Raw genomic sequence first — 55,846 nt, 5'->3', positions numbered from 1 at the left:
TTCGCCGCACCGGCCGGGACCTGAAGCTTCAGGTATCCGGTCACTTTCTTTGCCATGTATCACTCCTGTTGTGCCGGCGATCGCCAGCGGTTTCAGGTTCGTGGTCTGGGTCGGATGCGGCTGGCAACCGCCCTCTCCCTCCCACGGCCTCTTGTTGCGTGAGACCGAAGTCTCACGCGCTACCCGGTCAGACCTTCTCGACCTGACCGAATTCCAGCTCGACCGGCGTAGCGCGGCCGAAGATCGACACCGCGACCTTCACGCGCGAGCGCGCCTCGTCGATTTCCTCGACCACACCCGAGAACGAGGCAAACGGGCCATCGGCCACGCGCACGTTCTCGCCGATCTCGAACGACACCGACGCCTTCGGCCGTTCCACACCCTCCTGCACCTGGTGCAGGATGCGCATGGCCTCGGCTTCCGAGATCGGCATCGGCTTATTCTCGGCGCCGAGGAAGCCCGTGACCTTCGGGGTGTTCTTGATCAGATGAAACGCCTCGTCGGTCAGCTTCATCTTCACCAGCACGTAGCCCGGGAAGAACTTGCGCTCGGCGTCGATCTTGCGGCCGCGGCGCACTTCCGTGACCTTCTCGGTCGGAACCAGCACCAGCTCGAACAGCTCCTCGAGCCCGCGCTGCTTGGCCTGCTCGCGGATCGATTCGGCGACCTTCTTCTCGAAGTTCGAGTAGGCGTGGACGATGTACCAGCGCTTGTCGGTCGATTGGGTTGCAGCGGCTGTTGCCATCAGTGAATGCCCAAAAGGAAGGTGATGAGGTAGCGGATGATCTGGTCGGCGGCGAAGAAGAAGATCGAGGCCACGGCGACCATCACGAATACCATGATCGTGGTGATCGTGGTCTCACGACGGGTCGGCCAGGTGACCTTGGCGGTCTCCGAGCGCACTTCCTGCAAGAACTTGAACGGGCTGACTGCCATCGTTTGATGTCCAACGTCCGTCGACAGACGCGAATGAATTTCAGGGATCCGAACAGCCGCCGTTGGCCCAGCCCTCTATCTCGAAGGATGAGCCGGAAACCGGGCTCGATTGTTCGGGGATTTCAAAGCCGCGCCGGATATCCGCATCTCAACGGGCCGGCTGCGAGTGCGGGGTATCTACTGCGGATGGGGCCAAAGGTCAAGGTGCGGGCCAGCCGGGAGACGCGCGGCCGAGGCCAGCGGACCCGATCCGGATCAAGGGCTTACCCGGTCCGCATGATCCACGGTCCGAGCTTTTCGCTCGGTGCCGTCCTGCCTGTCGATCCTGATTGCCTGGGATTAGCTGGCAGGAGTGGCAGGGCTCGAACCTGCGACCCCCGGTTTTGGAGACCGGTGCTCTACCAATTGAGCTACACTCCTACGGACCCTCGCGTCGCCGCGCGGATCAGGGCCGCTTTCAAGCACAGGGGACGGCCGGATTGCAAGGACGGATTGCAAGGGTGAGGCGCGCTGGCCTCGCTTGTTTCGGCCGCGCCATCTGGGCCACTCTTCGCTCCCGATAATAATGTGCCCCCGGGAGTGAACATGACTGCCACAGCCGCCGCCCAAGCCGCCATCGCGCCGAAAACCCCGCCTTTGCCCGAAGCCAAGCCGGAAACGCTGGGCTTGTCGCGCCCTCGTCTCCAGACGATGTCGGACGCGTTCAAGCGCGAGATCGACAGGGGAACCATTCCGGGAGTGACCGTGCTGGTGGCCCGGCGCGGCCAGGTCGGCTGGTTCGAGGCGCTCGGCAAGCAGAGCCCGGCGGCGTCCGTGCCGATGGCGCTTGATTCGATCTTCCGCATCTTCTCGATGACCAAGCCGATCGTCTCGGTCGGCATCATGGCGCTGGTCGAGGATGGCCACCTCCTGCTCGCCGACCCCGTCGCCAAGTTCATTCCGGAGTTCGCTAACCAGAAGGTCGGCGTGGTCAGCGGCGACAAGCTGGAACTGGTTCCGCCGAAGCGGCCGATGACGGTACAGGACCTACTCCGCCACACCTCTGGTCTCACTTATGAGCACCAGGGCGACGGCCCCGTGCACAAGCTCTACCAGGAGTCCCGCGTCCGCAGCCGCAAGATCACCAATGCCGAGCATGCCGCGCTGGTCGCTCGCTTCCCGCTGGTCTGCCACCCCGGCGACGAGTTCAACTATAGCCGCTCTACCGACATCCTCGGCCGCATCATCGAAATCGTCAGCGGCAAATCACTCGGCGCCTTCCTCGCCGAGCGCATCCTCGCTCCGCTCCAGATGGCCGAGACCGGCTTCTCGACGAGCGAAGCCAATGCCGGCCGGCTCGCTCAGCCGTTCGAAGCCGATCCCTGGACCGGCGACAAGGTCGCGCTGTTCAACATGCTCGAGCAGCCGGTGATGGAGTCCGGCGGCGGCGGCCTGGTCTCGACCACGATGGACTATGCCCGCTTCGCGCTGATGCTGCGCAACGGCGGCACGCTCGACGGCAACAGGATCATTGGCCGCAAGACGCTGGAGCTGATGGCATCCGATCACCTGGGACCGCACGTTGTGACCAACGGCACCCTGCTCTCGCCCGGCCACGGCTTCGGCCTCGGCTTCGCCGTGCGCCGCGAGGCCGGCATCGCGCCGTTCCCCGGCAGCGTCGGCCAGTATTTCTGGAGCGGCATTGCCGGGACGTTCTTCTGGATCGACCCGAAGGAGGATCTGTTCGTCGTGTTCATGTCGCAGGGCCCGGGACAGCGCGATCATACGCGGACGCTGGTGCGGGATCTGGTTTACGCGGCGGTGGATTGAGGTCTCGTGCCCCGGACGCAACGCAGCGCGTAGCGGTGCGTTGCAGAGCCGAGGCCCATGTCTCTGCGATCGCGTTTTCGGCCTTCTGGGTCCCGGCTCTGCGGAGCAGCACTTCGTGCTGCTCCGCGTCCGGGGGCGCGAGACCGTCAACTAATCGTCGCGCCGCCGTCGATCACCATGGTCTGGCCGGTCATGAAGTCGCCGGCCTTCGATCCCAGGAACACGGCGGCGCCGGCGATCTCGTCGGGGATGCCGATGCGGAGCAGCGGCGAGCGCGAGGTCGAGGCCTTTAGATTCTCCGGATTGTCCCACAGCGCCTTGGCAAAATCGGTCTTGATCAGGCCGGGCGCGATGCAGTTCACGCGGATGTTGTGCTTGCCGTATTCGCAGGCGAGATTGCGCGCGAGCTGCATGTCGGCGGCCTTGGAAATCGCGTAGGCGCCGAGGATGGTCGAGCCTTTGAGGCCGCCGATCGAGGAGACGATGATGATCGAGCCGTCCTTGCGCTCGATCATCTGCGGCACCACCATCGAGATCAGCCAGTTGTTGGCGACGATGTTGTTGTCGAGAATCTTCCTGAACTGATCGTCGGAGATGCCGGCGAGCGGACCGTAATACGGGTTCGACGCGGCGTTGCAGACCAGCACGTCGATCTTGCCGAAGGCGCGGTTGCTCTCATCGATGAGATTTTGCAGATTTTCCTTCGACGAGATGTTGGCGGCGATCGCGACCGCCGTGCCCTTGCCGAACTTGTCGTTGATGCTCTTGGCAACCTGGTCGCAGACGTCGGCCTTGCGCGAGGAGATCACGACCTTGGCGCCGTGCTCGGCCATGCGCTCGGCGATCGCAAGCCCGATACCGCGCGTCGAGCCGGTGATGACGGCAACTTTGCCCTTCATGTCGAACAAGGTCATGTTTCTCTCCCAGATTATGGTTTGATTGACTTGAAGCTTACGCCGCGTCCGTGCGCGCGGACAACGGTGTCAGGCGAGCTTCTTGACTTCCGGTCCCGCCGGCTGATGCATTGCCGCGTGCGCGTCGTCCGCGATCCACGGCTGCTGGTTCACCATCGGCAGGCGCCAGACGCAGCGCTGGGAGCTCGAGAAGTAATCGAGCCGCGTGATCGACACATTGTCGATGTCGAACGACAGTGCCCGCTCTACCTGGCCGTCGAGTGCGAGGCCGATCGCCGCCTTGATGGTGCCGCCATGCGCGACGGCGATCACGTCCTGCCCGGCCGCCTCGGCGTTGATCCGCTCAACGGTACGGCGCGTGCGGTTGTAGAGATCCATGAAACTTTCGCCGCCGGGCGCGGGCTCGTTGATGTCGGCGAACCAGCTCGTGCCGACGGGACGACTCGCGATAAACTGGGCACGGTTCATGCCTTGCCAGCGGCCGAGATTCTGCTCGGCGAGGTCCGCTTCCCGTTTCATCGACGCAGGCTTCGGGTAACCGGCCGCCCAGATCGCTTCCGCGGTCTGGTGGGTGCGCATCAGATTGCTCGAATACCAGACCGCCTTGCGTGGCAGCACCTTGGCAACAGCATTGAACACGTAAGTATCGCTGGTGTCGCAGGCGAGATCGCTCTGCCCGTAGATGTTGCCGCCGTCATTGCGCACCGGCGCATGACGGACCCACCACCACCGCGTTGTGACCACATTGGGCTTGTCTGCGCTTGTCATCGAAACTCTTCCATCCCGTTTGATGTCGCTGTACGTCAGGTGTGAACGTGTCTCAAGACACTTTACCGTTTGAAATCTTGTTTGAAATTCCGTCGCGCGGCAAGCGTCGCGCAGCATACCAAAGGGAGAAACGCATGGGCCGTCTGCAAGGCAAATCCGTCATCATCACCGGCGCCGGCAGCGGCATCGGCCGCGCCGCCGCACTCCTCTTCACCCGGGAAGGCGCCAAGCTGATCGCGGTCGACCGCACCGAGGCGGTGAAGGAGACCGTCGACGAGGTGAAGAAGGCCGGCGGTGTCGCGGAAGCCATGGTGGCCGACGCGGGCTCCGAAAAGGACGTCATGGCCGTCATCGACAAGGCGGTGAAGACGCATGGCCGGCTCGACGTGATCTGGGCCAATGCCGGCGTCTCCGGCGGGCTCGTCCCGCTCGGTGAGCAGACCGTGGAACAGTGGCAAGAGGTGCTGCGCGTCAACCTGATCGGACCGTTCCTTGCGGTGAAGCATGCGATGCCGCACATGGTGAAGCAACAGTCCGGCGCGATCGTGCTCACCGCATCCGTCGCGGGCCTCAAGGCCGGCGCCAGCGGTCATCCCTACGCGGCGAGCAAGGCCGGCGTGATCAGCCTGGTGCAGACCACGGCGTATTCGCTCACCGGCACCGGCGTGCGCATCAACGCGGTCTGCCCGGGCCTTATCGAGACCGGCATGACCAAACCGATCTTCGACCGCGCCAAGGAACGTGGCACCCAGGACAAGATCGGCCAGCTCAATCCCCTCAAGCGTCCCGGCCAGCCGCACGAGCTCGCGGCGATGGGGCTGTTCCTGGCCAGCGACGAGGCGTCGTATGTCAACGGCCAGGCGTTCCCGGTTGACGGTGGGCTGACGGCGTCGATGCCGTATACGGGGAAGCCGGTTTAGCATCGTTGCCCTCGTTCGTTCCGTCATCCTGAGGTGCGAGGCATGCGATGCATACGCATCGCAAGCCGAGCCTCGAAGGATGAACGGCCGAGATGCAGCCGGGCCGTCGCCCTTCGAGGCTCGAAGAGGCGAGCACCTCAGGGTGACGGTGAGCGATTGCCGCATGCTGCCTCAACGTCGTCATTGCGAGCGTAGCGAAGCAATCCAGAATCCCTCCGCGGAGACAGTCTGGATTGCTTCGTCGCAAGAGCTCCTCGCAATGACGGAGTGTGGGGTGACACGGCCGCTTCATCATTCGCATGTTCATTGCAGACACACCTCCGCATCCTCGCGGCTTGTTTTGCCCGAGCTTTGCCTCGATGCCTCCCCCTCCATTGAAAGAGGGCGCAGGGAAGACCGGGAGCCGGCTGGCTCCCATTGTCCGCTATGCCATGAGTAGTTTGCGCTACAATGCACAGCGGGTAACAGGGCAACCGGAGCATCCCGGCCTTCCCTGCGCAGTGGTTGGAACGGCATATATCGTGCTCTCCCCGGGGAGCGATGCACTATTGCCCCCGTCGCCGTGCGGATGACTGATGCGCGTATCCGGTTGGACCGCCGCATCACCGCAAGACTTGGCGCACAGACCCCGGGCGCCAGGACGACACGATTTGGCCGTACGCCGATCACACCTGTCGTTGGCGCGAGGTCTTCGCTCACGGTCGCCCGCCCTGCGAAGCTTTTCGTGCCGATGTGACCTGCGTCCACCGCCGCCCGGCCCGCGTTCGTGACGATCGCGATACGCCCCTCTTCCTTGGGCCGGGTTGCGGCGATGGATACGCCGTTTCCGAATTTCGGCAAAGTGGAATATTTTCGGTGGTGCGGGTTGACCGAGCGTTTGGGTGTTTTGCTCGACGGGCAACGCGAGATCTTGTAACGCGGATGGAGCGAAGCGTAGTCCGGGAATCCATCCAATCCGGCGAAGTGGCCCCGATTGCGCTGCGCTCGATCCGGGCTACGGTACCCGTGTTGATTTGCCCATGGGGCCGCCACGTTGGTATGGTTCATGCAGGCAACCTCAGCCTCCCTCTCCCCCGACAGAAATGACAATGCCGAACCCGATCTTCCCAAGCTCCAGAGCGGATCGCATCCGCCACCTTCTCGCTGACCTCGTCGGCTTCGACACAATCAGCGATCGTTCCAACCTGCCCCTGATCGCCCATATCGAGAGCTATCTCGCCTTCCTCGGCGTCAAGGGCGAGCGCATCGTCGACGACACCGGGCAGAAAGCCTCGCTCTGGGTCACGATCGGACCGAAGGACCGGCCAGGCCTCGTGCTGTCGGGACACACCGACGTCGTGCCGGTCGCGGGCCAGGACTGGAGCCACGATCCATTCAAGCTGGTCGAGCGCGACGGCAAGCTCTACGGCCGCGGCACCACCGACATGAAGGGATTTGTCGCGGTGTGCCTCGCCATGGTGCCGGAGATGCTGGAAGCGAGACTTGCGACGCCGATTCATCTCGCGATCTCCTATGACGAGGAGATCGGTTGCGTCGGCGTGAGGCCGATGCTGCGCGAGGTTGCGAAGAAGAAGGTCAGGCCGCTCGGCGCCTTCATCGGCGAGCCGACCGAGATGAAGGTCATCATCGGCCACAAGGGCAAGCACGGCGTGCGCGCGACATTCCGTGGCCTCGCCCGCCACTCCTCGATCGCACCAGACGGAGTCAACGCGATCGAATATGCGGCGGAGCTGATCACGGAAATCCGCCGCCGCGCCGTGGCGCTCGCAGCCGCGCGATCAACCGGCAGCCTCTACGACGTTCCGCATTCGACGCTGCTCACCAGCATCGTGCATGGCGGCGCCGCGCTCAACATCGTGCCCGACACCTGCACGGTGGATTTCGAATGCCGCGGTATCGGCATCACCGAGTCGCGCGAGGTAACGGATGCGATCGTCGCCTGGGCCAAGGCCGAGCTCGAGCCCGCGATGAAGAAGCAACATCCGGAGTGCGGCATCGATTTCGAGGAGATCCTCGACTATCCCGCGCTCGACACCGATGCCGATGCCGCGATCGTCACGCTCGCCAAGAGCCTTGCGGGTCGCAACGACCACGCCAAGGTGGCGTTCGGCACCGAAGCGAGTTTGTTTGCCAGCATGGCCGATGTCCCGTCGGTCGTAATCGGACCGGGCTCGATCGCGCAGGCGCATACGCCGGACGAGTTCGTGGAGATGGCGGAGCTGGAGAAATGCGCGGGGTTTGTGGAGAGGCTGATCGTGCATTGTGTGAAGGCGGCGTCGTAGGTGCCGTAGGGTGGGCAAAGCGGAGCGTGCCCACCGGCGTTACCATGATCGCGGAGAGATGGTGGGCACAGCGCTACGCGCCTTTGCCCACCCTACGAGAGCGGCGTAGCTCGTATGAGCGGAGCGACACTCCCCGGATATCGCTACGCTCATCCGGGCTACGAACCTTGCACGAACTACTAGCGAGGATTCCGAGTTCCATCCTCGTCATTGCGAGGAGCTCTTGCGACGAAGCAATCCAGACGGCCTCCGCGGAACGATTCTGGATTGCTTCGCTTCGCTCGCAATGACGATGGAACGAGCTCGCCTCATCACTGGTGTCATGCCCCGGCTTGACCGGGGCATCCAGTACGCCGCCGCTTCTCGGTTCAAGCGCCACCGTCTCTGGAATACTGGATTGCCCGCCTTCGCGGGCAATGACACTGAGCATGTGGAAGCGGCCTCGCAACAAACAAAAGGCGCGGCCATCGGCCGCGCATTTGTCGTCCCTAAACCGCGCCCGCCTTCTGCGCGTATTCCCATGAGGCCTTCGACAGCGGCACGGTGCGCTTGGCCGATTCGAGCGCCTTGGCGTTGGCGGCGGTGCCGTCGCGGACGCGGCCGGCGATTCCTTGCGTGATGCCGGCGAGGCGGAACAGATTGTAAGCAAAATACCAGTTGAGATCGGGCACCGTCATCTTGGTGACGTTGCAATAGATCTGCGCCGCCTCCTCCACGCTCGGGATGTTGAGCGCCTTGAGGTCGGCTCCCTGAAGCCCCGGCATGATCCACTGCATCAGGAGATAGGTGAAGTCGGCCATGGGATCGCCGAGCGTCGAGAGCTCCCAGTCCAGCACGGCCTGCACGCGCGGTTCCGTCGCGTGGAAAATCATGTTGTCGAGGCGATAGTCGCCGTGGACGATCGAGACGCGCGCCTGCTCCGGCACGGTTTTAGGCAGCCATTCGGCGACCTTCTCGAACTCCGGAATGTGCTGGGTCTCGGACGCCCGGTACTGCTTGGTCCAGCGGTCGATCTGCCGCGCAAAGTAGTTGCCGGGCTTGCCGAACTCGCCGAGCCCGATAGCAACGGGATCGAACATGTGCAGCTTTGCGAGCGTCTCGATCTTGCTGGTGAATATCTTGCGGCGGTCTTCCGGCGTCTGGCTCGGCAGCGTCGGATCCCAGAACACCCGGCCGTCCTCCATCGACATGATGTAGAAGGCGGCGCCGATGATGCTGTCGTCCTGGCACAGCGCATAGGCGCGCGCGACCGGAAAGCCCTGCTTTCCAAGGGCTGCAATCACGCGATATTCGCGATCGACCGCGTGCGCCGACGGCAGCAATTTGCCGAACGGCTTGCGGCGCATCACGTAGGAGCGGTTCGGCGTATTCAGCCGGTAGGTCGGATTGGATTGGCCGCCCTTGAACTGGAGAACGACCAGCGGGCCTTCATAGCCTTCGACGTTGTCGCGCATCCAGGCTTCCAAGCGCAGCTCGTCGAAACGATGCCGCTCCTCGACCGGCTTGGTGCCCGAGAATTCTTCGTCTTTCCTGACGCCGTCAGCCACGGTGACGCTCCCTCTTCAGTCCTGACCATTTCAGGTCAGGCATGATCCTAATCGGTAACCGCTGACGCACTTGCGTCAAGCGGTCATTCCGAATGGGACCATGCCCTGTCGTTTCTTCAGATCGGGAGCGCCCGCATGCCCTCCCTCTTAATGCTTGGGAGAATTGGCATACTTCCGAACTTCAAGCCTGGCAATGGCGCGATTGTGCACCTCGTCCGGACCGTCGGCGAGCCGCAGCGTGCGGATGCCGGCGTAGTCCTTGGCGAGACCCGCCTCGTCCGAAACGCCCGCGCCGCCGAACGCCTGGATCGCCTCGTCGATGATCTTCAGCGCCATGTTGGGCGCAGCGACCTTGATCATGGCGATCTCGGCCTGCGCGGTCTTGTTGCCGACCTTGTCCATCATGTCGGCGGCCTTGAGGCAGAGCAGACGCGTCATCTCGATGTTGGTGCGGGCCTCGCCGATGCGCTGCTCCCACACGCTGTGCTCGACGATCTTCTTGCCGAAGGCGGTGCGCGACATCAGACGCTTCACCATCTTCTCCAGCGCCTCCTCGGCCTTGCCGATGGTGCGCATGCAGTGATGGATGCGGCCGGGACCGAGGCGACCCTGCGCGATCTCGAAGCCGCGGCCCTCGCCGAGCAGGATGTTCTCCTTCGGAACGCGCACGTTCTCGAGCAGCACCTGGGCATGGCCATGCGGCGCGTCGTCGAAGCCGAACACCGGCAGCATCTTCTCGACCTTGATGCCGGGGGTGTCGAGCGGAACCAGGATCTGCGACTGCTGCTGGTGCTTGGCCGCGTTGAAATCGGTCTTGCCCATCAGGATCGCGATCTTGCAGCGGGGATCGCCGACGCCGGACGACCACCATTTGCGACCATTGATGACGTAGTGATCGCCATCCTTCTCGATGCGGGTCTCGATGTTGGTGGCATCGGACGAGGCGACCGCCGGTTCCGTCATCAGGAACGCCGAGCGGATCTCGCCGTCCATCAGCGGACGCAGCCATTTGCGCTTCTGCTCCTTGGAACCGTAGCGCATGAACACTTCCATGTTGCCGGTGTCGGGCGCGGAACAGTTGAACACTTCCGAAGCCCAGGAGATGTGGCCCATCTGCTCCGACAACAGCGCGTATTCGAGATTGGTCAATCCCGCGCCGCGGAATTCGTCGTCCTCATGCTCGTTCGGCGGCATGAACATGTTCCAGAGGCCTTCGGCCTTCGCCTTCTTCTTGAGGTCCTCCAGAACCGGGATCACCTTCCAGCGCTCGCCGCTGCGATCCTGCTCGTTATAGATCGGCACCGCCGGACGCACGTGCTTGGTCATGAACAACTGCACGCGGTCGAGCCATTCCTTCTGCTTCGGGGACAGATCGAAATCCATGGGACGCTCCTCGGTCTCTCTTTAAGAACCTGTTTTGGCCGGACTGTCCTCCCGCTGCACGCGGCCCGCAAGCGCGAATGCGCTGACTTGCGGACGTTCCGGAACCGGTTCGCGCGTTGCGAACGAGTCTCGATTGCGGATTGACTTTCTCCGGCCTTCAAACGATAGTTTCATACAAGTGTTTGAATTGCAACTCCCTCCCCTGAGGGCATCCATGGCCAGCGATCATACGAGGTCTGCCATTCTCGCCGCCGCCGAACGGCTCTATGCCGATCGCGGCTTCGGCGACGTGACGCTGCGCGACATCGTCGCGGAGGCCAACGTCAACCTCGCGGCAGTGAATTATCATTTCGGCTCGAAGGACGAATTGATCGCAGAGCTGTTCGTCTCGCGCTCGATCGCGACCAATCGCGAGCGTTTGCGCGAGTTGAAGGCCGCGGAAGAGCAAGGCGGTGGTCGCGCGCCGATCGAGGTGATCTTGCGCGCCCTCGTCGGTCCGACCTTGCGCGGCTGCCTCGGGCCCGAAAACCAGCGCTCCACCGCGGCGCGCTTCATGATCCGCGCCTCGATCGAATCCGTGCCGCCGATCCGCCGCATCAAGAACCGCGAGCTCGACCACTTACGGAAATTCGCAGGCGCCATGCGCCGCGCCCTGCCCGACCGCAGCGATGTCGATATCTATTGGGGCCTGAATTTCGCGCTCGCCATGGCGCACCACACCATCCGCGAGAGCGAGCGGTTGACGAAATTGTCGGAAGGCAAATGCGATCTCGACGACGTCGAGGACGTCGTCGCGCGCGTCGTCAGCGTCGCGACGATGGCGCTGACAGCGGGGAAGGTCGAGGCGAAGGCGCCGTCAAGGATTGCTGCGCGCTAGCGCCTCACATCATCGCGATGCAGTCGATCTCGACGTCGAAGGGGCCGAACCATTCCGGGGTGCAGACGAAGATGCGCGCCGGCGGATCAATCGGGAAATAGCGCGCATAGACCGCGTTAAACGCAGCGAAGTGCTTTGTCGAGGTGCAGTAGACGTTGCACTTCATGACGTTGTCGAGGGAGGCGCCGGCCGTCTCCAGGCAGAGCTTCATCTGCTCCATGATGAGCTCGCTCTGGCGCTCGATCGGTACTTCCGCGATCTCGCCCGTCTCGGGGTCGAATGGCGGCAGGCCGGCAACGAAGATCATGTTGCCGGCGCGCGTCACCGGCGAGGTCGGCGCCTTCCAGCGGTCGAGGAACGTCGAAATCGGTTCGACGCGGAGCGCTTCGCGTTTCATCGGCGGCCACCTTCGGTTCAAGCGAGACTGGCGCCTTGCTACATCATTCTGCAGCCGACATGCTTCGCTTGTGATCGAAGTGTGATCGTGACAGCGGGACCAAAGCGCAATGAGATCGCGCTTTTGCTTGTTAGTTTGAGCATGATCTTGTCGGAAAACCGCTGCGCACTTTTCCGGATCAGGCTCTACATCCGCTGCGGCATCTCCTCGGCCTCTTCCTTGGCGAGCAGCAGCAGCATCTCGATGCCCATCTCACCTTCCTGCGGCGAGCGGATGAACTTTATTTCGTCGGCGCTTTGTCGTAGCGCGGCAATGATGGCGACGGCCTGATTGGCCGTTGCTGCCTCGGTCGCCAGAATTGCCTTCTGGTTCTTGGCCTGAAACCCGATCGTGTAGGACATTCGTTCCCTCCCGGACTTGCATCGGGAGGATCGCATCAGAGTCGCGCGCGAAGCGGAAGCCTGTGCGAGTACGGACCGTGTTTATCTGGGGATTGCGCGCAAGCCTCGCGTAAGCCGCGCGCGCGTCACGCTGACGTCACGATTTATCCGATGGCGATCAGCCCAGCCCCAGCATCGCCCTTGCATCCTCCGCAGTCGCGACGCTCGCGCCCAGACTCTTCAAAATGCCCGCGGCATGCGCGACCAGCTCGGCATTGGTCTTCGCCAGCACGCCCTTGGACATATAGAGATGGCGCAGGTGATGATGGTTTTGCCGATCATGCGATGCTGTCCCGATGTCGTCGTGGCAATGGCCTTGCGCAAATCTACCTTACCCTCCCCTGGGGGGGAGGGTAAGAACGCGCGCCGCCTCGGTAGCGCTAGATGATCCCGTGCTTCTTCAGCTCCTCGATCTTGCCCGCATCATAGCCGAGCTTGGCGCCGAGCACTTCCTGTGTGTGCTCACCCAGCAGCGGCGGGGCGCGGTAATTCTTGATTGGGGTCTCCGAGAGGGTGAGCGCGTTGCGGATCAGCGAGAGGTCGGGCTCGAAGGGATGGTCGACCTTCACCCGCATGCCGCGCGACTGGACGTGCGGATCGGAAAACACCTGCTCGAAATTGTTGATCGGGCCCGACGGCACGCCGGCCTCCTCCAGCTTTTCGAGCCAGTAGGCCACCGGCTTCTTCAGGAACAGCCCGGCGAAGATCGCCATGATCTCCTTGCCATGCACGACGCGGTCGTTGTTCTTGATGAAGCGCTTGTCGTTGGCGAGCTCGGGCTCGCCGAGCACCGCGCAGGTGCGCTGGAACTGGCCGTCATTGCCGACCACCAGCATCAGTTCCCCGTCGGTGCAGCGGAACACGCCGGCCGGCATGCCGCCATTGCCCCAGGTGCCGCGGCGCGGCGGCGTCTTGCCGTTGACGAGGTAGATCTGGAGCCAGTGCGACAGCGATGCGATGACGGTATCGAACAGGCAGACGTCGATGTGCTGTCCCTGCCCGTCATTGACATCGCGATGGTAGAGCGCCGAGAGAATGCCGATCGAGGTGTTCATGCCGGTCATGTAGTCGACGATCGAAGGGCCGACCTTCATCGGGCCCTCGCCCGGCTCGCCGTCGATGTGGCCGGTGACGCTCATCAGGCCGCCCATCGCCTGGAGGATGGCATCATAGCCGGCGCGCGGCGCGTAGGGGCCGGTCTGGCCGAAGCCGGTGACCGAGCAATAGATGATGCCGGGGTTGATCGCCTTGATGGTCTCGTAGTCGAGGCCGTAGCGCTTGAGATCGCCGACCTTGTAGTTCTCCATGAAGACGTCGGCGTCCTTGGCGAGCTCCCGGATGATCGCCTGCCCCTCGGGCTTGGCGATGTTCACGGTGACCGACTTCTTGTTGCGGTTGGCGCAAAGGTAAAACGAGTTGTTGTTATTCGCCTTGCCCTCGGGGTCGGTCAGGTAGGGCGGCCCAAAGGCGCGCGCGTCGTCGCCGGTGCCAGGCCGCTCGATCTTGATCACCTCCGCGCCGAGATCGCCCAGCATCTGGGCCGACAGGGGCCCGGCAAGCACGCGGGTGAGGTCAAGGATCTTGATGCCTGAGAGCGGCAGAGCCGACATGTCGATTTCCTCCGGGGGAACTGGATATTGGCGCGGCGGCGAGATCGCGGGCCGCGCACTCTGCGGATACACTATTTTGGTGCCCTGAGCACTGCACGCTGGGCATACTTCCATCCCCCGCCCCGCAGCGGAGGTAGCCCACGGCGGCGAATTTCCGCGCTGCGAATATTGTCCGGTCGGCTCAGGTTGTGGCTGCCGCAGCAACCTGCGGCCGGCGGCGGCCAAGCAGGACCAGGATCAGCACTGTGGCGCAGGAGAAGACAAAGGTGAGGCCGAGCGCACCACGGCTGCCGAACTGGGTGAGCAGTCCGACAAGGAGCGGCGGCGAGATCGCGGACGCCAGATTGAGCGGCAGCGCGATCATCGACATCGCCTTGGCGAATTCGGCCTGGTCGTAGAACACCAGCGGGATCGTCGCCCGCGCCACCGCCATCGCACCGCTGCCGGCGCCATAGAGCAGGATGAAGACCGCGACCGCCCAGGTCGCGCCTTCGCTCGTCATCAGCAGCAGCATGGCCACCGGCAACGCCGTGCCCGCGACGAGCCCGGTCGTGATCCCGTCCCATCGCCCGCCGCCGAGGAAATCCAGCCCACGGGCGCTGACCTGGATCACGCCCAGCATCGAACCGAACGCGAGCGCCTGCGCGGGCGCCAGCCCCTCCGCCCGCAACAATTCGATCATAATGGCGCCGATACCAAAATTGACGAAGGCATTCATCGTGATCGCGGCGACGACAAGGCCGAAGGTGCTCTTGGGAATCGCTGGCGGCCGCGCAGCCTTGACCGGCTCGCCACCATCATCCCCAGCCGTTTTCGGGCGGGGTGCGAAGAACGCATAGAGCGGAAGATTGATGACTAGCATCATCGCTGCATAGACGAGACACGTCCCGCGCCAGCCGAGCAGACCGCTCAGGAACGACGTGGTCGGCCAAAACAAGCTGCTGGAGAGCCCCGTCACCAGCATGAGGCCGCCGATGGCGTTCTTGGCCCGGCGACCCGCGACCTCGTTCAGCATGATATAGGCGCCAGTGGAGAGCGTGGCGCTGCCGGCCATGCCGAGCACGACCCAGGCGGCGAAATAGAGGATTGGCTCGCGGGCGAAGGACAGCAGAATGTAGCCGGGGATGGCGACCACCGTGCCAGCCATCATCACGTTTCGTGCGCCATGCCGCGCAAAGGATCTTGCCAGCCAGGGAGCGCATAGTCCCATCGAAACGTAGAGCACCGAGGTGCCGGCAAACACCATCGGCAGGCTCATGCCGAGATCGGCCGCAAGATCGCGGCCGACAATCGGCGGAAGACCGATCGTGCCCCATCCAATAAGTTGGGTGATTGCCAGCACCAGCAGGACTCCAAGGAGTCTGCTGTCGGATTTCAGGAATCGCATTCCAAACGTCGCCTGCCCGGCAGGCGCCGATCACGCCTGTAGCACCCGTCTTACCCGGAGACTCAGCGCAACGGAACGCCGGCCGCCGAATGGCAGAAGGTGACCGGGAGCATGTCAGCAGGCGGCAGTAGCTCCTACCCCGCGAGCCCGAGCAAGGATCGCGCCTCGGCCGCGGTCGCGACGCGCCGGCCGTGGCGCGCGACAGCCTCGCCGGCAATGGTCACGAGCTCAGCGTTGCTGGCGGCCAGGCGGGTCTTGTCGATCCTGATATTGTCCTCGAGCCCGGTGCGAACCGCGTCAGCGCCGCGCGCAAGCGCCCAGCCCATGACCTCGGCCTGATGGCGTCCGATCCCGGCCGCCGTCCACGTCGCTTTCGGGATCAGCCGCTTCAGCTCTCCCAGGAGGATGTCGAGGACATGCTCGTCGGCCGGCATCGCGTTCTTGACGCCCATGACGAATTGCACGTGCGGACGCGAGTCCATCAGCCCCGCCTCGATCAGACGCCGCGCACCGTGTAGATGCGACAGATCGAAGATCTCGATTTCCGGGCGGATGCCATTTGTCTTCATGCCGGTCGCGAGAGTCTCGACCAGGGCGGCGCCGTTCTCATAGACGATCGTCGGAAAGTTCACCGACCCTGTCGACAGCGAGGCCATGTCCGGCTTCAGATAAAGCGATGATCCCCGCGCCGAGGGATCGCGGCCCCGCCCGCCGGTCGAGAACTGAACGATCATCCCCGGACAATGCTTTCTGATCCCCTCCTGCACCTGCGCGAAACGCTCAGGGTCGGACGACGGCGTCTCGTCGTCGTTGCGAACATGGATATGGGCGAGCGCCGCGCCGGCCTCGAAGGCCTTCTGCGTGGACTCGATCTGCTCGGCCGGCAGGATCGGCACCGCGGGATTGTCCTTCTTGCGCGGAACGGAGCCGGTGATGGCGACAGCAACAACAACGGGGTTCATCCCTTGACCTCATGATGATCGCGCTCGCGCGCACGGAATTCGCGTAGACAACACGTAGCGCATGGAGCCGTGCCGCTGCAAACATCATCGTTCGCAGCGGCATCGCCTCGTGCCCTTCAGGTCGGAATTGCGGCCGCACCGCTTCCCGCCTCCGCCCGCTGCCGCTCATAGTCGGCGCGCGGCATCGGAACGGCCTTGGGATTACCGAGATCGTCGATGCGGATCCGATAGGTTTCCCGGGCCGTGACGGCCGCCAGCGCCGCGATGACCGTGATGCCGAAAGCGATCGCGCCCACCGTCAAGGGGATGTTGGCCGAGCCGGGAGGCGCCACAGTCGCGAACAGCGCGGGAAGCAATGCAGTGATGGTCGTGCCTATGTTCTGCGAGATCGCCATCGCCGACACCCGGGTGCGGGTCGGAAACAGCTCCGGGTAAAAGCTCGGGAAGATCGCGTTGTAGCCCTGGTAAACGACACCCCACATCAAGAGCGACAGCAGGATCGCGAGCGGCACATTCCTGATGCTGATGGCATAGAGATAGCCAAAGGCGAGCAAGCCGGAGAGCAGCGCGCCCACGATGATCGGAGGCTTGCGGCCGACCTTGTCGGAGAGATTGCCGACGAAGGGAATGACGAACACGGCCAGCATGTTTCCGAGCACAGGGATCCAGAGATAGACGTCCTTGGCGAAACCGATGCCATAGGCCGGTTGGACCGCATAGGCCGCACCGAAGATGGTCGCAACGACCGGGATGACGTTCATCAGAGCCATGCAAATGACCCGGAGCATATCGCGCCAACTCAGCTTGATGGCCTGGACGATGGGCGCCCGCGGCGTTTCTCCCCGCTCGCCCTCGCGGGCAAAGGCAGGGGTTTCGTCAACCTCGCGGCGAATGATGTAGCCCGCAACGATGACGAAGAAGCTGAGCAGGAACGGAATCCGCCAGCCCCAGCTGTTGAAGGCGTCGGTCGGCATATAGGCCGCCAGCGGCAGGAAGACTGCTGCCGCAAGAATTTGTCCGGCCTGCACGCCCTGAAGGGCGAAGCTCGCATAGAAGCCGCGCCGGCCGAACGGCGCGTGCTCCAGGATCATCGAGCTCGCGCCGGAGATTTCACCGGCTACGGCAAATCCCTGCACGAGGCGCAGGATGACGAGCAGGATCGGCGCCAGGATGCCGACCTGCTGATAGGTCGGCAGAAAGCCCACGGCCATGGTCGAGATCCCCATCAGGAACATGCAGACGATGAGGACGGTCTTGCGGCCATGGGTGTCGCCCCAATGGCCGAGGACAAAGGCGCCGATCGGCCGGGCCACGTAGCCGACGCCATAGGTCGCCAGCGATGCGACGATGGCGACGGTGGGATTGTCCGACGGGAAGAAGATTTGCGGGAAGATCAGCGACGCGGCGGTCGCGTAGATGAAGAAGTCATAATATTCGAGAGCCGACCCGATCCAGCCGCTGGCAGCAGCCTTCCTGGACTGACTCATGTGATGGATTGCGCGAGTCGTGGTCATCTCAGAAAATTCCTCCACTGGGTTTGCTGATGTCCCGTTGGCGGGCTTCGCTCAAAATTGGGCAGCACTTTCCAGGCGCTCTGCGGACTTCCGCGAGCGCTTGTCACTGCCGATAGGTGTCTGATTGGTCGCAACAATAGGCTTTCGTCGGGCTAACACAATTACCCAGTTATGCGATAAACCTAACATGATGTTATTTGCGCGGGAGCGCCAATTTCCCGGCGGTGGTCATGCGCGCGGACGGGCTCGAATGCCGTCACGGGAATTCAATCAGGCGCATTGAAGGTACGCGCCGAAATGGCGCGTATCGTCGCTCACCGCGCGCCGCGGGCGGCTGATCGTATGACGAAGCTAGCTTCCCAGTGCGTTCTCGCCCGCTTCGCGGCCGGGCACGCTGACATGGACTTCGTGTCCCTGGCGGAGCGCCAGCGATGCTGCCGCCACCGCCGATTCGAATGCCGATTCCTTGGTGGCATATTTGCCGTTGATGTTGCCGTCGTGCAGCACGCCCCACTCGTCCTGCACCGGCACGATGGCGTATTGAGCAAGGCCCATTGTCCAATTCCTCCCGTTCTCGAGTCTATCGCTGCGTGACCTGCGGGTGTGCGGCGGTCACGCGCCATACCGTGTTGCCGCTGTCGTCGGCGACCAGCAGTGCGCCGCTCTTGTCGATGGCGACGCCGACGGGACGGCCGCGTGCCTGATTGTCGCTGTTGAGGAAGCCGGTGACGACGTCTTGCGCAGGGCCACTCGGCTTGCCGTCCGCGAACGGCACGTACACCACCTTGTAGCCGTTCAGGACCTGCCGGTTCCAGCTGCCGTGCTCGCCGACGAAGGCACCGCCGCGATAGGCGGCCGGCAGGCTCGTGCCGGTGGAGAAAGCCATCCCGAGCGGTGCGACATGCGAGCTCAGCGCGTAGTCGGGTACGAGGGCCTTGGCGACGAGGTCGGGCCGCTGCGGCTTGACGCGGGGATCGACGTGCTGGCCGTAATAGCTGTAGGGCCAACCATAGAAGCCGCCATCCTTCACCGACGTCATGTAGTCGGGGACGAGATCGGGACCGAGCTCGTCACGTTCGTTCACCACGGCCCAGAGCGCTCCGGTCTGCGGCTCGAAGCTCAGGCCGTTCGGATTGCGCAGGCCGCTCGCGAAGATGCGCCAGCGGCCGCTGGCGCGTTCGACTTCGAGGATCGCAGCGCGATTGTGCTCGGCCTCCATGCCGTTCTCGGTGATGTTGCTGTTGGAGCCGACGCCGGCGTAAAGTTTCGAGCCGTCCGGACTTGCGACCAGGCTCTTGGTCCAGTGATGGTCGATCGGCCCGCCCGGCAGTGGCGTCAGCACTGTGCCCGGCGCGGTGATTTTCGTATCGCCCTCCGTGTAAGGATATTTCACGATCGCATCGGTGTTGGCGACGTAGAGGTCGTTGCCGACCAGCGCGACGCCAAACGGCGAGTTGAGATGGTCGAGGAAGACGCTTTGCGTATCTGGCACGCCGTCGCCATTGGTGTCGCGCAACAACGTGATGCGGTTGCTCTCGCCGGTCTCGCCGCCCGAGGTCGCCCAGGATTCGACATAGCCCATCACGATTTCCTTGGGCCGCTTGATCGCGGCGCCCTTCGGCGCCTTGGATTCCACGACCAGAATGTCACCGTTGGGAAGTACGTAGAGGAAGCGCGGGTGCTGCAAGCCCGTCGCAAAGGCCTTGGCCTGCAAGCCCTGCGCGACGGTCGGCGTCTCATCCTTCTTCCAGCCGACGATGCGTGCGATGTGCATCGGCGGCAGCAGATATTGCTGAATGTCGGGCAGCTTTGGATTGGCGCCGATCTGCGCTTTGGGATCACCGCTGCCGTCATCGCAACCGGCAAGGCACAGAAGCGAAGAGCACAGCAATGTACGGACAAACAAGGACGTCATCGCGCAACTCCCACGCCGTGACGGTACACCATCGCCCAGCCGAGCCAGCCGGTGACGGGCAGGATCAGGACGGTGATGACCGAAAGAATGAGCCCGGTCGGCCACACCGAGGTCCAGGCATCACGCGTGTGGATCAGCACATTGACGGTCGCCAGCATCAGCGCCACCGCGTTGCCGATCAGATGGGGCCAGGCCGGCGCCTGCGCCCGCACCAGGCGATTGCCGAGGAAATCAGTCAGGCCCGCGATCGCCGCCAGCACGCCGAAGATGACGCCGACCAGCAGAAGCCAGGCGGAGAAATTCGCCCACATGATCTCGGCGCTGACGACATAGGCGATGTCGGTCAGCATGGCCCCGATGAAGCACGCGATCGGTATCGGCACCAGCATCGGATGAATCGGATGACCCGCGATCTGCGCGGTGGAGCGCACGCGCACGTCTTGTTGCACGGTTGGCCTCGTGTGGCTTTTTGCCCAGCCCGACCGGCCAACTCGTGCTTGCGGTGAAGGTTCCTACTGCGGCGCACACGCCTTTTGCGCTGACCTGATATGCCGGATAGCTATTCGGCGAGATGCGCGCCGTCCTGACCGGTCACGCCGGAGCGGTCCGCTCACTCATTTCATGCACTTGCTCCGCGGCAACTCGACGACGGGCACTGCCCCAAACCCACCGACGCCGCTGCAATCCTCCCTGATATTGATCAGCCGATCGAGCAACAGCATTGGATTCTTCGACGCACCGCATACGGTTCAATTGGGCATGGTCCGGACAGATTTTGCTTCGGGACGCGACGGGTCATTTTCCACCCTGGAGGTGATCGACGCCGCAAGCAACTCTGCGCTGCCTTCGCAGAACTCGAGATGAAGAAACGGATCGATCAACTCAAGCTCCATCAACGTCAATCCGTCCGGCCGCAACATGCCATCGACTCGCGCGTACTGTCGTACCCGCTCCTGCGCGCTGGTTGCGATCTTAAAGATCGATGAACTCAGACCGCGAATAGTTGAAACAGCTCTCACAACATCGGAACAGAAGGCCCCATACTTTTGTTCTAGCGTCGAGGCCCAACAAAGGAGAAGGGCTATGATTACGAACAGACTTATGATCTTGGGAGCGGTGCTCGCCTTGAGCGCCACCTCCGTCTATGCCGGTCCCTGCAACACGGCGAGCCGCGATGCAGGGTCAGGAAGCGTCCCGGGCTATACCGGACAAACCACGGGTTCCACAGCAACTGGTAAGGAGCAGCCTCCGACATCTTCGATGAGCAAGGCCTCTGAGCATACCGCGACGTCGTCGGAAGACGCGCAACGCCAGATGCAGAGCCAGCCTACCGCTGCCGAGCAATCAACGGCGACCAAGCCTGCACCTTCCGCGCAGCAACCGGATAGGACAGCAGGCTCCGTCGAGCAGACCCGTCCCGCGCCTACTGAACAATCAAAGAAGGCAACTGCTGGTGCGGCGGAGCCTGCACCGTCGCAGAGAAAGGCGACTGACTGCTAGAAGCGCTCGGGTTCGACAATTACCGTGGCTTTATCTTCGAGGTCCCGACAAGCGATTTGAGCTGACGCAGATCGTTTGAGGCCTCCGCGAGCAGCCAGTCACGAAAGGTCGCGATCTTTGGCTGCGCTGCGGAGGCCTTCGGACATACGATCCAATAGGTCTTGGAGAGTGGCGTTGACTCCGGAAATGCGAGTACGAGCCGACCGTTGATCAGATCCCATGCTGCCAGTGTCGTGCGAGCAAGGGCGATGCCCTGCCCATTGATCGCGGCATCGATAACCATGCTCGCACGATTGAGCACAGGCCCATGTGCGACATCGGCGTCTTCGATGCCGACACCGCGCAACCAGTTCCCCCAGTCGGATCGGCTGTCGAGATGGATCAAGGGAAATTTGAGGATATCGGCGACGCCACCGTTGCGACGGCGATCCGACAAGAGCTTTGGACTGCATACGGCAAAGAGCCGCTCCGTCGACAGCCTTACTGCATCTAAGCCCGGCCAATTGCCATCGCCGTGACGCACGGCGAGATCGACGTCCTCACGGGCGAAATCGACATGATGCAACGTCGCGGAGACGCGCAGGTCAATGCCGGAATGCGCCTCGGCAAAATGGCCGAGCCGATGCACGAGCCACTTGGCGGCGAAGTCCGGCGAGGTACTGACCGTCAGAACGCCCGCGCTTTGCCGCTGCAACAGTCGCTCCGTTCCAGCGGCAATACGGTCAAGCGCATCGCGGACGACCGCGAGATAGTCCCGCCCCGCTTCGGTGATGATCAGACGCTGACGTTCACGATTGAAAAGCTTGACCGCGAGCTCCGTTTCTAGAGCCTTCACCTGATGGCTGACGGCCCCTTGCGTGACGCAAAGCTCCTCCGCCGCGCGTGTAAAGCTTTCGTGCCGGGCCGCGGCTTCAAAAGCCTTCAAGGCGTTCAGCGGCGGCAATTGTGGGCGCATCGCGGGGCTTTCCGAAAGTTCATGAGAATAATTGGGGCAGGCCCGAGAAACGATGCTTTGCGGACCGTGCCCTACCGGGCTTAAGGAGACCCTCGGCAAGTCGAAATGATCAGATTTGGAGGCCTTCAATGTCAACGGTTTTCGCAGTCAGCGCCTCTTCAACACACGCCCGGCGCCGCGCAGCGGCCATGGATCATCAACAAAATTCATGGCTGACGCTGCTCGACAAATGGCTTGCGCGCAGCGAACGGGCACACCAGCGGGCCGATCTTCGCGCCATCGCCAACGACCCACATCTGCTCGCGGACCTCGGGCTCACCCGGGAGGAGGCTTTGATGCAGGCCGACACGCCGTTTTGGAAGTAACCCTGACCGATCCGACTTCGTGATTGAACCGGAGTACCGCCAGATGTCCGAGACCGTCGTTTACGGCTTTCCGCGCAGCACGTTCGTCAACATCGTTCGGCTCATCCTGACCCACAAGGAGGTGACGTACACCTTCCAGGACCTTGAGCCCGTGATGGGCAAGGCTGAGCATCTCGCGCTACATCCCTTCAACCGCGTCCCGATATTCCGGCACGGCGACTTCATCGTTTACGAAACGAGCGCCATCGTCAGCTACATCGACGAGGCGTTCGAGGGAGCGCGGCTGACGCCGCAAGACCCGCGCGCACGGGCACGCATGGTCCAATGGATCAACGTCGTCAATAACTACGTCTACCCCTATATGATTTACCATGTGACCCACGAACGGCTTGTCTTTCCCGAACTCGGGATTGCGTCCGACGAGAAGGTGGTGGCGCACGCAATGCCGAAGATCGAAAACGCGCTCGCAGTCCTGGAGCGCGAACTTGCCGACGGACGGAACCATCTGCTCGGTCCGGAGCTGACGATCGCGGATTTCTATCTCTTGCCGAGCACGTTTGCATTCAGCCTGACCGACGAAGGCAGGAACATGTATCCGAAGTATCCAGCGTTCTGCCGGTGGCGGGAGCGAATGGAAGGCCTACCCACCACCCAGAAGCTCCGAGCGATCCTACCGCCGCGGGCGCCCATTCCCCACGCCCGCGAATGGGCGAACTCACACCGCCCTAAATATTGACCGCCCATCATTGTGCCGGCTCGGATACTGACCCGGACAGACGTAGCTGCCGCAGATGTCGTAGCAGCAGCCGCTGTTGTAGCTGTTGTTGTAGTAGCCGTAGGCGCCTGCCGCAGCAGCGGCTCTCGGGCACGAATGTCGATCATCGGTGCGCTGCAAAGCGCTGGGAGCCGAATGACGAGGAGAGACCCTCACGGCAATGACCGGTGAGTACCGCCATCGCGCCTACCATCCGTCCACGAAGGGACGCTTCTTGCCGGTTCGCGGCGGGGGCGGCGGCACGGAATTGAGCCCGGCAATTACCCAATTCCTGGTCTCGGCGGGATCGATCACATTATCGAGCTCAAAGAGAGAGGCGGTGTTGAGCGCCTTGCCCCGTTCATACATCTGCGCAACGTACGTCTCGTACGTCCTGAGGCGCTCGTCCGGGTCTTCGATTGCGGCCAGTTCCTTGCGTCGGCCCAGCTTCACCTGCCCTTCGAGACCCATGCCGCCGAATTCACCGGTGGGCCAGGAGATGGCAAAGACCGAGGCATGGAAGCTACCTCCAGCCATGCCGAGCGCACCCAGTCCGTAAGCTTTGCGGATCACCACGGTAAAGGTCGGCACCGACACGCCGCAATTGCGGCAATCCCCTGCTGATCAAAACACTTCGCGACCAAAACCGCGGCTCACTATGGGGATTGATCTGGCGCGAGCATACGCTCGATTTCCTGACCGCAGAACGGCGCCGGGTCGCGGCAGCCGACTGGGCCGCCGCCGCCAAGGCGATCGCCGCAGGCAGCGGAGCGAAAGCCGAGACGATCGTTCGCAAAGCGCTGTTCGAATCGCGTGACAGTGCGATGGCAGCCCTGGGACGCTCACGCGGCGGCGACGTCAACGCTGCGAAATTCGTCAGAGATTGAGGGAAATTTCGCCATGGTGCCTCTGCCGCATTGAGGGCACGAACCTTTTCGAAGCACCAACCACAGATAATTCCTAAATTCGGCATTCTGGAACAACGACGGTGGTCTCGCCGCCATCGACTTGGGCAAAATGCGAAGAACTCAACTTGAACAAGTCCGCTTCACTTCATTGAGCGAACCGCAAGGTACCGTTACCAGCCTCCACGCTGCGTCAGGTAACTGGATGCACAGGCCTTAGCCGCCAGTCAGTCGAGCAACTCACCTGCGATCCGTTCTACTCCGAGATAGTCTAACGCAAGGTAATGAGCTCCGGCTTCCCTGAGACTGATACCGTGGTCTTTAGGAAGATGTCCTGCTGCGAGCAATCCAACGACCGTACATCCCGCCGCTCTTGCGGCTCGAACCCCGCCAGGACTGTCTTCAATGACGATACATTCGCGAGGGGGAACGCCGATGTTGGCTGCCGCGTACAGGAAGATGTCGGGATACGGCTTGCCTCGTTCGACGCTCGAAGCACTGAACACGCGCCCATTGAAGAGGGACGTCATATTCAGAACATCGAGACAGAGGGCCAGCCGATCTGGCGAGGAGGACGACGCGATGCACCGAGGTACGTGATCAACTTTCGCTATGAACTCGCGTACTCCGGCAATTGGCAGGAGCGACTGCCTGAAACGCGCCAATGTTCTGGCCTGATACTGATCCCCGAACGATGTCGGCAGTGTCCTCCCGACGGTTTTCTCGATCTCGGCGATGATCTCGCTGAATCTCTTACCGAGATAGGAGCGATAGGAATCTTCGAGGGTCGTGGGCACGCCAAGTTCAGTCACGACTTCGGCAAGCACGGTGTTGGCCAAGACCTCGCTATCAGCGACGACGCCGTCAAAATCGAAAATGAGCGCTTTAGCCATTCACCAAGCTCGCGAGCCCGCTCGTGATCTACGGATAGATTATCGCTTTGACGATCCCGTCGCGGCGCGCGACCTGCTGTTCGAACGCCGCGGGCGTCTCATCCAGCGAAAATCGGTGCGTTGCCAGCGGCGCGAGCTTGACGCGACCACTCTCTGCCAGAGCGATTGCCCGTGGATAGACCTCCGGCATGCGGCGCGAGAATTTGATCGACAGGCCTTTACGCCGAGACTCCGCGCCGCTCAGCACATATTGGTTGTTCTCCGGGATTCCAACGATGACCAGGCGGCCGCCAATGCGAGCGCACCGCGCGGCATGTTCGAAACCATGCGAAGAATCGGTCGCTTCGATGACGAGGTCGGCCCCGCGGCCGTCAGTGAAACCGGCAGCCTCTTCGTGGCTGCCGCACCCAACATCAGCACCGAGGTCGCAGGCCAATCCTGTCCGCGCTCTGACTGGATCGATTGCGACGATTTTGCTGGCGCCGGCCAGCCGCGCCAACTGAATTAGCAGCAATCCAACCGGACCGCAGCCCAGCACGGCGACAGTTTCAAGCAATCGCGGACGCGCGAGGTCCATGGCATGGATCGCAACGCCGAGTGTTTCCAGGATTGCGGCGCCGGCGGGGTCGATACTGTCGGGCACAATATGCACGGCAGACGTTGGCACACAGATGAACTCGGCCATGGCGCCGTTATTCGGGGCGTAGCCAAGAAACCGGACATGCGGGCACAAATTGGTGTGCCCGCGATGGCACCATTCGCAACGACCGCAGGAAATGGCGGGATCCACCGCCATCAGCGCATCTGCCGGCAATCCAGCCCGCCGTGCGCTCTCGGGGGTCAGCGTGCCGGAAAACTCGTGGCCGAGCACGAACGGATTGATCCGAGTCGGACCAGTCGTGCCGCCTTCCAGATACGAATGCAGATCGCTGCCGCACACGCCCACGGCCCGGACCCGCACGATGACTTCATCCGCGGCCGGCGTTGGCGTTGGAATTTCAGTGACGCGAATATCGCGAACATCGTGGAGAACCGCTGCGCGCATGTTCAAAGCCCTGGTTCCTGCATGTTTCCGGCGTCGCCGCCCTCGGCGATTCCAGCACTATACATATGTACTTTGCGATTTACAAATGTTCTTACCAGGTGATCTTGCGTAGTGTTGCCGATAGATGGCGCGTCGTTCCTCCAAACCCGAGCGCCAGCCGACGTTTGGCTCGAGCATGGTCATTCCACGGCGGTCGCCCTCAGCGCTCAAACCACCGCCGCTTGCCTGGCGTGCCAGCCGCGCGGCACCGAGCGCCGGCCCCAACAGGGCCAATGGCGGCAGCAGCAGGGGGCGGTCAATCGCCGTCGCGATGAGTCGCCCCCAGAACCGGCTCCGCGCGCCGCCGCCGACAAGCGCGATCGTTCCGATCGATGCGCCGGCCGCGGTGAGCGCATCGTGGCAGTCGGCTATCGCGAAAGCGACGCCCTCGAGGACGGCGCGGCCGATGTGAAGTGCCCCCGCCGAACCGCGCAGATTCGACAGCGTTGCGGTGGCAAGTGGATCGTCGTGCGGCGTCCGCTCGCCGCCGAGATAGGGCGAAAACACCGGAATATCGGCCGGCGACAGATCCGCCGCTTCGATCTCGGCAAGAAAGCGCTCGATCGAGGCGATGCCCAGGACGCCAGCAACCCAGTTCAGCGCGCTCGCTGCACTCAGGACGCAGCCGTGCTGGCCGAACAGGCCAGGCACCGCATGTCTGTGGGTGTGCATTCCTTGATCGCGCGCCGGCACGAAGCGGTCGTTCGCGACAAAGTAGACGCCTGACGTCCCGAGGCTGATGTATGCATCGCCGGCGCGAACAACGCCGGCACCGATCGCGCCGGCCATGTTGTCACCTGCACCGCCCGCGATGGGAAGATTGGCGCGCAGGCCAAAGCGCCGTGCCAATTCGGACCGCAGCATACCACCAGACGCTCCGCTCTCGACGAGTTCCGGCAGCAAATCGGTGCTGATGCCACACGCTCCCGCAAGCTGCGACGACCATGCCCCGGCCTGCGTATCCATCAACAGCGTCGCCGATGAGTCGGCGCGATCGGAGATGGCTTCGCCCGTCAGGCACAGGCGCACGTAGTCTTTGGTGAGCAGAATGTTTCGAGCGCGCTTCAAGGCGTCCGGTTCGTGACGCGACAGCCAGAGGATTTTTGGGGCGGAAAAGCCGGGCATCGGCCGCGCGCCAGCAAGACCTGCGAAATCCGTCACGTTTGCGTCGAGCTCTGCGCATTCGGCGGCCGCTCGCCCGTCGTTCCAGAGGGGAGCCGGCCGAATGGGTCGACCGGCGGCATCGATCAGGGCAACACCGAGCATCTGGCCGGAAAGACCGAGCGCCGCCACACCAGACATCAGTTTCGGATGCTCGGCGGCGAGCCGATCGAGCACGGCGACTGACGCCGTCCACCAGGCATCCGGATGCTGCTCGGACCACAGCGGCCGCGGATGATCGATCGATAGCGGCGCCACCGCGCTCGCCTGCTCACGATCCTCGGCATCGACGATGATCGCCTTGACGGCTGATGTCCCGATGTCGAGTCCCAGAAACAGGCTCATTGCTGCTTGCCGATCAGCCTGAGCGCGCCGGCCGCAGCTTTCTCGTCCGTGATCAGCACCTTGCCGATCCGACCCTGCAGCGCGGCCGCAATCACCGGCGCCTTGTTGGTTCCACCTGCTATCAGCATCACCGTTGGCGTCTTGGCGAGCTTTTCGATCGGCAGCGCAATGGCGCGCGAATTGATGCCGTGGTTGATCTGCCGGCCGGATTGATCGAGATACTGCCCCAGTACGTCGCCCACCGCCCCGGCCGCGCGCAAATCCTCGATGCCGACGTCGGGCGGCAGGCCGTGCCGCACCAAGAGAGAACGCGGCGAGAGATCGCCCAGGCTGAGCAACGCAAGGTCGAGCCGGCCGACGCGTTCCAGAACCTCCGCATAGACTTCCTGGGCCATGAACGTGTCGCGCGAGCGCTTGCTACTTGCGTAGATCGGAGCGGCCAAATAGCTGCATTTGGCGTGCAGCCGCCGCGCCAACTCGCCCGCGATCTCGAACGTGTTGAGCTCGAGCCCGCGCGAGAGACCCCCCATCATCGAAACAACCCAGAGGTCCTGGTACTCCGCAGGTGTCACGTGACGAATCGTTTCACGCAGGGTCGCACCCCAACCGATCCCGATCGTGCGCGGGCGCTTCTCTTCCAGAAACTTCGACAGATAGGCCCCGGCCGCCATGCCGATCAGGCTTGCGATCTGTTCAGGATTCTCGGGACTCGGGACGACCACCGCGTCATCCAGCCCGCAGCGCTCGCGAAGCTGATGCTCCAGCTCGGTGCAGCTCGCGAACTCCGAATTCAGCCGAATGCTGACGATACCACTGTGCCTGGCCTCCGACAGCATGCGATTGACGCGCGCACGCGTCAGCCCGAGCCGCTCGCCGATTTCGGCCTGGGTCAGATTCTCCATATAGTAGAGCCAAGCAATCCGCAAAATGGTCTGGTCACTCAAAGGGCAATCTCCTGGAGCAAGGTCAGAAGCTCGTCATGGACGTGACCATTTGTGGCAATCTTCTGCAAATCGTCAAACTGCGAGTCGGCACCCGCGATTGTCGTTACGCGCCCGTTTGCCGCGCGTAACAGTGGCATGGCGGCCGCATGCGAGACGAGGTCGGACTTGACCGAGACGAAGGCGTCGAGCTGACCAGCCGCAATCCATGCCATTTCAAGTGCACCGGAAACGACAATGCGGACGCCTCGAACTACCGAGCCGAGTCGGTCGATGATGGCGGCGGCCCTCCGCACCTCGTCGGGTTGAAAGTGCGAGGTCAGGATGACCGATACGACCGCATCGGAGAGCGACCGCGTGTCGGATACCCTTGCCGGTTCGCCATTGATGGTCGCAAGCGCGCCGCGCACGTAACGACCGCTGATACCAGACAGCGGAGATTCGACCAGCCCGATCAGCGCCTCGCCGCCGTCATGATAGGCCGCACTGACCGAAAACCACGGGAGGCCGGCAGCGTAGTTCACGGTACCGTCGAGCGGATCGATGATCCAGCGCGAAGCTGTCGAGGCGCCGCTAAAGCCTGCCTCCTCCGACAGGATTGCGGCGCCTGGGGTCAACAGCCTGAGCCCGTCGATCACGATCTTTTCCGCCGCGAGATCGGCGTCGGTGACGATGTCGCGCAGCTCCTTGCGCGTCGTCGCGCGTGGGCCACGCTGCATCTCGACCAGCGTGGTAGCTGCCCGGGTCACAATCGGCTCGGCACTGCGCATCAGCGCCATCAATTCGGTATCGACTGGCATTCAGGTCGCCCTTGGTCCTCGCGTCCCGTCCTCGACCACGAAGGTTGCAAGCCGTCGCACGCCGCTCCTGATGTCCTTGACGTCTTCGACAGCTTCGAAGCCGACCGTGCAGGCCTTCTCGTCGAGCTCTACAGTGGCATAGCCGCGCTTGTCGCCGCGCGCAAAGGCAAGATGCGGATTATCCGCGAGCGCCTTGCGCGTCGAGGCTTCGCCCGGACCATCAGATGTGATCGAGGTGCCGACGAATTCAGTTGCGATGGTCGGCTCGTCGGAGCGCGCAAAATCTCGTTTCAGGCTGGAGGCAAAGAAGGCGTGGCGGTCGCCGCCGATCACGATCGGGTTGCGCGTCCGGTGCGTGGCCAGCGCATCGAGCAAGCGGCGGCGTGCGGTGGGATAGCCGTCCCAGCCGTCCATCCAGTAGCGGTCACCGTCATCGGCCTCGCGCCGGTCCTGCGCCATCAGCGTCTGCTGCGCGACGATGGTCCATCGCGCACGACAATCGCCAAGGCGCTCGTTGAACCATTTTTCCTGCGCCTGCCCCAGCATGGTGCGCGCTTCCGCGATACGTTCGGCACAGGGAACGATCCACGTTGGCCGCCCGCCGTCCACGCAGGCCGACGCCGAACGATATTGTCGGTCGTCGAGCAGCAATACATCCATGACATCGCCGAACCGATAATGCTCATAGATCGTCGCATCCGGCCCGCGTGGCCTCGCCGAGGCCGGAAGCGGCATGTGCTCGTAGTAAGCTTGGTAGGCAGCGGCTCGGATCTTCAGGAACTGCAGGGACTCGCGAACCGTGTAGGAAGTGTCATTGGCGTAATCGTCGGTGACCTCGTGGTCGTCCCAGATCGACAGAAACGGTAAGGCCGCGTGGGCCGCCTGCAGATCGGTATCACTTTTGTAGAGCGCATAGCGGTTGCGATATTCGGCCAGCGTCGTCGGAATTCCGACGCCGTGCTCGCGCACGTGCCGCGATCCCCAGGACCGCTCGTAGATGTAGTCGCCGAGGTGCACGACAAGATCGAGGTCGCGCGTGGCCATGTCGCGATAGGCGCTGAAATAGCCCTGCTCATATTGCTGGCAGGAGGCGAAGGCGAAACGGACGCGCGCCTTGCGCCCGGCTGGCGCGGTGCGCGTGCGCCCGACCGGGCTCACCGCCTTGCCAGCGCGGAAGCGATACCAATAGACGCGATCGGGCTGCAGTCCCCTCACCTCGGCGTGCACGGAATGCGCAAGCTCGGAGATCGCGCGCTCGGCGCCGCGTGCAACGACGCGCGCAAACTTCTCGTCCTCCGCGACCTGCCATTCGACCTCGACCGGAGTATCAGGCATGCCGCCGTCTTCGAGCGGCTGTGGCGCGAGCCGCGTCCACAGGATAACGCTGTCCGCGCGCGGGCAGCCGGATGCGATCCCGAGCGCATAGGGGTCGGCGCTGAAGGTGACGGGAGCGCCGCGCACGATGCCGAAGGGCGCGGCGAGCGTGGCGCTCGCCAGCGATCCCATCACAAAATGCCGCCGCGGAATGCCGCTCATGACGCGGCCGGCGACACCACATGCCTGCGCCGGATGTCGACTGCGAGATCCGGCCGGTCGGTCGTGATCTGCCGTACCGGCTGGGCCAGCCAATAGCCGATGTCCTCCGGAGTGTTGGTGACCCAGGCACCAAGGCGCGCGGTGCCGAGGATGCCGAGCGCCAGCGGTAGCGCTGGCGTCAGTAGCGCCTTCTCGATCGCGACGATGCAGTCGCGGACCTTGGCGAGCCGCTCCAGCGCCGGTCTGATGCCGCCCATCATTTCCGCCGAACGGCGATCAAGCGAGATCAGCACCCGTGCGTCCGGCGACAGCCGTCGCACCGTCTCGACCACTTCGGGGACGAAACAGGTGATGACGGTCCGCCGCTCCAACCCGCGCCGCTGGGTCTCCTCGATGATCTTTGCCTCAAGTCCCTGATAGGCGTTGCCCAGCGCGTCGGTCTTGATCTCGACATGCAGTTCGAGCGAGGTCGCAGCAAACACGTCGAGAACCGACGACAGCGTCGGAATACATTCGTCGCCGGCATCGCGCAGCCGCGTCGACGTCAGGCGTTTCAGGCTTCGATCACCGACCGGACCGGTATCGTGCGCGGTGCGGTCGAGCAAGGGATCGTGGATCACGACGACCCCGCCGTCCGAGCTCTGGTGCACGTCGAACTCGACCGCGTCGACGCCGAGGCCGCACAGATTGCGGAAGCCCATGAGGCTATTTTCAGGCCAAAGGTCGCGTCCGCCTCGATGTCCGGCGATGAAGACCATTTTATCTCCTTACTTGCTGCTGTCGACGAGCCCCTTCAGGAACCAGCGCTGCAATAGCAGGATCACCAACGTCGGCGGCAGCATGGTCAGGAGCGCGCCGCTCATGGCGACGTTCCAGGCCGGCTCACTATCGGAGCGTGGGATCAGGTTCTTCAGGGCAATTACGGCCGTTGCCATGTCCTTGTCAGTCGTGAACAGCAACGGCCAAAGATATTGATTCCAGCCGAATAGAAACAGGATGATCGCGAGCGCCACCATGTTCGGCACCGACAGCGGCAACAGGATGCTCCAGAAGAAGCGCAGGGGCGAGGCACCATCAAGCCGTGCGGCCTCGCAAAGCTCGTCGGGCACGGTCAGGAAGAACTGGCGAAACAGGAATGTCGCGGTGGCCGAGGCCATCAGCGGCAAGATCAGCCCGGGATAGGTGTTGACCATGTTCCATTCAAACGCGATCGTGACCTCGTGACCGCTGATCCAGCGCCAGAGATCAGCGAGACGCAACGTATCGGCGAGCCTTTGCAGCGGCAACGCGGCATTCGCCACCGCCTCGAACGTAGGCACGATGCGCACCTCGATCGGCAGCATCAGCGAGACGAAGATCAGCCAGAACGCGAGCATCCGATAGCGAAAACGAAAATAGGTGATGGCGAAGGCCGAAAGCAGGGACACCGCGATCTTGCCGGCGGTGATACCCAGCGCCACCACCACCGAATTGACGAAGGTCCGGCTGAAATTCGCCTTCACCCAGGCCGTCTGCAAATTGGCAAAGAACTGGTCGCCCGGCAGCCAGGGCAGCGGCACCTTCTGTACCTCGCCGATGGTCAGCGAGCCCGCGACGAATGCGAAGTAGAGCGGCACGCACACGGTCAGGGCCCCCGCGATCAAGATCGCGTGGCAGACGAAGTTGAGGACGGGTGCTCGCTCGACCATCTCAGACCCCGTAATTGACCTTGCGGTCGAAATAGCGGAATTGCAGTAATGTGCAGATCAGCGCAAAGCTCATCAACATCACCGACTGCGCCGCGGAAGAGCCGAGGTCGAGATTGACGAAGCCGTCGACAAAGACCTTGTAGACGAGAATGTTGGTGGCACCCGCCGGCCCGCCCTTAGTGACGGCGTCGATAATCGCAAAGGTCTCGAAGAAACCGTAGATGAAGTTCATCACGGTGAGAAAGAACACAGTTGGTCCCAACATCGGCAGGCCGATCGAAACGAAGCGCCGGATCGGCCCAGCGCCGTCGACCGCCGCCGCCTCCATCAGCGACACCGGCACCGCAAGCAATCCCACCACCAGGAAGATGTAATCGTAGCAGATGTGCTTCCAGGAGGCGGCCAGCGTTACCAAGATCAGAGCATGGTTCGGATTAAGGTTCGGATCCCAGGCGACCCCGAGCGAATGCAGCATTTGGGCGAGCGGCCCAACCGCCGGATTGAACAGGAATGCCCAAAGGATGCCCGCGACCGCAGGCGCGATTGCATATGGCAAGAGAATGATTGTGCGGTAGACGGAGCGGCCGCGCACTATGCGGTCGGTGGCAAAGGCAAGCACCAGCGCAACTAGCAGCGTCAGCACGTTCTGCCCAACCGTGAACTGCAACGTCACCCACACCGATTGGCGGTACTCGACACTGGCAAACAACGCCTTGAAATTGTCGAACCAGACGAACTGGACCGTCGTGCCGAACGGATCGGCGAGCAGAACCGACTGCGTCAGCGCCCGCAGCGATGGAATGAAGAAGAAGAACAGCAAGATCAAGAATTGCGGCAGCAGCAGCAGGGTCGGAAGGCCCGGGCCTTCTCCGAAATTCGCCCGTTTCAGCCCCGGCTCTTGGACCGGCCGAGCCCTCTTCCGCGGTACGGCTGCCCGGTCCGAAGCGGCAGCGGCGTCGCGCGAGCCCAGCTCGGCAGATGCCGCGGCGGTACGCGGTTGTCCGGGCACAGCCACATCACGCCAGGTCACAGACGAACGCACGGTCATGGCCGTCAGCGGTCACCGCCGAGGTCTTTCCCGGCATTGAGCTTCTCGAATTGGCGGAGAATCTCGTTGCCGCGCTTGACCGCGTCATCCATCGCCTGCTGCGGCTGCTTCTGGCCTGCAAAGACCGCCTCCACCTCCTGGCGCTGGGCCAGCATGGTCTGCACGAAATTGCCGAAGCGGAAGCCTCGCGAATTCTCGTTCGGCGTGCCGCGCGACAACTGTAGCACCGCGATCTCCCGAGTCGGATGATCCTTGTAGTAGCCGCGCTCGCGCGCCAGCTCGTAGGCGCGCTTGGTCGCGGGAACGTAGCCGGTTGCTCCGTGCCACCACACCTGAGTTTCCGGCTGAGCGACGAAATTGAGGAACGCGGCCACCGCCTCGTAACGCTCCGGCGTGTGCCCTTTCATCACCCAGATCGCACCACCACCGATCGTGCTGTTGAGGGGCGGATCGATGTCGCTCTCATGCGGCAGGAACGTGGCGCTCCAGTTGATGGTCGCATTGCGCTCGATATTGCCGTGCGAGGCGGTCGAATTAACGAAGGTCGAGCAGCGGCCGGAGGTGAACAACTGCTCCGGGCTGAACCCCTGCCCCGCGATTTGCATAATACCGTCGTCGAGCCACTTCTTCAGCCGCGCGACCTGCGAGACCACCTTGGTCTTGTTATAGACAAATTCGGTACCAAGCCCGCCAAAGCCGTTGGCAAGCGTGCCATAGGGCTGGTTGTTGATGGCGCTGTAATTCTCCAAAAGACTCCAATAGAAATCGCCGGGCAGCACGGTTCCGCACTCGCTGATTCCCTTGGCCTTGATGGCGTAGAGCTGCTTTTCCAGCTCTTGCCAAGTGTCGGCCGGCTTGTCGAATCCTGCTTTCTGGAAGTGGTCCTTGTTGTACCAGAAGATCGGCGTCGAGGAATTGAACGGCAGCGCCGACATACGCCCCTTGTAGCTCCAGAAGCTCGCCACCGGCTTGATGAAGTCGGCAAAGTCGACCTTGTAGCCCTTCTGCTCCAGCAGATCCTGCACTGGCACGACCGCTTCCGACAGCAGCATGGTCAAGTAACCGCGCTCGGCGATCTGCACCATTTCCGGCGGCCGTTTGGCGCGATAGGCGGCGATTACGCCGTTGGTCACCTCGTCATAATTGCCCTTGGCCACCGCCACGACGGTGTATTTGTCCTGCGACTGGTTGAACTTCTCGACGACCTCGTTCAGTCGGTCGCCCAGCACGCCACTCATCGCGTGCCACCACTGCACCTCGATTCGCGCAGCACTCGCCGGGGGCGCCAACGCCAAAATCGTGAACAAAACCGCCATGAATGTTGCTCGCTTCATGGGTGGCCCTCCCTGTCAAAGTCCAGTCGGCTTGCTGCCCGAGGCAGTGATCATTTGTATTCTCACTATGACATATGTGTCCAGGCGACGAAAGGGGCAGATTTGTTCCAGTGCGAGGCTCGCAACATCGCGACGCCAGGCGTGCGCCCTCAACCGCCCGCGAGGTTCGCTTCGGCCCAGGTCAGGTCGTCGTTGGCAGGGGATCAGTCGACGGACGGGTGGCTCCGTCGGCGATTACATAGATCAGCGCCAGCCTGTGTTCGGGCGCTTCCGTCGGATTGCATATGCTCTATCTCGGAAAGAGCTTGTCCCGAATGTACCGGGAGGTCGGCTTAAGCCTGATCCTTCGCGGTTTGCGCCTGTCGCTCTCGCCCGCATGTTTGCGGCCGTCCGGAAACATCCAGAGCTTATCTCGCCGCCGCCTGACCAGAAGCAACCGCCCGTTCTTCGCAGCGACAAGCTTCGATTTTGCAATATCCCGTCAGCCACCTTTAGGTGAGTTCGATAAAGACTGGTTGATGATCGGAGGCATCGGTCTTGCCGTTGACCTCGATGTGAGCGATGCGGCCGACCAGATCTTCTGTTGTAAAGATGAAGTCGCGGCAATCGGGGCCGTCGGCCCATTGCACGTGATCATAGATGCCGCAAGTCGGCGACCGCGGCCGGTCGGGCCGACCGGCCGTCCAGGCATCGCGATAGTTGAGGCCCGGTCGGCTCGACCGGTCAATCATCGCGTGCTGGGGATCGGTGACGTCAAAATTGAAATCGCCGCACATCAGGCTCGATGCCGAGACGGTTTGGCTTTCATAGGGCTCATCGGGCTCTCTGGTCGACGCCTTGGGACTGGTCGAGGCGTCCTCCTGCAAGTCCAGCAGGCGCATGATCTGCGCTTTGCGCTGAGCAACCGAATAATATTCAAGATGCGTATTGACGATGCGCACCGCGCCGAACGCAGTTTGAACCGTTACCTCCAAGGCATGGCGCCGCATGCTGCGCCCTTTGCCTGCGCCCGGCCATGGCAGGATGTGATTGTTGATCTGAACGACCGGGACGCGCGACAGGGTCATGTTGCCGAAGCGATGCAGCTCACCTGCCCGATCGACGGTTTCGATCGCCGGACGGAACACCGGCATATAGCCTGGCAGCAGCGCGGCGAGTTGCGCGCTCTGATCGCCACCGCCATCGAGCCTGGAGAAGCTCGAACTCACTTCCTGGAAGCAGAAGACATCCGCATCGCATGTCTCCCTCGCGATCCTGACGATCCTCGCCAGATCGGTCACGCCGTCGCAGCCTTTGCCGCACTGAATGTTCCAGGTGAGAAGCCGCATCAACGAATACCCGCGCGCATGAAGAATTGGACCAACTGCCGCGACCGCATAGCACACGTTGCCGACGTCGGCTCCGATCGTGTCGCCAGGTCGCCCCCTGCTTCCTGCTCCTGGTTAGAGCCTCTTGCGAGTTCGCAGAAGGCTTAGACGCCGTTACCTCGGAGCCGGATAAAGCGGTTACAACACGTGCCCACAAAGCCTTGATCGCGAGAAATGTTCGTGTGCGGAAGGGAACCAACGGTGCTAGGCATGTACCGATCTCCAAGGGGAGAAATGAATTTGTAACCGGATACATTTTTCTGTTGAAGGCCTCCTGAAGTTGGAATAGCGTTCCACCTAACCGCTGCACCCGACCGTTTCGGACGCTGCCGCAACGAAGCGCGCCTTCAAGTTCGCGCCTAGAACAGAGATGGGAGCCAGGGATGGTTTCGCCGACACCCTCCGGGTTGATCGGATCGACTCCGCGCAATCTGGAGTCTGATAGCGCACGCGATCGCATGCCGCTTTTGCGCAGCTTGATGAAGATCGGCTGGAATCTATTGCCTCCCCTGACATTCGTGGCGATCGTTGGCGCGTGGGATCTGCTGGTCAGGGTGTTCAAGGTTCCGGTCTATCTGCTGCCCGCGCCCGGTCCCGTCTTCGCGCGTCTGGTCACCGATGCGGGCATGCTGTGGAGCAACTCGATGGTGACGCTGACCGAGATCGTTCTCGGCTTCGGCCTCACGCTGGTGACGGCCATTCCGCTCGGCCTGTTGATCGCGCTGTCCCCGGTTGCCAGGCAAATTCTCTATCCGCCGATCATGCTTCTGCAGCTCGTCCCGAAGATTGCGGTCGCTCCCCTCTTCCTGGTTTGGCTTGGCTTCGGGATTGAATCCAAGGTGCTGCTGACGGTCCTGATGACCTTCTTCCCGCTCCTCCTGGCGAGTATCAGTGGCTTTCAGATCCTCGACAATCGGCTGCTGTACCTGACAAAGTCGATGGGAGCGTCGACCTGGCAGACCTTCCGTTTCCTGCGCATTCCCGCGGCGCTGCCGGTCATATTCTCCGGCATCAAGGCGTCGGCCACCATCGCGGCAACGGCCGCCATTGTCGCTGAATTCGTCGGCGCCAATCAGGGACTCGGCTACGTGCTGCTGAAGGGCACGAGCACCATGGACCTCGAGCTCACCTTTGCCGTGCTTGTCGTTCTGACATTCATCGGGATCGTGATCAACTACGTCGTCGAGTTCAGCGAATGGCTGATGGCTCCCTGGCAACGGGACGAGACGAATTAGCACAACAGGCTTTGAACTTACACCAGCGCTAAAATCAGAAATCAATATTCGGGAGGGATATTCAATGAAACGCGCTCTGACTAACATCTTCGTCGTCGCAAGCTGCGCGCTCGGCTCGTGGAGTGCGACCGCGACGGCGCAAACCGCAGTCACGTTCCAGCTCAACTGGACCGCGGGCGGCGCCAATGCCGGATTTGCTGCGGCACTGGGAGAAGGCTTCTACAAGGCCGCCGGGCTCGATGTGACCATCGTCCAGGGCAATGGCTCCGGCAACACCGCGCAGCTCGTCGCCAGCGGTCGTGCCCAATTGGCCTATGCTGATGCCGTCGCTGTTAGCCAGTTGATTGCCAAGGGCGCGCCGATGAAGGTCGTCGCCACGATCTATCAGTCCAATCCCAACGAAGTGTCCGCGCTGACGAAGAGCGGCATCAAGTCGATCGGCGATCTCAAGGGCAAGAAGGTCGGAGTGCCCGCAGGATCGTCGCAAACCACGATGATGCCGCTGTTCCTGAAGGCGAACGGCCTGAAGGAGGCGGACATGACCATGATCAACATGCCGGTTCCAGCCATGGTCCCTTCGCTTCTCCAGGGCCAGGTGGACGCGATCCTGGGATCGATGGACTCCTACCAGATCCAGCTCGAGCAGCAGGGCGCAACGCTCGATAACTACCGGTTCGCCGACTATGGCGTGCCGACCGTCAGCACCTCGATCTTCGCTTCGGACAGTTTCATCAAGGACAATCCCGACGTCCTGAAGAGATTCATTGCCGCAAGCCTCAAGGGATGGAGCTTTGCGCTCGACAATCCCGACAAGGCGGTCAAGGACCTGAAGGCGACCTTCCCGGACCTCAACGAGAAGCTCGCCGCGGCCGAGCTCGCTGCCATCACCCCTCTCTTCTGCAGCGGCGGCGCCAAGTTCATCGGCAAGGCCGAAGACGCGCACTGGACGAAGACGCAGGCCCTTCTGTCCGAGGTGAAACTGCTGCCGGAGGGACAGGACCCGAAGAGCTACTACACGAACGCGTATCTGCCGGCCGACGGCGAGATGCGCGCGTGCAAATGACACGTCGGTTCGCCTGACGTCCAAGATTGAGCATCGCCATGAACAACACGCCGAGACTGGGATATCGCTTCGAAGACCTCCACGAAGGCATGAGGTTTCGAAGCCCCGGCCGCACCATCACGGAAGCTGATCTGATGAGCTTCGCCGGACTGACCGGCGATCATTCGGAGCTCCACACCAGCGATGTCTACGCCCGCGCAAGCGAGTTCGGACAGAAGGTGGCCCATGGCATGCTCGGCCTCGCTTACGCCCATGGCCTGATGTGGGCGCGGACCGGCGAGCTTCGCGACACGGCAATCGCCTTCCTCGGCATCAGCGATTGGCGCTTCGTCGGCCCGATCTTCGTCGGCGACACCATCTTCGTCGACTACGTTCTGGCCGAGCTGCGCGACAGCCGCTCACGCCCGACCCAAGCCATCGCCAATTTCGATGTCGAGGTCGTCAAACAGGACGGCGTCGTTGTCCAAAAGGGTCGCAAGGCGCTTCTGGTTTCGAAGGTTCCGCTCGAAGCCATCAAGGCGTCAATGGCCGTTCCGGCCTCCGCAAGGTAGAGAGACAGATCATGACGGCTCAATCCGACATGGCAGCCCGATCCGGCGTTCCGATCACGATCAACAATGTGTCGAAGGCTTTCGGCGAGGGCACAGGCAAGCCGTTCCAGGCCTTGAAGTCCATTGACGTGACGATACCGGCCGGCGAGTTCATCTCGGTTGTCGGCGCATCGGGTTGCGGCAAGAGCACATTGATGTTGATGGTCGCGGGCCTGCTCAAGCATTCGACCGGAGAGATCACAGTCGCCGGCCGGGCGGTGAGAGAGCCCGTTACCGACGTCGGGATCGCCTTCCAGGACCATCTGCTGCTCGACTTCCGCACGGCGTTCGAGAATGTCATGCTCCATGCCGACATTCGGAAGATCGACCGTGCCAAGCTGGCGGTTCGGGCCAAGGAGCTGTTCGCGCAACTCCGCCTCGAACATGCGATGACCAAATATCCGCGCCAGCTTTCCGGCGGCATGCGCCAGCGCGTCTCGCTGATTCGCACCCTCGTCCACGATCCATCGGTGATCCTCATGGACGAGCCGTTTGGCGCGCTCGACGCACTGACCAGGCTTCAGGTGCGAACCGATCTCGAGACGCTTTGGCTGCGCCGCAGGCCAACCGTGGTCTTCATCACCCACAGCGTGGAAGAGGCCGTCGGCCTGTCCGACCGCATCTTGGTGATGAGCCCGAGCCCCGGCGAAGTCATCGACGACATCAAGGTCGAGCTGCCGCGCCCCCGCCCCATCGTGCTGGGCGATGCTCCGGAGTTCGGTGCTTATGTCGACAGGATCCATCGCCATTTTGAGCGGATGGGCGTCCTTCACGGTATCACAATGCCCCAAGCCGCCGGCGCGCAGTGATGACTACAGTCCTGCAGCAGGGCGCGGCCCCTACCCTCGTGCAGACGACGCGCCGCGGAACCGTCGCGGAGATTGCGCTTGCTGCGGGGCCGCTGAATCTGGTGACGCGCGCGATGCTGCGCGAGCTCAACCGGGTCGTCTGCGAACTTGCCCTGGCGCAGGACATCCGCTGCGTCATTCTCCACGGCGGAGACGCGCGGGCGTTCTGCGCAGGCAGCGATATCCGGGAATTCGGGCCTATCCGCCACGACGCGAGCGAGCAGAAGATCCTGTTCGAGGATATGGTTCTGCGCAACCTGGCGAGGCTGCGGATGCCGACGATCGCGGCCATGGATGGCCCGGCGTTCGGCGGCGGTTTCGAGCTCGCCTTGTGCTGCGACCTGCGCGTCCTCAGGCGCGGGGTCTCGATCGGGCTTCCCGAAAGCCATCTCGGCGGATTGGCGGGCAACGGAGCAGTGCGAGTCACTCGCCTCATTGGTCCGGCCCGCGCCAAGCAGATGCTCTTCACTGGCCAGCAGATCGATGCCGAGCGCGCCCTCGACTGGGGCCTCGTCAATTTCGTTGCCGACACATCGGCGCTCGATATGGCGCGGGCGGTCGCCGATACCATCGGCGCGCGCGGCCCCATTTCAAACCTGCTCGCCAAGGAGCTGGTCGAGCATTCGCAAGACGAACCGCTCGATGCCGGCCTGCTTCGCTCCACCATTGCTCAGCAGAAGATCTTCGACTCGGACGACCTTCAGGAAGGCGCTGTGGCGTTCTTCCAAAAGCGCGCGCCGGTCTTTTCGGGGCGCTAGGGAGCCCTCAGATGGCGCATATTCCCGCCGAACGATGCCTTTCGATCGTCGAATTGCTGGTGGATGCGGCAGGCGAGCTGCCGCTGGGCGAGATCTCCGAACGTCTTCGGTTGCCAAAGAGTGGCATTCATCGGCTGCTCTCGGTTCTGATCGACCGGGGCTGGGTCGAGCAGGATCGCAAATCTGGCGACTATCGACTGACGCACCGCCTGACCATCCTCGGGCAGCGTCTCTATCGCGCGACCGGCATCCCGGATATCTGCCAGCCGCTGCTCGAGCGCCTCGCTCGCGAGACGCATGAATTCGTCCGCCTGGCCGTGATCGATGCCCATTCGCTTGTCTGGGTCGCCGACGCGCAGGGCGCGCGCGGCGGGCTTTTGTACCAGCCGCTTCTCACCTCGAACACCGTCCCGCTGTATGCAACGGCGAGCGGAAAGAGTTGGCTGGCGCGGCTCGATCTCGTAACGGTGCGTGACATTCTGGCGCTCAACGGAAGCTTCAACGATGCGAAGAACTATGGGCCGAGCGTCATCCGGACGTTCGAAGACTTTGTCCCTGAACTCGCGCGAACGGCCGAAAGAGGCTACGGAATCGCCGTCAGCGAAGCGGAGCCCGGCGTCACGGCGGTCGCAGCCGCGGTCCTCTCCGGCGGAACCGCCTCGCCGGTTGGCACGATCAGCGTCGCCGGTCCCGGTGTTCGAATGAACGAAGCCCGCGTTACGGATGTCGCGCCATTGGTCATGCAAGCCGCGCGCGAACTCTCCGAGGTCTGGCCGTTGCGATAGCGCGCCTCGTCACCGCCCGGCATCCGGGCAATCCCAAACATCTCACCATCACGGAGACAGATAGATGAAACTCGTTCGCTTTGGTTCTTTCGGCCAGGAAAAGCCAGGCGCGATCGACAGCACGGGCAAGCTTCGGGATTTGTCCTCGATCGTCCCCGACATTGACGCCGCCGCCCTGTCTCCGGCGGGGCTGGCGCGCCTCAAGGCAACTGATCTCGGCACCCTGCCCGAAGTGACTGGCTCGGTGCGCTACGGTGTCCCGGTCGCTCACGTTCCCAATCTCGTCTGCATCGGCCTCAACTATACCGACCATGCCGAGGAGACTAACGCACCAATCCCGACGCAGCCGATCATCTTCAACAAGCATACCGGTGCTCTGTGCGGCGCGAACGACCCGGTGCTACTGCCGCCGAGATCGAAGAAGCTCGATTGGGAGGTGGAACTCGCCTTCGTCATCGGCCAGACCTGCTGGCATGTCAGCGAGGAGAACGCCCTCAACTATGTTGCGGGATATATGGTGCTCAACGACATCTCGGAACGCGAGTACCAGATCGAGTGGGAAGGGCAATGGGCCAAGGGAAAGAGCTATCCCGGTTTTGCGCCGTGCGGTCCTTGGCTCGTGACGAGCGACGAGGTCCCCGATCCCCAGAAGCTTGATCTGTGGCTCGATCTGAATGGAACCCGCGTCCAGACCGGAACGACGACACGCATGATCTTTCCGATCAAGACCCTCGTTTCCTATCTGAGCCGCTTCATGCGACTGATGCCGGGCGACATCGTGACGACAGGTACGCCGCCCGGCGTCGGGCTCGGCATGAAGCCGAACAAGTTCATGAAGGCCGGCGACGTCATGACGCTGGGGGTAAGCGGCCTCGGGGAGCAGCGTCAAATCGTGACGCCTGCTCAATAACGATATCAGACTGCACCCCAGGCATATCTGACTTCGCTTGGGGTGTTATGCGGGACCGATCCCGAAAAATGCAAGCACTGCGTCCGCCTGCCCGCTGATCATCGCCGCGCCATTCGCGGTCGGACAACCCTTCTCGCGCGCGAGCGCGAGTAGTGCTGTTGTTTCCGGCTTTGGAACGATATCGATGACGGTCAGACCTGGATGAAGTTCGCCGCGGAACGGCGCGAGCGCGAATGCCGGTGCCATCCCAACCGGCGTGGCATTGATCAGCAGATCGAAGCCGGCGACGCCAGGTTCGGTGGCACCGGCCTGGCAGCTGGGAAAATGCTTTTGAAGGCGTGCTGCAAGCTCGGTCGCACGGTTCGCGTCGAGATCGAAGATGCCGATCATGGCCGCGCCGGCCGCCGCCAGCGCCATCGCGATGGCACTTCCCGCTCCTCCCGCACCGAGGATCAGGATATGCCGCCCGGCCGCGGATTGCCCGAGGGAGGCAAGCGCGCCAATGAGGCCCGCGCCGTCGAACATGTCGCCTTTCCACGAGCCGTCCGCTTCGCGGCGCACCGCATTGATCGCACCCACTGCCTGCCCGATTGGACCGACCTGATCGGCATAGGGAAGTACCCTCCCCTTGTGAGGATAGGTTACCACGAAGCCCATCAGGTTCCGGATCGCCATGATGCCTTTGACGGCGTCGTCAAATGTCGCCGTCGGGATCTGCATCGGCAGCAGGACTGCATTGACACCAGCCGTGACGATGCGCGGATTGTAGATCTCGGGCGATCGCACCTGCGCGATTGGGTCCCCGATGATGGCCAGCAGTTTGGTATTGCCGTCTATCCGAGCCTGTTCCACGATCACTCTTCCATTACGTTGGTGCCGGCCCCGACGATTTCCGGATCAGCAGCTCCGCGCTGCATTCGAAGGCGATCTCGATCGGGCGGTTCTCGACGCGGCTGATGATGAAGCGCGCGGCATCTCGGCCGACCAGCTCACCCTGCACCCTGACCGTCGTGATCGGGATCGGCAGATGGCTCATGATCTCGATGTCGTCGTAGCCGACGATCGAAAGCGCGTCCGGAACCTCGATGCCCATCTCCTGGCTCTCGAGCAAAGCTCCGACTGCGAGGAATGCGTTGCCACAGATGACGGCGGTCGGTCGCGGCTCCGCGGCCATGATCTGCCGGAACAGGGACCTGCCCTCCGCGATCGTCCATTCGCCGATGGCAAAGTGCTGGGGCCGCACCGCCAGCCCACGTTCGGCAAGCGCATCGCGGACACCTTCGAGGCGTGCCGCTGCGCGATCGTTGTTCTGCGTCGATTGCGCGATCAGCCCGAACCGGGTGTGGCCGAGATCGACCAGATAGCTCGTCAGCTGCAGCAGGGCCTTGCGATTGTCAGGACCGACGCAGGTGCCGTGCGTCTCGGGTTCATAGACGAAGGCGTAAACAAAAGGTACGCCGCGCTGATTGAGAAAGCTTTCGAGCTCAGGATGATGCGCCTTGCCGATCAGGATCATGCCATCGATGCCCTGCTCGACGAATTTGCGGACTTGCGCATATTCCTGGGCCGCGTCGTAATTCGAGCAGGCCAGCAGCAGAGTGTAGCCGTTGACCAGCAGCTCCTCCTGGATCGCGTTGGTCGCCCGCGCAAAATCACCATGAGAGAGCGTCGGAAACACCGCCCCAATGGCGTTCGATTTCCGGGTCGTCAACGCGCGCGCCGCACCATCTGGCACCCAGCCGAGGTGCTTGACGACGGATTCGACCCGCGCGCGAAGCTTCGGCGAAACAGCCGCGGGATTGTTGATCACGCGAGAGACGGTCGCGGTCGAGACCCCGGCCGCGCGCGCAACGTCCCTCAGCCCGACGCTGTTTCGTGGGGGCGTGACGCCCTGCGTGTGGGCTTCTTGGGGGTCTTCAAGTGACGCCATTGTCTCTCCTGGCCGGACGCAGCGCGTGGTCGATTGCTGGTCCCTACCCTCAATTAGCATGTCGGCGTTGCCAATTGTGCTACGACGCCGAAATCTCCGCCTTGGTCAGGGCAAATTGCAACGCGTAGAGCCCTCGATTGATGCGGCTCGCTGCGCCATGACGCTCCAACTCAGAATCGTTGCCGGTTGTCGTTCGAAACCTTGCCAGGGCCTCGGGGCTGCTGCCTTCGATCAGGAGGATCCAGGCCGCCACTTTGTCGGGGCCGCCCCGCAAAGCCCTTTCGGCCGTCTGCGCCAGTCCGGCCTCGGTTCGACCCTGCAGGAGATGGATGCCGACAATGCCGGGGATTGCCTGGAGCGCTGTGTTCATCGCGGATCTGAGCACCGACGTGAGCTCGTTCGGAGCGAGTGTCGTCTCAAAGCTGATCGCCTCGATGAACCCTCCCTCGCCGAGGCCGATGCTCCAGGCTACGTCGCAGATCGTCCGCGATGTGTCGAGGAAGTGCGCCACGACCTGACGGGTCCAGTCCGTCGGTGCGTTCAGCCGCGCCTGATAGGTGGCGGAGGAGAGGTCAGCCGTGCTCAATGTCTCATAGAAATTGAAGTATTTTGGATGTCCGTTGAGCGCGACGTAGCGGCGGCCGCGCAGGAAGCCGGCCAATCCGACCCGTTCCGGAATGTGCTCGCGCACATGCCAGGCGACGAAATCATCCTCCGCCTCCGGCTTGATGCCATTCCAGATCGCAAGAACGCCCTTCCCGAGCAGAGCCATGGAGAGAACTCCGGTTTGTAACACCCGTCAAATGTGCCGGGCGGGGAAATCAGCACGTCCACACAGCTTGACACCCCGAACTACCCCCTATATGTAACCGGTTACAATTGCGGCGTCAATCGTTCGCCTTGGGGAGAATTTCCGTGAAGGTTATTTCGGGATCGGACGCGGCGAAGCTCATCAGGCCGGGCGATAGCGTGATGATCAGCGGGTCCGGCGGAGGCCACTGCATCCCCGAGTCCATCATTGTCGCCATCGAAAAGCGCTTCCTCGAGGAAGGGCAGCCACGCGACCTCTGCCTTATCCACGTCGTGGGCCTTGGCGACCGCGTCGCACAGGGCGTGGATCGCTTCCGCCATGAAGGCATGCTGAAGCGTAGCGTGACCAGCGCACTGATCGACTCGCCTTCCCTCATCCCGCTGGCCCGGGACAACAAGATCGAATCCTACACCCTCCCCCAAGGCGTGCTGTCGCAGATCACGCGCGACATGGCTGGGCGGCGCCCGGGATTGATCACCAAGGTCGGCCTCCACACCTTCATCGATCCACGCCAGCGCGGCGGGCGCCAGAGCGAGACCGCGACGGATAATCTCGTCGAGCTCATGATCATCGATGGCGAGGAATGGCTTCGCTACAAGCCGTTGCCGCTCAACGTCGTGTTATTGCGCGGGACAACGGCAGATGAGGACGGCAACGTCACGATGGAGGACGAAGCGCTGTTCGGCGAGATGATCTCCACCGCCCAGGCCTGCCGGCAGCAAGGCGGGACGGTGATCGTTCAAGTCAAGCGGCTCGCCAAGCGTGGAACTCTTCCGCCAAAGAGCGTGAAAATTCCGGGCATCCTCGTCGATCACATCGTCGTCGATCCGGACCAGCGCCAAACTTATGCGACCGACTACAATCCGGCCTATGCGGGCGAGCTGCGCATTCCACTCGAACATCTCAAGCGCCTTCCCTTCTCGGAGCGCAAGATCGTTGCACGCCGCGCCGCGATGGAGATTTTGCCCGGCGCCGTCTGCAATCTCGGCGCAGGCATATCCACGGGCATCTCAGCGGTCGCATCAGAGGAAGGCATTCTGGACGATATCGTTCTGACCAACGAGCAGGGTTTTATCGGCGGTGCCCCACTGACCGGTCCGGACTCCGGCACGGCGCAGAACTACGATGCCGTGATCGACGCTCCCTACCAGTTCGATTTTTACGACGGCGGCGGACTAGACATTGCCTTTCTCTCGTTCGCGGAGGTCGATCCGGCGGGCAACGTCAACATCTCACGGTTTGGCGACAAGATCGTCGGGGTCGGCGGCTTCATCAATATCAGCCAGAATGCACGCAAGGTCGTCTTCAGCGGCACTTTCACCGCTGGCGGGCTCGAAGTTCGCTTCGAGGACGGCAAGCTGCGTATCGTCCGGGAGGGCCGACATCGCAAGTTCATCGGCTCGATTGAACAGATCTGTTACAATGCCGAGTTCGCGGTGAGAGAAGGTCGTACTGCCCTGTTCGTGACCGAACGAGCCGTATTTCAGGCTTCGTCCGGAGGCCTTCAACTGATCGAAATCGCTCCTGGTATCGACGTCGAGCGCGATATCCTGGCCCATATGGATTTCCGTCCAGAGATCGCGACAGCCGTCAAGACAATGGATGAGCGGCTCTTTCTTCCGCCATTGATGGGCATGGCCAGCGATATCATGAGCCGCGAACGCGTGAAGCGGTCCCGGTGATTTGAGGGGCGATGCTTCGCCTGCTTCTAGCCCTTCGGCGACATATGCCTGCGGCTGAAAGCCTGCTTTGCACCAAGCGCAGTCGGTCCCGTATCTCAGACAGGTCGCGCCGACTGTTGCGATCGTCGTTTGGAATTGAGCAAGGCGAAGCGGGAGCGCAACACTTTTCAGATCGAGGTCGCACGTCGCGGCTCCCCTTTGGGGGCTCTCTCGTCACTTGACGTCAGAGCGGTTTGGCAAGGTGTCACCCGCATCTCGCCCAACCGAGCATAAACTCCTCGTTGGCCTACCGGCCTTCGCTGCCGGCCAACACGGACTCATCCTGGCGCCACAACGCCTTGCCTATAGCGAGTCTCAGCAGGAAACGGCAGATTCTCTGACCTAAAAGCCGCGGCAACATCGATACCGCCGCAATCTCAGCCAGCGGGGCCTGACAGGTTGAATGCGCACGGCTCGACCGCTCGGAAGATCCTTTTAGTGTGCACCTACCTCTCCTGATCGGCCTTTATCGACCCGACATGGTTGGCACTCAATGATGACGAGCCGCTCCTGATTACTGCTCCCGCCGGACATAAATATCACTTCGTCCTTAACTCGCATGAAGCATCTGCAGCTCCGCAATGCGATTGTCGGCACGGCGAAGCCGCCGACAAAGCTCGCGGTTGATATTCTGCATCACCATCACATACGCGTAGATGTCGGCTTTGTAGTACGCGTAGAGTTGTCGAGCCGCGAGCTCGTACAGCAGGGTTGGGCTCTGCGCGACGATGGTCGCTGATCGGTTCTGCATCTCGATAAGCGTCATTTCGCCAAAAAAGTCGCCAGGCCCAAGGCTCGCCATGCGAATTATGCGCCCCGAGCCCCCGAGCTTGCTCACCACGAGCTCGCCGGAGTGAACAACGAACATTGAGCGGCCCGGCTCTCCTTCTGCGACGACAGTGTCGCCGACGTCGAAGCGGCGCTCGACCAGCATTGAGACCAAGAGATCGCAACTCGCGTCTGAGAGACCACCGAAGAAAGGTGTGGCAAGCAAAAACGCTTTCAGATCGGGCGAGCTGACAGCCATCGAGAAAATATACTCCCGCGACCAGCGGTGGCAAGCCGCCGAGACGTCGACGCTGCTGCCGCACGCAGCCGGGAGGGCGCGGTGATCAAACTTCGGGAACTTGTCATGATCCTGGATTTGCATCGCCAAGATCAGTCGGTTCACGGCCCTCGCCCAGCAACTTGGGGCCGATCGAAAGACAGTCAGGGCCTACATCGCCCGAGGCTTGCCGCCGGTTTACAAAACGTGGCACCTAGGTGTTCTCGATGGTGCTCGGCTACTCACTGTCGATCTGGGCGCGCTTTTCTCCATTAGGATCTGCAAGTGGTCCTTCGCTGTCATCTCCGCACGTGGAGATCGCCTACCGCGCGGGCGCCTCTTTCGCCCGGTCAAAGGCGAGCTCGAATGGAAGCCAAAATGCCTGTCGTCGTGTCGATGATGGTTAGGGCCTGCTCAATCTTTCCTTGCCCTAACGGATATTTGGTACACCGCTCGGATATCTGAACTAACCGCTTTCTTTCGCTCGTCAGGATCGCGCTGCTCTTGTCGACGGCAAACCTGACGATATCACGCATTGGATTTTTGTCGCCAAAATCGGTCAGATCTTTCTCCATCGTGATCAAATACTCATAGCTTGCCAGTTCGTCGGAGATCTGAAGAAGTTCCCGAATAGTCGAGTTGACACAGTCGGCGTCTCCGCTGGAAACATCGGGACGCTTTGCGGTTGCGACAAGGTCGTTCATGAGGTTGGCAAAAAGCGGCTTAAGGCTCTCCGCCTGCCTGAAATCGCTCTCGGACAGGACGCCCGCGCAGCACACACTCGGAAGGAAAAGCCCAAGCCCCAAGCTTGCCGCCAGCATCTTTCGGCGCGCTCGCGCTGGGAACGAAAATCTCGTGGTGCCGGTCAGCCCGTGCATCCCAATTGGTCCTTCCCCTGCCACCCCTTATTGATTGTTAGATGGTTGCTTCTGTGCAAAGATCGGGGATCGTCGGCTTCAGTTCACACTTGCTTTGAGTGCAGACATGTCGGCGTCTGAACCGCTCCCAAAGCCGGAGCATATGAGCAAGACCGACGGGCCGCAACGGGCGTTTCGCGCCGCGGCCCTTGACCGGGCTGCGTCTCCCGAGCAGCTCGATCACCTCGTTGTCATCACCAAGCCCGCTGACTGGATTCTTACCCTTGTACTGTGCATTGCGCTTGCGGCGGCCGTGCTGTGGAGCATTTTCGGGCGCGTGCCCACTCGCGTCTCTGGTGAGGGAATCCTGATCGGCAGCGGCGGTAAGGTCGTCGACGCGGTATCCGCCGCGGCCGGACGGCTGCAGTCGGTCGCAGTCACCGTGGGCGAGCACGTCAACAAGGACCAACCCATCGCCCAGATTGTTCAAACCGAGATCCAGCAAAAGCACAACGCAGCCACCGAGGTCTTTCAAGAACGCCAGCGGGAGCACGCCGATCGGACGTCGAAAGCTGCAAGCGAGCTCGCCGCCAAGAGCCAGAACTTTGCAAAACTTGAAATGGCCCTGCAACAGGTGATCAAGGCAACGGGCCAGCGCATCGAATATCTCACCGTCGACGTCAAGAACCTCGAGGATTTGCTGGCCAAGGGATACACGACGCGGCGCAATCTGGAAGAGCGACGCCAGGAGCTGACCGATGCGCAACAGCGCCGTACTGACGCCCAAAACGAGATTTTGAAGCTGCGGTCGCAGAAGACGGATCTGGAAACGGAGCGCGGTCGCGAAATTCAGCAATCTGAGTTTTCCCTCAACGAGGCCCGGCGGCAGATGAATGCCGCCGCCGAACAGCTGAGCCAGAACACCCAAGTGATTAGCCCGATGGACGGGCGGGTTTTGGAAGTGAAAATTTCGCCCGGTTCGGTGCTCGCCATCGGCACACCGGTGATTGCGATCGAAAGCGAAGGCGCCAAGCTCCAAGCCCTCGTCTATGTTCCCGCCGAACGGGGCAAACAGATCAAGCCTGGCATGCAGGTGCAACTCGAGCCAAGCACGGTGAAGCGCGAGGAATTCGGCATGATGCTGGGCAACGTGGTCAGCATCTCTGATTTCCCGATGACGCCGCAAGGCATGGCCGCGCTGCTGCACAACGAAAGCCTGGTTTCACGCTTCTCGCGCGACGGTGCACCTTACGCCGCGATGGTTGCGCTCGATGAAGACGCCTCCACTGCAACCGGATATCGATGGGCCGTTGGCGAGGGGCCGAACATTCATCTCACGAGCGGAACGCTGGCTCGGGCCGAGATCACAACACGCCGGCAGCGCCCCCTCGATCTGGTGATACCCCTGCTCAAGCACCTCACGGGAATTGATGGATAGGCCCTCTCCAAACCAGCCAACCAGCGGGCGCGGCCGGCCCAAATCTTACGTCAGCCGCATGGCGAGCTGGTTGCCGCAGCGACGCACCCAGCGGACACCCATCATACTGCAGATGGAAGCCGTCGAATGCGGTGCGGCAGCGCTTGGCATCATTCTCGGTTATTACGGCGCGTGGATTCCGTTGGAGGAGCTTCGCGTCGCATGCGGCGTATCGCGCGACGGCAGCAAGGCGAGCAACATCATCAGAGCGGCGCGCCGATACGGACTGACGGCGAAGGGTTACAGCGTCGAGCCTCCGGCACTTGCCGAGATTCCAACGCCTTGCATCATTCACTGGAACTTCAACCATTTCGTGGTTCTGGAAGGACTCAACAGAAAGGTGGCCTACATAAATGACCCCGCGAGCGGGCGTCGGCAGATCGATCTGGTCGAGCTTGACCACGCCTTCACCGGCGTTGTCCTGGTGTTCGAACGGAGCGAAACGTTCGAGAAGGTCGGCGCCAAACCGAAGGGCATAGGCCTGCTCATACGGGAGCTGCGCCACTCAAAGCAGGCGGTGGCCCTGCTAGTTGTTGTCAGCATCGCCGCGGTCCTGCCCAATATTGTTGCCGCGGGATTTTCAAAGATCTTTGTTGATGAGATTTTGATCCAGCACACGCGCGGCTGGCTTGTGCCGCTCCTGATCGGCATGGCGCTGACGGCGGCCCTCCGGGCCGTTCTGACCATCATACGTCAATCGCTGCTATTGCGGCTGCAGACCAAGCTCGCCGTCGTGATGACCAGCCGTTTTCTGTGGCGCCTCATGGCGCTGCCGCTGGAATTTTTCACCCAACGCCACGCCGGCGACATTGCAAGCCGTATTGCAGCCAACGAACAGATCGCCCGGCTGCTTTCAAGTGGCATTGCCGCCAATGCGCTCAGCCTGATGTCGGTCGTCTTGTTCGCCGCGGCCATGGCCGTCTACGACGTTAGCCTGACCGCGCTTTGCGTCGCAATCTCTTTGATAAATGTTCTTCTCCTGCGGCTTGTCGCTTCACGCCGCCAGGAACTGAGCTATCGGCTGGCGCTCGATCAGGGACGGCTACTCGGGGCGACCGTGAGCATGGTGCGGACTATCGAAACCATCAAGGCAAGTGGATTGGAAGACGACGCCTTCGGCCGGTGGGCCGGTCTTCAGGCCAAAAACCTCAACGCCGAACAGAGGATCGGCGCCTCCGCCATCATACTGGACATGGTCCCGACCTTGCTCACGGGACTCACGATCGCGGCGATTCTCGGTGTCGGAGGCTTGCGGGTCATTCAGGGCTCGTTGACGCTGGGAAGCCTCGTGGCCTTCCAATCCTTAGCGCTGAGTTTCTCCGAGCCTTTCGTCAACCTCGTGAACTATTTCAGTGGCCTGCAAACCATCAAGGGAGCGCTCGAACGGCTCGAGGATGTCTACCGATACCCGCAAACGCCGCAACCGCCGACACATGCGGGTGCCTTGCCGCCGAAGCTTACCGGCCGACTCGAACTTCACAACATCAGCTTCGGCTATTCGGTGCTCGAGCCGCCGCTCTTGGCGGATCTTTCGCTGGTGATCCCAGCCGGTTCGCGCGTGGCGCTCGTTGGCATGTCGGGCAGCGGAAAATCGACTCTCGGCAAGCTGATCTGCGGACTGTACAAACCCTGGTCCGGCGAGATTCGTTTTGATGGATGTAAGCTGGCGGATGTCCCGGCGGACATTTTTGCGAACTCCGTCGCCTATGTCGACCAGGACGTCTTTCTGTTCGAGGGAACGGCGCGAGACAATTTGACGCTCTGGGATTCAACAACCGATGAGCGCCACCTCCTGACGGCGGCCAAGGACGCGCTGATTCATCAAGACCTTGCGACTAGACCGGGCAATTATGACTGCCACGTCAATGAGGGCGGAACGAACTTCAGCGGTGGTCAGCGTCAGCGCATCGAAATCGCCCGAGCCTTGGTTTGCAATCCCTCGATCCTTGTCTTGGATGAAGCGACGGCTGCCCTTGATCCGATCACGGAGAAATCCATCGACGACAACCTGCGGCGCCGCGGCTGCAGCTGCATCATCATCGCCCACCGCTTGAGCACTATACGCGATTGCGACGAAATCATCGTGCTCGAACGCGGTCGCATCGTTGAGCGCGGCACGCATGAAGAGCTTCTTGCGCTTCAGGCTTCCTATGCCAAACTGGTGGCGCGCGAATGACGGATCGATTTCTCAGTGAGAATTTCGTTGGGCAACAACGCGAGGCGCCGATCGGTCTGTCGCACCGGACTTCGCTCGATGCGCGTCGCCCCATGCTTCTCAGCGACCACGAACACGTTTTTCAAGTGGCAGCCGGCCACGTCGATTTATTTGCAGTTCAGCCGACAGGCACGCGCCAGCATTTATTTCGTGTCGAGAACGGCGGATGCATTCTGGACCTGCACAATGCCTGCGAAACCTCGGGCAGCCGACTGCAAATCATCGCTGTCGGCCCGCCTGGGAATGCGCTTTTGGAGGTGCCGCGCAGTGCAGCGTCCTTTGGCCCTGTGTCTGGTTGGATTGCCCAATTGGCGGTGTTCATGGTCCGCTCGGCGGCAAACGAAGCCATTTCCGAGTTGGTGAGCGGTGAGGCGATTGAACTGCACCCCGGCGAGCGACGTCGCGGTCCGATGCGGGACCTCCTGTGGGCACACCTTGACTCCGGGACAGCAAAGGTCATGAACCTCGGCTCGAGCTTCGCTCCCGGGCAGCCTCCCTTCCCTTTGACCGCTGGGGTGTGGGTGGAAGCCGGCGAGCACGGGTGCAAATTGCGCCTCGACCCAAACCCGCCAGATACCCAGATTCTCTGGTCCGCGATTGATCGATTCCAGGTAACAGTCATCGCTCATCTTGAGCGCAGCCTGGCAGAGGGCGTCTTTCGAGAGCGGGAACGCCTGATCCGCCGCGACGAACTCACTGTGTCGCAAACGCTCGACTCGTTTGAGCGGCTCGCTGATGTCGTGGTCAAGAAAGCCGATCGTGCGCAATCCGAATGGGACCCGACAGACCCGCTGCTTTGCAGTTGCCGGGTTGTCGGAGAAGAACTGGGAATACCCGTTACGCTTTCGCAGCGCGCTCAACCCACAAGACAGGCCTTCAGCGACATTCTGGAGATCGCTCGCACAGCCCAGTTGCGGATCCGCCGTGTACTCCTGCGCGATGTCTGGTGGAAGACCGATGCCGGACCGCTCCTCGGTTGGCACGGAGACCAACGCAGTCCAGTGGCTCTGGTGCGCGAGCGGGCGAACACCTATACGATGTTCGACCCCAGGGGGGGAAGTCGTCGCCCGGTCGATCGCTCCGTTGCCGGGGAGCTCAAATCAGAGGCCATCACTTTCTATCCGGCGCTGCCGGCCCGCCCGCTCCAATATCGCGATCTGCTTGCCTTTGCGATGCGAGGCGTTTCCGGCAGCATCGCGCGCATCGCGTTGGCGGTTGTGGCAATCGGGCTACTGTCGCTGATGCCGCCACTGATCACCAATGTCCTGGTCAATTCGGTTATCCCACGCACCGAGATCGATCAGCTCGTTGTTTGTGCGCTTGCGCTGACGGTCACCGCTGTGGCGATGGCCGGTCTGCAGGTGATGCAAGGACGGGTCACGTTAAGGCTCGAAGGTCTGCTCGACTACAAGCTGCAGGCCGCGCTGATCGACCGACTGCTCCGCCTGCCTACCTCTCTGTTTCGCGAATATACAAGCGGCGATTTGGTCGATCGCGCCATGGGCATCGACGCCACTCGCCGGATCTTCACCGGACGTGTGCTGGGCGGCTTTACGGCCTCGTTCTTTTGTCTCTTCAGCATTGGGCTGATGCTCTACTATGACCTCCGACTGGGCGGCATTGCACTGCTGCTTATCATGATTAGAGCGGCTGCAATTCTTGCCACGAGCGCCGTGCGACTCTACTACGAAACCAAGCAGTTCAACCTGCAAGGCAAGGCCAGCGGCTTTGTGCTGCAATTGATTGCGGGAGTCGGCAAGCTGCGCGTGGCAGGCGCAACGGCGCGCGCGTTAGCGCGATGGTCGCAACAATTTGCCGTACAGAGGCGCTATTTCATCACCTCGCAGCAAGCGGCCAACGCGCTGAGTGCCTTTGATACCGCCTTTCCGATGCTGGCGACATTGATCATCTTTGCGCTCGCCTCCTACACAAACAGTCACGTCCTGCTCGATCTCGGCGCGTTTCTCGGCTTTCTGGCAGCGTTCGGACAGGCCACGGCCGCGATCGGCAGTTGGGCCTCGAGCGTCAGTGAATCACTGGTGGCGATTCCTCACCTCAGCCGCTTGAAGCCCGTGATTTCCACTCCTGCCGAGATCTCTGAGGAACGGCGATCACCCGGAGAGCTATCCGGAGAGCTCGAACTTTCCGGCATCGTGTTCCGCTATACGACAGGCGGGCCGAAGGTCCTGGATGACGTCAGCCTGAGCATTGCGACAGGTGACTACGTCGCGATCGTCGGTCCCTCAGGTAGCGGAAAATCGTCGCTCTTTCGTTTGCTGCTCGGTTTTGAGCGGGCGGAAGCCGGCACGGTGTTTTACGACGGCAAGGCCCTCAACACGCTCGACATCAGCGCCGTGCGCCGGCAGCTTGGCGTAGTGCTCCAGGATACCAAGCTCGCAACCGGAAGCCTTTACGAAAACATTTGCGGTGGCGTTGATTTGCCGCTGGAGAAGGCCTGGGAGGCCGCCCGACTGGCGGCGCTGGATGCCGACATCGCGCAGATGCCGATGGGCATGCATACGTTGGTTGCGGAAGGTGTGAGTACGCTGTCAGGCGGCCAGCGGCAGCGACTATTGATCGCCCGCGCTCTTGCACGCTCACCACGGATTCTTCTGTTTGATGAGGCAACCAGCGCACTCGACAACCAAACTCAAAGCATCGTCGGCACCTCGCTGGAACGATTGAGTATCACGAGGATCGTGATTGCGCATCGCCTCAGCACCGTGCGCAATGCGGATCGTATTGTCATGCTCTTGCGCGGCAAAGTCGTGCAAGCGGGAAGCTACGCGGAGCTCATGAGCGAACCAGGGCCGTTTGCGGATTTTGCCAAGCGGCAGTTGCTCGAATCGGCTCATCGCTAGCCTGACGGCGGGGCGGACGATAATCCGGACGCATCGCTAGGCCGGGCCATTCTCTGTGGATGAGGATCTCTCGGCAGCTGGGCACGAGTACGCTCGTTGGACATTGATTGCGCTAGGATGCCTGTGTCCATGAGAGTTCTCGATTGAAATGAGTACCCGCACACCCCCGGAAGCAGCCAAGGAGTGTGCGGGCATAGGCAACTTAGCCGATCGAGCTGGTGTTCGACTGTGCGAGCAGCTGCGTGACGGCAGCGGCACCACCGGCACCGAAGACGCTGGAGCCGCCCTGAGCCACACCGACCTGCGTGGCAGAGTTCGCCTGCGCGACGATGTTGTTGGACAGATTGCTCAGGTCGAAGAACCCTCCAGACACGGCGTCGAGTTCCCTATCGATCAGTTCACA

Annotated in this window: 54 protein-coding genes, 1 tRNA gene and 2 pseudogenes (1 of these 57 cut by a window edge); 19 read left to right on the top strand and 38 right to left on the bottom strand. The window is 62.2% G+C overall.

Annotation, left to right across the window (positions count from 1 at the left end; translation table 11 throughout):
- The 4 genes from rplK to JQ627_RS23040 all read right to left on the bottom strand — a co-directional run.
- A protein-coding gene (gene rplK / locus JQ627_RS23055; RefSeq protein ID WP_006611824.1) for a 50S ribosomal protein L11 crosses the window boundary here: on the bottom strand, positions 1 to 56 show its 5' end (the start). It extends 373 nt beyond the left edge of the window; the window shows 56 of its 429 coding nt (coding positions 1–56); the start codon lies at positions 54 to 56; its stop codon lies beyond the left edge, outside the window.
- Positions 57 to 187: 131 nt separating this feature from the next.
- A complete protein-coding gene (nusG, locus tag JQ627_RS23050; protein ID WP_063982569.1) occupies positions 188 to 745 on the bottom strand; it encodes a transcription termination/antitermination protein NusG in 558 nt (185 codons plus the stop codon).
- Positions 745 to 936 carry a preprotein translocase subunit SecE gene (gene secE / locus JQ627_RS23045; protein ID WP_007611620.1) on the bottom strand — a complete coding sequence of 64 codons (192 nt, stop codon included), beginning with the start codon at positions 934 to 936 and terminating at the stop codon, positions 745 to 747. Before secE ends, nusG begins: the two co-directional genes overlap by 1 nt.
- 344 nt (positions 937 to 1,280) lie before the next feature.
- Positions 1,281 to 1,356 (bottom strand) — tRNA-Trp (locus JQ627_RS23040).
- Positions 1,357 to 1,521: 165 nt separating this feature from the next.
- On the opposite strand from JQ627_RS23040, the gene JQ627_RS23035 reads away from it, so the two are divergent.
- Complete coding sequence (locus tag JQ627_RS23035) at positions 1,522 to 2,745, top strand: serine hydrolase (protein ID WP_212486420.1); 1,224 nt, start codon at positions 1,522 to 1,524, stop codon at positions 2,743 to 2,745.
- Positions 2,746 to 2,891: 146 nt separating this feature from the next.
- Here the strand turns inward: JQ627_RS23035 and JQ627_RS23030 are convergent, their stop codons facing one another.
- Both JQ627_RS23030 and JQ627_RS23025 read right to left on the bottom strand, forming a co-directional pair.
- Complete coding sequence (locus JQ627_RS23030; RefSeq protein WP_212486419.1) at positions 2,892 to 3,659, bottom strand: SDR family NAD(P)-dependent oxidoreductase; 768 nt, start codon at positions 3,657 to 3,659, stop codon at positions 2,892 to 2,894.
- A gap of 69 nt (positions 3,660 to 3,728) precedes the next feature.
- A complete protein-coding gene (locus JQ627_RS23025; RefSeq protein ID WP_212486418.1) occupies positions 3,729 to 4,427 on the bottom strand; it encodes a histidine phosphatase family protein in 699 nt (232 codons plus the stop codon).
- Positions 4,428 to 4,561: 134 nt separating this feature from the next.
- Between JQ627_RS23025 and JQ627_RS23020 the strand changes: the two genes are divergently transcribed.
- Together JQ627_RS23020 and argE are read left to right on the top strand one after the other, a co-directional pair.
- The gene (locus JQ627_RS23020; RefSeq protein WP_028152877.1) at positions 4,562 to 5,347 is read left to right on the top strand and encodes an SDR family NAD(P)-dependent oxidoreductase; all 786 of its coding nucleotides are present in this window, start codon (positions 4,562 to 4,564) and stop codon (positions 5,345 to 5,347) included.
- Between the two features lie 1,088 nt (positions 5,348 to 6,435).
- A complete protein-coding gene (gene argE / locus JQ627_RS23015; protein ID WP_212486417.1) occupies positions 6,436 to 7,629 on the top strand; it encodes an acetylornithine deacetylase in 1,194 nt (397 codons plus the stop codon).
- A gap of 488 nt (positions 7,630 to 8,117) precedes the next feature.
- Here argE and JQ627_RS23010 read toward each other — a convergent pair whose 3' ends face one another.
- Positions 8,118 to 9,176 (bottom strand): phosphotransferase family protein, encoded by a 1,059-nt coding sequence (locus tag JQ627_RS23010; RefSeq protein ID WP_212486416.1) that lies wholly within the window; start codon positions 9,174 to 9,176, stop codon positions 8,118 to 8,120.
- Between the two features lie 147 nt (positions 9,177 to 9,323).
- On the bottom strand, positions 9,324 to 10,559 hold the full coding sequence (locus JQ627_RS23005) for an acyl-CoA dehydrogenase family protein (RefSeq protein ID WP_212486415.1): 1,236 nt from the start codon (positions 10,557 to 10,559) through the stop codon (positions 9,324 to 9,326).
- A 214-nt stretch (positions 10,560 to 10,773) separates the two neighbouring features.
- Here JQ627_RS23005 and JQ627_RS23000 point away from each other — a divergent pair, with 214 nt between their 5' ends.
- Positions 10,774 to 11,436: a TetR/AcrR family transcriptional regulator gene (locus JQ627_RS23000; protein ID WP_212486414.1), complete on the top strand. Its 663-nt coding sequence runs from the start codon at positions 10,774 to 10,776 to the stop codon at positions 11,434 to 11,436.
- 4 nt (positions 11,437 to 11,440) lie between these two features.
- Here the strand turns inward: JQ627_RS23000 and JQ627_RS22995 are convergent, their stop codons facing one another.
- The 12 genes from JQ627_RS22995 to JQ627_RS22940 all read right to left on the bottom strand — a co-directional run bounded on the left by JQ627_RS22995 (position 11,441) and on the right by JQ627_RS22940 (position 22,116).
- Positions 11,441 to 11,833 (bottom strand): RidA family protein, encoded by a 393-nt coding sequence (locus JQ627_RS22995; RefSeq protein WP_212486413.1) that lies wholly within the window; start codon positions 11,831 to 11,833, stop codon positions 11,441 to 11,443.
- 185 nt (positions 11,834 to 12,018) lie between these two features.
- A complete protein-coding gene (locus JQ627_RS22990; protein WP_212486412.1) occupies positions 12,019 to 12,234 on the bottom strand; it encodes a hypothetical protein in 216 nt (71 codons plus the stop codon).
- A 157-nt stretch (positions 12,235 to 12,391) separates the two neighbouring features.
- Positions 12,392 to 12,517, bottom strand: coding sequence for a 3-keto-5-aminohexanoate cleavage protein (locus JQ627_RS22985; RefSeq protein ID WP_249143304.1), 126 nt, complete (start codon positions 12,515 to 12,517; stop codon positions 12,392 to 12,394).
- Positions 12,518 to 12,653: 136 nt separating this feature from the next.
- Positions 12,654 to 13,883, bottom strand: coding sequence for a CaiB/BaiF CoA-transferase family protein (locus JQ627_RS22980; protein WP_212486411.1), 1,230 nt, complete (start codon positions 13,881 to 13,883; stop codon positions 12,654 to 12,656).
- Between the two features lie 181 nt (positions 13,884 to 14,064).
- Complete coding sequence (locus JQ627_RS22975; protein WP_212486410.1) at positions 14,065 to 15,270, bottom strand: MFS transporter; 1,206 nt, start codon at positions 15,268 to 15,270, stop codon at positions 14,065 to 14,067.
- 134 nt (positions 15,271 to 15,404) lie between these two features.
- Complete coding sequence (locus JQ627_RS22970) at positions 15,405 to 16,232, bottom strand: 3-keto-5-aminohexanoate cleavage protein (protein ID WP_212486409.1); 828 nt, start codon at positions 16,230 to 16,232, stop codon at positions 15,405 to 15,407.
- Between the two features lie 116 nt (positions 16,233 to 16,348).
- A complete protein-coding gene (locus JQ627_RS22965; RefSeq protein ID WP_212486408.1) occupies positions 16,349 to 17,746 on the bottom strand; it encodes an MFS transporter in 1,398 nt (465 codons plus the stop codon).
- Positions 17,747 to 18,097: 351 nt separating this feature from the next.
- Entirely contained in the window at positions 18,098 to 18,301 is a 204-nt protein-coding gene (locus JQ627_RS22960; RefSeq protein ID WP_143846318.1) for a hypothetical protein, read from the bottom strand.
- 25 nt (positions 18,302 to 18,326) lie between these two features.
- Entirely contained in the window at positions 18,327 to 19,661 is a 1,335-nt protein-coding gene (locus JQ627_RS22955; protein WP_212486407.1) for a sorbosone dehydrogenase family protein, read from the bottom strand.
- On the bottom strand, positions 19,658 to 20,110 hold the full coding sequence (locus tag JQ627_RS22950; protein ID WP_212486406.1) for a DUF2231 domain-containing protein: 453 nt from the start codon (positions 20,108 to 20,110) through the stop codon (positions 19,658 to 19,660). The genes JQ627_RS22955 and JQ627_RS22950 overlap by 4 nt, the downstream gene beginning before the upstream one ends.
- A gap of 300 nt (positions 20,111 to 20,410) precedes the next feature.
- Positions 20,411 to 20,581: a hypothetical protein gene (locus tag JQ627_RS22945; protein WP_212486405.1), complete on the bottom strand. Its 171-nt coding sequence runs from the start codon at positions 20,579 to 20,581 to the stop codon at positions 20,411 to 20,413.
- A 599-nt stretch (positions 20,582 to 21,180) separates the two neighbouring features.
- Positions 21,181 to 22,116, bottom strand: a complete 936-nt coding sequence (locus JQ627_RS22940; RefSeq protein WP_212486404.1) for a transcriptional regulator GcvA — start codon at positions 22,114 to 22,116, stop codon at positions 21,181 to 21,183.
- Between the two features lie 128 nt (positions 22,117 to 22,244).
- Here JQ627_RS22940 and JQ627_RS22935 point away from each other — a divergent pair, with 128 nt between their 5' ends.
- Positions 22,245 to 22,481, top strand: coding sequence for a hypothetical protein (locus JQ627_RS22935; protein ID WP_212486403.1), 237 nt, complete (start codon positions 22,245 to 22,247; stop codon positions 22,479 to 22,481).
- A gap of 43 nt (positions 22,482 to 22,524) precedes the next feature.
- Positions 22,525 to 23,217 (top strand): glutathione S-transferase family protein, encoded by a 693-nt coding sequence (locus JQ627_RS22930; RefSeq protein ID WP_212486402.1) that lies wholly within the window; start codon positions 22,525 to 22,527, stop codon positions 23,215 to 23,217.
- A 225-nt stretch (positions 23,218 to 23,442) separates the two neighbouring features.
- Here the strand turns inward: JQ627_RS22930 and JQ627_RS22925 are convergent.
- A pseudogene (locus JQ627_RS22925) lies at positions 23,443 to 23,832 on the bottom strand (carboxyl transferase domain-containing protein); the annotation flags it as partial.
- 68 nt (positions 23,833 to 23,900) lie between these two features.
- Here JQ627_RS22925 and JQ627_RS22920 point away from each other — a divergent pair.
- On the top strand, positions 23,901 to 24,122 hold the full coding sequence (locus tag JQ627_RS22920; protein ID WP_212486400.1) for a hypothetical protein: 222 nt from the start codon (positions 23,901 to 23,903) through the stop codon (positions 24,120 to 24,122).
- A 245-nt stretch (positions 24,123 to 24,367) separates the two neighbouring features.
- Here the strand turns inward: JQ627_RS22920 and JQ627_RS22915 are convergent, their stop codons facing one another.
- The 11 genes from JQ627_RS22915 to JQ627_RS22865 all read right to left on the bottom strand — a co-directional run bounded on the left by JQ627_RS22915 (position 24,368) and on the right by JQ627_RS22865 (position 36,355).
- Positions 24,368 to 25,033, bottom strand: coding sequence for an HAD family phosphatase (locus JQ627_RS22915; protein WP_212486399.1), 666 nt, complete (start codon positions 25,031 to 25,033; stop codon positions 24,368 to 24,370).
- Between the two features lie 28 nt (positions 25,034 to 25,061).
- Positions 25,062 to 26,078, bottom strand: coding sequence for a zinc-binding dehydrogenase (locus JQ627_RS22910; RefSeq protein WP_212486398.1), 1,017 nt, complete (start codon positions 26,076 to 26,078; stop codon positions 25,062 to 25,064).
- Between the two features lie 57 nt (positions 26,079 to 26,135).
- Positions 26,136 to 27,623: a xylulokinase gene (xylB, locus tag JQ627_RS22905; protein ID WP_212486397.1), complete on the bottom strand. Its 1,488-nt coding sequence runs from the start codon at positions 27,621 to 27,623 to the stop codon at positions 26,136 to 26,138.
- Complete coding sequence (locus tag JQ627_RS22900; protein ID WP_212486546.1) at positions 27,620 to 28,525, bottom strand: sugar-binding transcriptional regulator; 906 nt, start codon at positions 28,523 to 28,525, stop codon at positions 27,620 to 27,622. Before JQ627_RS22900 ends, xylB begins: the two co-directional genes overlap by 4 nt.
- A 38-nt stretch (positions 28,526 to 28,563) precedes the next feature.
- Complete coding sequence (locus JQ627_RS22895; protein WP_212486396.1) at positions 28,564 to 29,343, bottom strand: inositol monophosphatase; 780 nt, start codon at positions 29,341 to 29,343, stop codon at positions 28,564 to 28,566.
- Positions 29,344 to 29,364: 21 nt separating this feature from the next.
- Positions 29,365 to 30,900 (bottom strand): alkaline phosphatase, encoded by a 1,536-nt coding sequence (locus JQ627_RS22890; protein ID WP_212486395.1) that lies wholly within the window; start codon positions 30,898 to 30,900, stop codon positions 29,365 to 29,367.
- The gene (locus tag JQ627_RS22885; protein ID WP_212486394.1) at positions 30,897 to 31,658 is read right to left on the bottom strand and encodes a glycerophosphodiester phosphodiesterase family protein; all 762 of its coding nucleotides are present in this window, start codon (positions 31,656 to 31,658) and stop codon (positions 30,897 to 30,899) included. Before JQ627_RS22885 ends, JQ627_RS22890 begins: the two co-directional genes overlap by 4 nt.
- Positions 31,659 to 31,667: 9 nt before the next feature.
- Positions 31,668 to 32,588, bottom strand: a complete 921-nt coding sequence (locus JQ627_RS22880) for an ABC transporter permease subunit (RefSeq protein ID WP_212455212.1) — start codon at positions 32,586 to 32,588, stop codon at positions 31,668 to 31,670.
- A gap of 1 nt (position 32,589) precedes the next feature.
- Positions 32,590 to 33,558 carry an ABC transporter permease subunit gene (locus JQ627_RS22875; protein ID WP_409363813.1) on the bottom strand — a complete coding sequence of 323 codons (969 nt, stop codon included), beginning with the start codon at positions 33,556 to 33,558 and terminating at the stop codon, positions 32,590 to 32,592.
- An 83-nt stretch (positions 33,559 to 33,641) separates the two neighbouring features.
- Positions 33,642 to 34,970 (bottom strand): extracellular solute-binding protein, encoded by a 1,329-nt coding sequence (locus JQ627_RS22870; protein ID WP_212486392.1) that lies wholly within the window; start codon positions 34,968 to 34,970, stop codon positions 33,642 to 33,644.
- Positions 34,971 to 35,461: 491 nt separating this feature from the next.
- Complete coding sequence (locus tag JQ627_RS22865; protein WP_312015804.1) at positions 35,462 to 36,355, bottom strand: endonuclease/exonuclease/phosphatase family protein; 894 nt, start codon at positions 36,353 to 36,355, stop codon at positions 35,462 to 35,464.
- A gap of 440 nt (positions 36,356 to 36,795) precedes the next feature.
- On the opposite strand from JQ627_RS22865, the gene JQ627_RS22860 reads away from it, so the two are divergent.
- From JQ627_RS22860 to JQ627_RS22830, 7 genes are all read left to right on the top strand, one after another.
- The gene (locus JQ627_RS22860; protein WP_212486391.1) at positions 36,796 to 37,572 is read left to right on the top strand and encodes an ABC transporter permease; all 777 of its coding nucleotides are present in this window, start codon (positions 36,796 to 36,798) and stop codon (positions 37,570 to 37,572) included.
- Positions 37,573 to 37,636: 64 nt separating this feature from the next.
- Entirely contained in the window at positions 37,637 to 38,635 is a 999-nt protein-coding gene (locus JQ627_RS22855; protein ID WP_212486390.1) for an ABC transporter substrate-binding protein, read from the top strand.
- A 38-nt stretch (positions 38,636 to 38,673) separates the two neighbouring features.
- A complete protein-coding gene (locus tag JQ627_RS22850) occupies positions 38,674 to 39,186 on the top strand; it encodes a MaoC/PaaZ C-terminal domain-containing protein (RefSeq protein ID WP_249143302.1) in 513 nt (170 codons plus the stop codon).
- A gap of 11 nt (positions 39,187 to 39,197) precedes the next feature.
- Positions 39,198 to 40,034 carry an ABC transporter ATP-binding protein gene (locus tag JQ627_RS22845; protein ID WP_212486389.1) on the top strand — a complete coding sequence of 279 codons (837 nt, stop codon included), beginning with the start codon at positions 39,198 to 39,200 and terminating at the stop codon, positions 40,032 to 40,034.
- A 38-nt stretch (positions 40,035 to 40,072) separates the two neighbouring features.
- Positions 40,073 to 40,831 (top strand): enoyl-CoA hydratase/isomerase family protein, encoded by a 759-nt coding sequence (locus tag JQ627_RS22840; RefSeq protein WP_312015803.1) that lies wholly within the window; start codon positions 40,073 to 40,075, stop codon positions 40,829 to 40,831.
- Between the two features lie 11 nt (positions 40,832 to 40,842).
- Entirely contained in the window at positions 40,843 to 41,616 is a 774-nt protein-coding gene (locus tag JQ627_RS22835; protein ID WP_212486387.1) for an IclR family transcriptional regulator, read from the top strand.
- A 64-nt stretch (positions 41,617 to 41,680) separates the two neighbouring features.
- Positions 41,681 to 42,526, top strand: a complete 846-nt coding sequence (locus JQ627_RS22830; protein WP_212486386.1) for a fumarylacetoacetate hydrolase family protein — start codon at positions 41,681 to 41,683, stop codon at positions 42,524 to 42,526.
- Between the two features lie 45 nt (positions 42,527 to 42,571).
- On the opposite strand, the gene JQ627_RS22825 is transcribed toward JQ627_RS22830, so the two are convergent.
- The 3 genes from JQ627_RS22825 to JQ627_RS22815 form a co-directional block, all read right to left on the bottom strand.
- Entirely contained in the window at positions 42,572 to 43,384 is an 813-nt protein-coding gene (locus tag JQ627_RS22825; RefSeq protein WP_212486385.1) for a shikimate dehydrogenase, read from the bottom strand.
- A gap of 7 nt (positions 43,385 to 43,391) precedes the next feature.
- Positions 43,392 to 44,456: a LacI family DNA-binding transcriptional regulator gene (locus JQ627_RS22820; RefSeq protein WP_249143301.1), complete on the bottom strand. Its 1,065-nt coding sequence runs from the start codon at positions 44,454 to 44,456 to the stop codon at positions 43,392 to 43,394.
- Between the two features lie 79 nt (positions 44,457 to 44,535).
- Positions 44,536 to 45,228: a DUF4286 family protein gene (locus JQ627_RS22815; protein ID WP_212486384.1), complete on the bottom strand. Its 693-nt coding sequence runs from the start codon at positions 45,226 to 45,228 to the stop codon at positions 44,536 to 44,538.
- A gap of 143 nt (positions 45,229 to 45,371) precedes the next feature.
- On the opposite strand from JQ627_RS22815, the gene JQ627_RS22810 reads away from it, so the two are divergent.
- Positions 45,372 to 46,949: a CoA-transferase gene (locus JQ627_RS22810; protein ID WP_312015802.1), complete on the top strand. Its 1,578-nt coding sequence runs from the start codon at positions 45,372 to 45,374 to the stop codon at positions 46,947 to 46,949.
- Between the two features lie 589 nt (positions 46,950 to 47,538).
- Here JQ627_RS22810 and JQ627_RS22805 read toward each other — a convergent pair.
- Positions 47,539 to 48,015, bottom strand: a complete 477-nt coding sequence (locus JQ627_RS22805; protein ID WP_212486383.1) for a Crp/Fnr family transcriptional regulator — start codon at positions 48,013 to 48,015, stop codon at positions 47,539 to 47,541.
- Positions 48,016 to 48,096: 81 nt separating this feature from the next.
- Here JQ627_RS22805 and JQ627_RS39670 point away from each other — a divergent pair.
- Positions 48,097 to 48,229, top strand: a pseudogene (locus JQ627_RS39670) (IS21 family transposase); the annotation flags it as partial.
- A gap of 154 nt (positions 48,230 to 48,383) precedes the next feature.
- Here the strand turns inward: JQ627_RS39670 and JQ627_RS22795 are convergent.
- On the bottom strand, positions 48,384 to 48,911 hold the full coding sequence (locus JQ627_RS22795; RefSeq protein ID WP_249143300.1) for a hypothetical protein: 528 nt from the start codon (positions 48,909 to 48,911) through the stop codon (positions 48,384 to 48,386).
- A gap of 142 nt (positions 48,912 to 49,053) precedes the next feature.
- Between JQ627_RS22795 and JQ627_RS22790 the strand changes: the two genes are divergently transcribed.
- The 3 genes from JQ627_RS22790 to JQ627_RS22780 are packed head-to-tail and all read left to right on the top strand — an operon-like array spanning position 49,054 to position 55,443.
- Complete coding sequence (locus tag JQ627_RS22790; protein WP_212486382.1) at positions 49,054 to 50,328, top strand: NHLP bacteriocin system secretion protein; 1,275 nt, start codon at positions 49,054 to 49,056, stop codon at positions 50,326 to 50,328.
- 58 nt (positions 50,329 to 50,386) lie between these two features.
- Positions 50,387 to 52,543, top strand: coding sequence for an NHLP family bacteriocin export ABC transporter peptidase/permease/ATPase subunit (locus tag JQ627_RS22785; RefSeq protein WP_212486381.1), 2,157 nt, complete (start codon positions 50,387 to 50,389; stop codon positions 52,541 to 52,543).
- Complete coding sequence (locus JQ627_RS22780) at positions 52,540 to 55,443, top strand: NHLP bacteriocin export ABC transporter permease/ATPase subunit (protein ID WP_212486380.1); 2,904 nt, start codon at positions 52,540 to 52,542, stop codon at positions 55,441 to 55,443. The genes JQ627_RS22785 and JQ627_RS22780 overlap by 4 nt, the downstream gene beginning before the upstream one ends.
- 202 nt (positions 55,444 to 55,645) lie before the next feature.
- Here JQ627_RS22780 and JQ627_RS22775 read toward each other — a convergent pair.
- Positions 55,646 to 55,846 (bottom strand): hypothetical protein (locus tag JQ627_RS22775; protein WP_212486379.1); only part of this gene is annotated, 201 nt, incomplete at its 5' end.

Source organism: Bradyrhizobium liaoningense, from assembly GCF_018130785.1.
GTDB classification, from domain to species: Bacteria; Pseudomonadota; Alphaproteobacteria; order Rhizobiales; family Xanthobacteraceae; genus Bradyrhizobium; species Bradyrhizobium liaoningense_A.
Note: the sequence above shows the minus strand (reverse complement) of the source record. Positions and strands in the feature narration are given on the sequence as shown.

What these genes read in the sequence shown, in the direction of transcription:
- nusG (WP_063982569.1), bottom strand. Translation starts at nt 745, where the DNA reads ATGGCAACAGCCGCTGCAACCCAATCGACCGACAAGCGCTGGTACATC.
- secE (WP_007611620.1), bottom strand. Translation starts at nt 936, where the DNA reads ATGGCAGTCAGCCCGTTCAAGTTCTTGCAGGAAGTGCGCTCGGAGACC.
- JQ627_RS23035 (WP_212486420.1), top strand. Translation starts at nt 1,522, where the DNA reads ATGACTGCCACAGCCGCCGCCCAAGCCGCCATCGCGCCGAAAACCCCG.
- JQ627_RS23030 (WP_212486419.1), bottom strand. Translation starts at nt 3,659, where the DNA reads ATGACCTTGTTCGACATGAAGGGCAAAGTTGCCGTCATCACCGGCTCG.
- JQ627_RS23025 (WP_212486418.1), bottom strand. Translation starts at nt 4,427, where the DNA reads ATGACAAGCGCAGACAAGCCCAATGTGGTCACAACGCGGTGGTGGTGG.
- JQ627_RS23020 (WP_028152877.1), top strand. Translation starts at nt 4,562, where the DNA reads ATGGGCCGTCTGCAAGGCAAATCCGTCATCATCACCGGCGCCGGCAGC.
- argE (WP_212486417.1), top strand. Translation starts at nt 6,436, where the DNA reads ATGCCGAACCCGATCTTCCCAAGCTCCAGAGCGGATCGCATCCGCCAC.
- JQ627_RS23005 (WP_212486415.1), bottom strand. Translation starts at nt 10,559, where the DNA reads ATGGATTTCGATCTGTCCCCGAAGCAGAAGGAATGGCTCGACCGCGTG.
- JQ627_RS23000 (WP_212486414.1), top strand. Translation starts at nt 10,774, where the DNA reads ATGGCCAGCGATCATACGAGGTCTGCCATTCTCGCCGCCGCCGAACGG.
- JQ627_RS22995 (WP_212486413.1), bottom strand. Translation starts at nt 11,833, where the DNA reads ATGAAACGCGAAGCGCTCCGCGTCGAACCGATTTCGACGTTCCTCGAC.
- JQ627_RS22990 (WP_212486412.1), bottom strand. Translation starts at nt 12,234, where the DNA reads ATGTCCTACACGATCGGGTTTCAGGCCAAGAACCAGAAGGCAATTCTG.
- JQ627_RS22985 (WP_249143304.1), bottom strand. Translation starts at nt 12,517, where the DNA reads ATGTCCAAGGGCGTGCTGGCGAAGACCAATGCCGAGCTGGTCGCGCAT.
- JQ627_RS22980 (WP_212486411.1), bottom strand. Translation starts at nt 13,883, where the DNA reads ATGTCGGCTCTGCCGCTCTCAGGCATCAAGATCCTTGACCTCACCCGC.
- JQ627_RS22975 (WP_212486410.1), bottom strand. Translation starts at nt 15,270, where the DNA reads ATGCGATTCCTGAAATCCGACAGCAGACTCCTTGGAGTCCTGCTGGTG.
- JQ627_RS22970 (WP_212486409.1), bottom strand. Translation starts at nt 16,232, where the DNA reads ATGAACCCCGTTGTTGTTGCTGTCGCCATCACCGGCTCCGTTCCGCGC.
- JQ627_RS22965 (WP_212486408.1), bottom strand. Translation starts at nt 17,746, where the DNA reads ATGACCACGACTCGCGCAATCCATCACATGAGTCAGTCCAGGAAGGCT.
- JQ627_RS22960 (WP_143846318.1), bottom strand. Translation starts at nt 18,301, where the DNA reads ATGGGCCTTGCTCAATACGCCATCGTGCCGGTGCAGGACGAGTGGGGC.
- JQ627_RS22955 (WP_212486407.1), bottom strand. Translation starts at nt 19,661, where the DNA reads ATGACGTCCTTGTTTGTCCGTACATTGCTGTGCTCTTCGCTTCTGTGC.
- JQ627_RS22945 (WP_212486405.1), bottom strand. Translation starts at nt 20,581, where the DNA reads ATGTTGCGGCCGGACGGATTGACGTTGATGGAGCTTGAGTTGATCGAT.
- JQ627_RS22940 (WP_212486404.1), bottom strand. Translation starts at nt 22,116, where the DNA reads ATGCGCCCACAATTGCCGCCGCTGAACGCCTTGAAGGCTTTTGAAGCC.
- JQ627_RS22935 (WP_212486403.1), top strand. Translation starts at nt 22,245, where the DNA reads ATGTCAACGGTTTTCGCAGTCAGCGCCTCTTCAACACACGCCCGGCGC.
- JQ627_RS22930 (WP_212486402.1), top strand. Translation starts at nt 22,525, where the DNA reads ATGTCCGAGACCGTCGTTTACGGCTTTCCGCGCAGCACGTTCGTCAAC.
- JQ627_RS22915 (WP_212486399.1), bottom strand. Translation starts at nt 25,033, where the DNA reads ATGGCTAAAGCGCTCATTTTCGATTTTGACGGCGTCGTCGCTGATAGC.
- JQ627_RS22910 (WP_212486398.1), bottom strand. Translation starts at nt 26,078, where the DNA reads ATGCGCGCAGCGGTTCTCCACGATGTTCGCGATATTCGCGTCACTGAA.
- xylB (WP_212486397.1), bottom strand. Translation starts at nt 27,623, where the DNA reads ATGAGCCTGTTTCTGGGACTCGACATCGGGACATCAGCCGTCAAGGCG.
- JQ627_RS22900 (WP_212486546.1), bottom strand. Translation starts at nt 28,525, where the DNA reads ATGGAGAATCTGACCCAGGCCGAAATCGGCGAGCGGCTCGGGCTGACG.
- JQ627_RS22895 (WP_212486396.1), bottom strand. Translation starts at nt 29,343, where the DNA reads ATGGCGCTGATGCGCAGTGCCGAGCCGATTGTGACCCGGGCAGCTACC.
- JQ627_RS22890 (WP_212486395.1), bottom strand. Translation starts at nt 30,900, where the DNA reads ATGAGCGGCATTCCGCGGCGGCATTTTGTGATGGGATCGCTGGCGAGC.
- JQ627_RS22885 (WP_212486394.1), bottom strand. Translation starts at nt 31,658, where the DNA reads ATGGTCTTCATCGCCGGACATCGAGGCGGACGCGACCTTTGGCCTGAA.
- JQ627_RS22880 (WP_212455212.1), bottom strand. Translation starts at nt 32,588, where the DNA reads ATGGTCGAGCGAGCACCCGTCCTCAACTTCGTCTGCCACGCGATCTTG.
- JQ627_RS22870 (WP_212486392.1), bottom strand. Translation starts at nt 34,970, where the DNA reads ATGAAGCGAGCAACATTCATGGCGGTTTTGTTCACGATTTTGGCGTTG.
- JQ627_RS22860 (WP_212486391.1), top strand. Translation starts at nt 36,796, where the DNA reads ATGCCGCTTTTGCGCAGCTTGATGAAGATCGGCTGGAATCTATTGCCT.
- JQ627_RS22855 (WP_212486390.1), top strand. Translation starts at nt 37,637, where the DNA reads ATGAAACGCGCTCTGACTAACATCTTCGTCGTCGCAAGCTGCGCGCTC.
- JQ627_RS22850 (WP_249143302.1), top strand. Translation starts at nt 38,674, where the DNA reads ATGAACAACACGCCGAGACTGGGATATCGCTTCGAAGACCTCCACGAA.
- JQ627_RS22845 (WP_212486389.1), top strand. Translation starts at nt 39,198, where the DNA reads ATGACGGCTCAATCCGACATGGCAGCCCGATCCGGCGTTCCGATCACG.
- JQ627_RS22835 (WP_212486387.1), top strand. Translation starts at nt 40,843, where the DNA reads ATGGCGCATATTCCCGCCGAACGATGCCTTTCGATCGTCGAATTGCTG.
- JQ627_RS22830 (WP_212486386.1), top strand. Translation starts at nt 41,681, where the DNA reads ATGAAACTCGTTCGCTTTGGTTCTTTCGGCCAGGAAAAGCCAGGCGCG.
- JQ627_RS22820 (WP_249143301.1), bottom strand. Translation starts at nt 44,456, where the DNA reads ATGGCGTCACTTGAAGACCCCCAAGAAGCCCACACGCAGGGCGTCACG.
- JQ627_RS22815 (WP_212486384.1), bottom strand. Translation starts at nt 45,228, where the DNA reads ATGGCTCTGCTCGGGAAGGGCGTTCTTGCGATCTGGAATGGCATCAAG.
- JQ627_RS22805 (WP_212486383.1), bottom strand. Translation starts at nt 48,015, where the DNA reads ATGGCTGTCAGCTCGCCCGATCTGAAAGCGTTTTTGCTTGCCACACCT.
- JQ627_RS22795 (WP_249143300.1), bottom strand. Translation starts at nt 48,911, where the DNA reads ATGCACGGGCTGACCGGCACCACGAGATTTTCGTTCCCAGCGCGAGCG.
- JQ627_RS22790 (WP_212486382.1), top strand. Translation starts at nt 49,054, where the DNA reads ATGAGCAAGACCGACGGGCCGCAACGGGCGTTTCGCGCCGCGGCCCTT.
- JQ627_RS22785 (WP_212486381.1), top strand. Translation starts at nt 50,387, where the DNA reads ATGGCGAGCTGGTTGCCGCAGCGACGCACCCAGCGGACACCCATCATA.
- JQ627_RS22780 (WP_212486380.1), top strand. Translation starts at nt 52,540, where the DNA reads ATGACGGATCGATTTCTCAGTGAGAATTTCGTTGGGCAACAACGCGAG.